The sequence below is a fragment of the Achromobacter sp. genome (assembly GCF_049647645.1).
Lineage (GTDB): Bacteria > Pseudomonadota > Gammaproteobacteria > Burkholderiales > Burkholderiaceae_B > Achromobacter.
The window spans coordinates 1-55,253 of sequence record NZ_JBARYB010000157.1 but is presented as its reverse complement, the minus strand read 5'-3'; the positions used below and the strand labels follow the sequence as shown (position 1 = coordinate 55,253).

Annotated in this window: 55 protein-coding genes and 3 tRNA genes (1 of these 58 running past the window's edge); 36 read left to right on the top strand and 22 right to left on the bottom strand. The window is 64.4% G+C overall.

Annotation, left to right across the window (positions count from 1 at the left end; genetic code table 11):
• The 7 genes from WBB14_RS18545 to WBB14_RS18515 all read left to right on the top strand — a co-directional run.
• A protein-coding gene (locus WBB14_RS18545) for a type II secretion system protein GspD (RefSeq protein WP_424241121.1) crosses the window boundary here: on the top strand, positions 1-1,703 show its 3' portion. The gene continues 118 nt to the left of window position 1, outside the view; the window shows 1,703 of its 1,821 coding nt (coding positions 119-1,821); its start codon lies beyond the left edge, outside the window; the stop codon is at positions 1,701-1,703.
• 8 nt (positions 1,704-1,711) lie between these two features.
• The gene (locus tag WBB14_RS18540) at positions 1,712-2,188 is read left to right on the top strand and encodes a type II secretion system protein (protein ID WP_424241120.1); all 477 of its coding nucleotides are present in this window, start codon (positions 1,712-1,714) and stop codon (positions 2,186-2,188) included.
• Positions 2,163-2,552: a type II secretion system protein gene (locus WBB14_RS18535; protein WP_424241119.1), complete on the top strand. Its 390-nt coding sequence runs from the start codon at positions 2,163-2,165 to the stop codon at positions 2,550-2,552. Before WBB14_RS18540 ends, WBB14_RS18535 begins: the two co-directional genes overlap by 26 nt.
• Positions 2,539-3,012, top strand: coding sequence for a type II secretion system protein (locus WBB14_RS18530; RefSeq protein WP_424241118.1), 474 nt, complete (start codon positions 2,539-2,541; stop codon positions 3,010-3,012). Before WBB14_RS18535 ends, WBB14_RS18530 begins: the two co-directional genes overlap by 14 nt.
• A 172-nt stretch (positions 3,013-3,184) precedes the next feature.
• Positions 3,185-3,871 (top strand): response regulator transcription factor, encoded by a 687-nt coding sequence (locus WBB14_RS18525; RefSeq protein ID WP_424241117.1) that lies wholly within the window; start codon positions 3,185-3,187, stop codon positions 3,869-3,871.
• 132 nt (positions 3,872-4,003) lie between these two features.
• Positions 4,004-5,200, top strand: coding sequence for a sensor histidine kinase (locus WBB14_RS18520; protein ID WP_424241116.1), 1,197 nt, complete (start codon positions 4,004-4,006; stop codon positions 5,198-5,200).
• A gap of 215 nt (positions 5,201-5,415) precedes the next feature.
• Entirely contained in the window at positions 5,416-6,903 is a 1,488-nt protein-coding gene (locus WBB14_RS18515; RefSeq protein WP_424241115.1) for a lytic polysaccharide monooxygenase, read from the top strand.
• A gap of 279 nt (positions 6,904-7,182) precedes the next feature.
• On the opposite strand, the gene WBB14_RS18510 is transcribed toward WBB14_RS18515, so the two are convergent.
• Positions 7,183-7,258 (bottom strand) — tRNA-Gly (locus WBB14_RS18510).
• A gap of 323 nt (positions 7,259-7,581) precedes the next feature.
• Here WBB14_RS18510 and WBB14_RS18505 point away from each other — a divergent pair.
• The 10 genes from WBB14_RS18505 (at position 7,582) to WBB14_RS18460 (ending at position 16,192) form a co-directional block, all read left to right on the top strand.
• Positions 7,582-8,316: a succinate dehydrogenase/fumarate reductase iron-sulfur subunit gene (locus tag WBB14_RS18505; protein WP_424241114.1), complete on the top strand. Its 735-nt coding sequence runs from the start codon at positions 7,582-7,584 to the stop codon at positions 8,314-8,316.
• A 1-nt stretch (position 8,317) separates the two neighbouring features.
• The gene (locus tag WBB14_RS18500; protein ID WP_424241113.1) at positions 8,318-8,653 is read left to right on the top strand and encodes a succinate dehydrogenase; all 336 of its coding nucleotides are present in this window, start codon (positions 8,318-8,320) and stop codon (positions 8,651-8,653) included.
• Complete coding sequence (locus tag WBB14_RS18495) at positions 8,650-8,994, top strand: succinate dehydrogenase (RefSeq protein WP_424241112.1); 345 nt, start codon at positions 8,650-8,652, stop codon at positions 8,992-8,994. The genes WBB14_RS18500 and WBB14_RS18495 overlap by 4 nt, the downstream gene beginning before the upstream one ends.
• Position 8,995: 1 nt before the next feature.
• Entirely contained in the window at positions 8,996-10,735 is a 1,740-nt protein-coding gene (locus tag WBB14_RS18490) for an L-aspartate oxidase (protein WP_424241111.1), read from the top strand.
• 13 nt (positions 10,736-10,748) lie between these two features.
• On the top strand, positions 10,749-11,684 hold the full coding sequence (locus WBB14_RS18485; RefSeq protein WP_424241110.1) for a fumarate hydratase: 936 nt from the start codon (positions 10,749-10,751) through the stop codon (positions 11,682-11,684).
• Entirely contained in the window at positions 11,678-12,358 is a 681-nt protein-coding gene (locus WBB14_RS18480) for a fumarate hydratase C-terminal domain-containing protein (protein WP_424241109.1), read from the top strand. The genes WBB14_RS18485 and WBB14_RS18480 overlap by 7 nt, the downstream gene beginning before the upstream one ends.
• A 51-nt stretch (positions 12,359-12,409) precedes the next feature.
• Positions 12,410-13,243 carry an amidohydrolase family protein gene (locus WBB14_RS18475; protein WP_424241108.1) on the top strand — a complete coding sequence of 278 codons (834 nt, stop codon included), beginning with the start codon at positions 12,410-12,412 and terminating at the stop codon, positions 13,241-13,243.
• Between the two features lie 53 nt (positions 13,244-13,296).
• Positions 13,297-14,202 carry a LysR substrate-binding domain-containing protein gene (locus WBB14_RS18470; RefSeq protein WP_424241107.1) on the top strand — a complete coding sequence of 302 codons (906 nt, stop codon included), beginning with the start codon at positions 13,297-13,299 and terminating at the stop codon, positions 14,200-14,202.
• A gap of 171 nt (positions 14,203-14,373) precedes the next feature.
• Complete coding sequence (locus WBB14_RS18465; protein WP_424241106.1) at positions 14,374-15,375, top strand: Bug family tripartite tricarboxylate transporter substrate binding protein; 1,002 nt, start codon at positions 14,374-14,376, stop codon at positions 15,373-15,375.
• 67 nt (positions 15,376-15,442) lie between these two features.
• Complete coding sequence (locus tag WBB14_RS18460) at positions 15,443-16,192, top strand: sulfite exporter TauE/SafE family protein (protein WP_424241105.1); 750 nt, start codon at positions 15,443-15,445, stop codon at positions 16,190-16,192.
• A gap of 12 nt (positions 16,193-16,204) precedes the next feature.
• On the opposite strand, the gene WBB14_RS18455 is transcribed toward WBB14_RS18460, so the two are convergent.
• Positions 16,205-17,734, bottom strand: a complete 1,530-nt coding sequence (locus WBB14_RS18455; RefSeq protein ID WP_424241104.1) for a CoA-acylating methylmalonate-semialdehyde dehydrogenase — start codon at positions 17,732-17,734, stop codon at positions 16,205-16,207.
• A 119-nt stretch (positions 17,735-17,853) separates the two neighbouring features.
• On the opposite strand from WBB14_RS18455, the gene WBB14_RS18450 reads away from it, so the two are divergent.
• The gene (locus WBB14_RS18450; protein ID WP_424241103.1) at positions 17,854-18,819 is read left to right on the top strand and encodes a LysR family transcriptional regulator; all 966 of its coding nucleotides are present in this window, start codon (positions 17,854-17,856) and stop codon (positions 18,817-18,819) included.
• Here WBB14_RS18450 and WBB14_RS18445 read toward each other — a convergent pair.
• From WBB14_RS18445 to WBB14_RS18420, 6 genes are all read right to left on the bottom strand, one after another.
• Positions 18,816-19,817 carry a Bug family tripartite tricarboxylate transporter substrate binding protein gene (locus WBB14_RS18445; protein WP_424241102.1) on the bottom strand — a complete coding sequence of 334 codons (1,002 nt, stop codon included), beginning with the start codon at positions 19,815-19,817 and terminating at the stop codon, positions 18,816-18,818. The genes WBB14_RS18450 and WBB14_RS18445 overlap by 4 nt on opposite strands.
• Before the next feature lie 62 nt (positions 19,818-19,879).
• Positions 19,880-21,496: a thiamine pyrophosphate-binding protein gene (locus WBB14_RS18440; protein WP_424241101.1), complete on the bottom strand. Its 1,617-nt coding sequence runs from the start codon at positions 21,494-21,496 to the stop codon at positions 19,880-19,882.
• 128 nt (positions 21,497-21,624) lie between these two features.
• Positions 21,625-23,085, bottom strand: coding sequence for a catalase (locus WBB14_RS18435; protein WP_424241100.1), 1,461 nt, complete (start codon positions 23,083-23,085; stop codon positions 21,625-21,627).
• A gap of 84 nt (positions 23,086-23,169) precedes the next feature.
• Entirely contained in the window at positions 23,170-23,403 is a 234-nt protein-coding gene (locus tag WBB14_RS18430) for a hypothetical protein (protein WP_332013284.1), read from the bottom strand.
• A gap of 78 nt (positions 23,404-23,481) precedes the next feature.
• Positions 23,482-23,555 (bottom strand) — tRNA-Cys (locus tag WBB14_RS18425).
• 274 nt (positions 23,556-23,829) lie between these two features.
• Positions 23,830-23,905: transfer RNA gene (locus tag WBB14_RS18420), tRNA-Gly, on the bottom strand.
• A gap of 228 nt (positions 23,906-24,133) precedes the next feature.
• Here WBB14_RS18420 and murB point away from each other — a divergent pair.
• Positions 24,134-25,180 carry a UDP-N-acetylmuramate dehydrogenase gene (gene murB / locus WBB14_RS18415; RefSeq protein WP_424241099.1) on the top strand — a complete coding sequence of 349 codons (1,047 nt, stop codon included), beginning with the start codon at positions 24,134-24,136 and terminating at the stop codon, positions 25,178-25,180.
• Between the two features lie 55 nt (positions 25,181-25,235).
• Here murB and dapB read toward each other — a convergent pair whose 3' ends face one another.
• Together dapB and WBB14_RS18405 are read right to left on the bottom strand one after the other, a co-directional pair.
• A complete protein-coding gene (gene dapB / locus WBB14_RS18410) occupies positions 25,236-26,027 on the bottom strand; it encodes a 4-hydroxy-tetrahydrodipicolinate reductase (RefSeq protein ID WP_424241098.1) in 792 nt (263 codons plus the stop codon).
• A gap of 15 nt (positions 26,028-26,042) precedes the next feature.
• The gene (locus WBB14_RS18405; protein ID WP_424241097.1) at positions 26,043-26,579 is read right to left on the bottom strand and encodes an outer membrane protein assembly factor BamE; all 537 of its coding nucleotides are present in this window, start codon (positions 26,577-26,579) and stop codon (positions 26,043-26,045) included.
• Positions 26,580-26,731: 152 nt separating this feature from the next.
• Here WBB14_RS18405 and fur point away from each other — a divergent pair, with 152 nt between their 5' ends.
• Positions 26,732-27,151: a ferric iron uptake transcriptional regulator gene (gene fur, locus WBB14_RS18400; protein ID WP_013391855.1), complete on the top strand. Its 420-nt coding sequence runs from the start codon at positions 26,732-26,734 to the stop codon at positions 27,149-27,151.
• 155 nt (positions 27,152-27,306) lie between these two features.
• Here the strand turns inward: fur and recN are convergent, their stop codons facing one another.
• Positions 27,307-28,962, bottom strand: a complete 1,656-nt coding sequence (recN, locus tag WBB14_RS18395) for a DNA repair protein RecN (protein ID WP_424241096.1) — start codon at positions 28,960-28,962, stop codon at positions 27,307-27,309.
• A gap of 13 nt (positions 28,963-28,975) precedes the next feature.
• Positions 28,976-29,875: an NAD kinase gene (locus WBB14_RS18390; protein ID WP_332013279.1), complete on the bottom strand. Its 900-nt coding sequence runs from the start codon at positions 29,873-29,875 to the stop codon at positions 28,976-28,978.
• A gap of 140 nt (positions 29,876-30,015) precedes the next feature.
• Here WBB14_RS18390 and hrcA point away from each other — a divergent pair, with 140 nt between their 5' ends.
• The 8 genes from hrcA (at position 30,016) to WBB14_RS18350 (ending at position 37,130) form a co-directional block, all read left to right on the top strand.
• Positions 30,016-31,020, top strand: a complete 1,005-nt coding sequence (gene hrcA / locus WBB14_RS18385; protein ID WP_332013278.1) for a heat-inducible transcriptional repressor HrcA — start codon at positions 30,016-30,018, stop codon at positions 31,018-31,020.
• A 45-nt stretch (positions 31,021-31,065) separates the two neighbouring features.
• On the top strand, positions 31,066-32,181 hold the full coding sequence (hemH, locus tag WBB14_RS18380; RefSeq protein WP_424241174.1) for a ferrochelatase: 1,116 nt from the start codon (positions 31,066-31,068) through the stop codon (positions 32,179-32,181).
• Positions 32,171-32,404: a hypothetical protein gene (locus WBB14_RS18375; protein ID WP_013391860.1), complete on the top strand. Its 234-nt coding sequence runs from the start codon at positions 32,171-32,173 to the stop codon at positions 32,402-32,404. The genes hemH and WBB14_RS18375 overlap by 11 nt, the downstream gene beginning before the upstream one ends.
• Positions 32,405-32,631: 227 nt before the next feature.
• The gene (grpE, locus tag WBB14_RS18370; RefSeq protein WP_424241095.1) at positions 32,632-33,189 is read left to right on the top strand and encodes a nucleotide exchange factor GrpE; all 558 of its coding nucleotides are present in this window, start codon (positions 32,632-32,634) and stop codon (positions 33,187-33,189) included.
• A 14-nt stretch (positions 33,190-33,203) separates the two neighbouring features.
• Complete coding sequence (locus tag WBB14_RS18365) at positions 33,204-33,608, top strand: thioredoxin family protein (RefSeq protein ID WP_424241094.1); 405 nt, start codon at positions 33,204-33,206, stop codon at positions 33,606-33,608.
• A gap of 80 nt (positions 33,609-33,688) precedes the next feature.
• Positions 33,689-35,614, top strand: coding sequence for a molecular chaperone DnaK (gene dnaK, locus WBB14_RS18360; protein WP_424241093.1), 1,926 nt, complete (start codon positions 33,689-33,691; stop codon positions 35,612-35,614).
• A 109-nt stretch (positions 35,615-35,723) separates the two neighbouring features.
• Complete coding sequence (dnaJ, locus tag WBB14_RS18355; RefSeq protein ID WP_424241092.1) at positions 35,724-36,854, top strand: molecular chaperone DnaJ; 1,131 nt, start codon at positions 35,724-35,726, stop codon at positions 36,852-36,854.
• A gap of 96 nt (positions 36,855-36,950) precedes the next feature.
• A complete protein-coding gene (locus tag WBB14_RS18350; protein ID WP_424241091.1) occupies positions 36,951-37,130 on the top strand; it encodes a hypothetical protein in 180 nt (59 codons plus the stop codon).
• 55 nt (positions 37,131-37,185) lie between these two features.
• On the opposite strand, the gene WBB14_RS18345 is transcribed toward WBB14_RS18350, so the two are convergent.
• Positions 37,186-37,575, bottom strand: coding sequence for a DUF4148 domain-containing protein (locus tag WBB14_RS18345; protein WP_332013272.1), 390 nt, complete (start codon positions 37,573-37,575; stop codon positions 37,186-37,188).
• A 287-nt stretch (positions 37,576-37,862) separates the two neighbouring features.
• A complete protein-coding gene (locus WBB14_RS18340) occupies positions 37,863-40,619 on the bottom strand; it encodes a M16 family metallopeptidase (RefSeq protein WP_424241090.1) in 2,757 nt (918 codons plus the stop codon).
• Between the two features lie 123 nt (positions 40,620-40,742).
• Between WBB14_RS18340 and WBB14_RS18335 the strand changes: the two genes are divergently transcribed.
• The 3 genes from WBB14_RS18335 to WBB14_RS18325 all read left to right on the top strand — a co-directional run bounded on the left by WBB14_RS18335 (position 40,743) and on the right by WBB14_RS18325 (position 42,638).
• Positions 40,743-41,342: a GNAT family N-acetyltransferase gene (locus tag WBB14_RS18335; protein WP_424241089.1), complete on the top strand. Its 600-nt coding sequence runs from the start codon at positions 40,743-40,745 to the stop codon at positions 41,340-41,342.
• Positions 41,343-41,591: 249 nt separating this feature from the next.
• Positions 41,592-41,966 (top strand): hypothetical protein, encoded by a 375-nt coding sequence (locus WBB14_RS18330; protein WP_424241088.1) that lies wholly within the window; start codon positions 41,592-41,594, stop codon positions 41,964-41,966.
• 114 nt (positions 41,967-42,080) lie between these two features.
• The gene (locus WBB14_RS18325) at positions 42,081-42,638 is read left to right on the top strand and encodes an N-acetyltransferase family protein (protein ID WP_424241087.1); all 558 of its coding nucleotides are present in this window, start codon (positions 42,081-42,083) and stop codon (positions 42,636-42,638) included.
• Between the two features lie 19 nt (positions 42,639-42,657).
• On the opposite strand, the gene WBB14_RS18320 is transcribed toward WBB14_RS18325, so the two are convergent.
• Positions 42,658-43,830, bottom strand: coding sequence for a vWA domain-containing protein (locus WBB14_RS18320; protein WP_424241086.1), 1,173 nt, complete (start codon positions 43,828-43,830; stop codon positions 42,658-42,660).
• 28 nt (positions 43,831-43,858) lie between these two features.
• A complete protein-coding gene (locus WBB14_RS18315) occupies positions 43,859-44,740 on the bottom strand; it encodes a MoxR family ATPase (protein ID WP_332013266.1) in 882 nt (293 codons plus the stop codon).
• 175 nt (positions 44,741-44,915) lie between these two features.
• Here WBB14_RS18315 and WBB14_RS18310 point away from each other — a divergent pair, with 175 nt between their 5' ends.
• On the top strand, positions 44,916-45,269 hold the full coding sequence (locus tag WBB14_RS18310; RefSeq protein WP_013391872.1) for a c-type cytochrome: 354 nt from the start codon (positions 44,916-44,918) through the stop codon (positions 45,267-45,269).
• Between the two features lie 12 nt (positions 45,270-45,281).
• Positions 45,282-45,644 carry a c-type cytochrome gene (locus WBB14_RS18305; protein WP_013391873.1) on the top strand — a complete coding sequence of 121 codons (363 nt, stop codon included), beginning with the start codon at positions 45,282-45,284 and terminating at the stop codon, positions 45,642-45,644.
• 73 nt (positions 45,645-45,717) lie between these two features.
• Here the strand turns inward: WBB14_RS18305 and WBB14_RS18300 are convergent, their stop codons facing one another.
• Complete coding sequence (locus tag WBB14_RS18300) at positions 45,718-46,143, bottom strand: DUF1841 family protein (RefSeq protein WP_424241085.1); 426 nt, start codon at positions 46,141-46,143, stop codon at positions 45,718-45,720.
• 202 nt (positions 46,144-46,345) lie between these two features.
• Here WBB14_RS18300 and icd point away from each other — a divergent pair, with 202 nt between their 5' ends.
• From icd to WBB14_RS18285, 3 genes are all read left to right on the top strand, one after another.
• Entirely contained in the window at positions 46,346-47,602 is a 1,257-nt protein-coding gene (gene icd / locus WBB14_RS18295) for an NADP-dependent isocitrate dehydrogenase (protein WP_424241084.1), read from the top strand.
• Positions 47,603-47,733: 131 nt separating this feature from the next.
• Positions 47,734-48,993, top strand: a complete 1,260-nt coding sequence (locus tag WBB14_RS18290; RefSeq protein WP_424241083.1) for an O-antigen ligase family protein — start codon at positions 47,734-47,736, stop codon at positions 48,991-48,993.
• A 217-nt stretch (positions 48,994-49,210) separates the two neighbouring features.
• Complete coding sequence (locus WBB14_RS18285; protein WP_424241082.1) at positions 49,211-50,752, top strand: methyl-accepting chemotaxis protein; 1,542 nt, start codon at positions 49,211-49,213, stop codon at positions 50,750-50,752.
• On the opposite strand, the gene WBB14_RS18280 is transcribed toward WBB14_RS18285, so the two are convergent.
• The 5 genes from WBB14_RS18280 to WBB14_RS18260 all read right to left on the bottom strand — a co-directional run.
• Positions 50,730-51,629, bottom strand: a complete 900-nt coding sequence (locus WBB14_RS18280; RefSeq protein ID WP_424241081.1) for a 4-hydroxy-tetrahydrodipicolinate synthase family protein — start codon at positions 51,627-51,629, stop codon at positions 50,730-50,732. The genes WBB14_RS18285 and WBB14_RS18280 overlap by 23 nt on opposite strands.
• A gap of 4 nt (positions 51,630-51,633) precedes the next feature.
• Positions 51,634-51,957, bottom strand: a complete 324-nt coding sequence (locus WBB14_RS18275; RefSeq protein WP_424241080.1) for a hypothetical protein — start codon at positions 51,955-51,957, stop codon at positions 51,634-51,636.
• Between the two features lie 145 nt (positions 51,958-52,102).
• Positions 52,103-52,879 carry a TorF family putative porin gene (locus tag WBB14_RS18270; RefSeq protein ID WP_424241079.1) on the bottom strand — a complete coding sequence of 259 codons (777 nt, stop codon included), beginning with the start codon at positions 52,877-52,879 and terminating at the stop codon, positions 52,103-52,105.
• A 116-nt stretch (positions 52,880-52,995) separates the two neighbouring features.
• The gene (kdpE, locus tag WBB14_RS18265; protein WP_424241078.1) at positions 52,996-53,688 is read right to left on the bottom strand and encodes a two-component system response regulator KdpE; all 693 of its coding nucleotides are present in this window, start codon (positions 53,686-53,688) and stop codon (positions 52,996-52,998) included.
• Positions 53,689-53,700: 12 nt separating this feature from the next.
• On the bottom strand, positions 53,701-55,253 hold a 1,553-nt coding region (locus tag WBB14_RS18260; protein ID WP_424241077.1), incomplete at its 5' end, for a DUF4118 domain-containing protein.

Here is a 55,253-nt window from a genome sequence, read left to right as displayed (position 1 = left end):
GTCTTTCCATGGCCCGCGCCGCGCTGGCGAAGAACCCTGGCGATATCGAAGCCAGCAAGAACGTGACGAGCGGCAGCGTGACGCTGGAACGTGAGATCCTTCAACGTATCCGGTCCAAGATGGATGCGGGCGATGATCAGGCCGCGCTGAACGACGTGATGGAGCTGTTGGCCGTCAGCCCTGGCCATATGCGCGCCCAGCAGTTGAATGCGCAGCTGGAGCAACGCATGCATCTGCGGCAGGATTTGGCGGAGGCGAACCGGCTGCAGTTCGATCATCCGGCCGAAGCGCTGGACAAGGTCGATCGCATCTTGCAAGAACAGCCCGGGTTCGCGCAGGCGGAGGCCCTGCGCAGCCAGTTGCAGCGCCGTGACGTTGTCCGAAGCGCTGCCCGCCCCAGGCTGGCGGACGCGTTGCGCAAGCCGGTCTCGCTGAATTTCAAGGCGCAGCCCATCGTGCAGATTCTTGACGCCATTTCGCTGGCGGCTGGCGTGGACTTTGTGCTGGATCCCGATGTGGAGACCGCCACGGCGGCCAGCATCATGGCCAAGAAAACCACGGCCGAGGATGCGATCAATCTGCTGCTGCGCACCAATCAGCTGGAAAAGCGGGTGCTGGATGAGCACAGCCTGTTGATCTACCCGTCGCGTGCAGACAAGGAAAAGGAATACCGCGAGCTCATGGTGCGCGTGTTCTACCTGAACCAGGCCGATGCGACGCAGGTGTTGGCCGCGTTGCGGCAAATTACCGCGCCGAAGAATGTGCATCTGGACGAGCGCGCGAATGCGGTGTTGGTCCGGGATACGCCGGAAGTGATGGCCGTGGCGGAACGGGTGGTGGCCGCGCTGGACATTGCCCAGTCGGAAGTGACGATGGATGTGCGGGTGTTGGAAGTCAACGCCACCGATGAACTGGAAGTGGGCGTGGACTATCCCAGCGATCTGCGTTTTTCCATCCTGTCCCAGAACGAGAACGGCAAGATCACGGTGGGCGATCTGTTGCACCTGAACCAGGACAAGATCGGCGTGGGCAGCCGCAACGATCTGTCGGCCGCTCTGAACCTGCTGCAGAAGCGCGGCAAGACCAAGGTGCTGGCCAATCCCAAGATCCGTGTGCGCAACTTGGAGAAGGCCAGCATAAAAATCGGTGAAAAAGTGCCGGTCGTGACCACCACGAATGCCAACGGCGTGGTGACGGAATCGGTCAACTACCAAGACGTGGGCCTGAGCCTGCAAGTCGAACCGCGCATCAGCCTGAATAACGAGGTCAGCGTCAAGGTCAGCATGGAAGTCAGCAATTTGAAGGGCGAAGTCAAAACGGCGGGTGGCGGCATTGTCTATCCGATGAGCACGCGCAATGCCGAGACCGTGATGACGGCGCGCGACGGCGAAACCCAGGTGCTGGCCGGGCTGGTCAATCAGCAGCAGACGCGCGGCAGCAGCGGCCTGCCGGGCCTGAGCGTTCTGGGTTGGCTGGGAAGCTTGTTTGGCGGACAGAAAAAAACGGACCAGGACACGGAAATCGTGCTGCTGCTGACCCCGCATATCGAACGCGCGATGGCGCTGCCGCCCGCGTCCGACAGCTACTTCCCGTCGGGCACGGAGTTGCGCGTCACGGTGGCGCCGCTGACCACCCGAGCGCCCGTCGCGCCCGCCGTCAGCGCGCCGCCGCTGGATGCGGCGCTGACCAAGCCGCCGCTATAGGGGCCGACATGTGCAAACAATCGGGATTCACGCTGATTGAGATGATGGCGGCCGTGGCGCTACTTGCCTTGTTGCTGAGCGTGGCGCTGCCGATTTCGACCCTGATCAAGCGGCGCGGGCAGGAAAGCGAACTGCGGCACAGCCTGCAGGTCATCCGCAATGCGATCGACCGGTACTACCAGGCCAGTCAGGAAGGAAAGATCGATAAGTCGCTGGACCGTAGTGGCTATCCCCCCGATCTGGCTTCCCTGGTCAAGGGCGTGCCAAATAAGACTGATCCCAATGGCGGCAAGTTGTATTTCCTGCGCAGGTTGCCGGCCGATCCCATGTGTGAACACTGCGAAGGGCGGAATCCTGCCGATACCTGGGAAGTCAGAAGCTATGACAGTTCCGCCGAGTCGTTTGCCTCCGGGCGCGATGTGTTCGACGTGCGATCCAAAAGTCACCGTGAGGGTATTAATGGCGTTCCGTACAAAGAGTGGTAGGCGCGGTTGCGCGGGGTTCACGTTGATCGAATTAATGGCGGTTCTGGCGATCATCGGGGTGTTGATGGCGCTGGTGGCGCCGTCCTTTTTCAAAAGCAACGACCGTGCGCGCGAAACCGTGTTGCGGCACAACCTGCAATCCATCCGGCATGCGCTTGACGATTACCGCGCGGATCATGGTGACAATCCGGACAACTTGGACAAGCTGGTCTCGGACCACTACTTGCGTGAAATGCCCATGGATCCCATCACGGGGCGCCGCGATAGCTGGAAAGCGCAGACAGGCGAGGCGAGCGGCGTGAACGACGTGATCAGCGGCGCGAAGGGCAAGGCGCTGGACGGGTTGGATTATGCAAGCTGGTAGCCGCTATGCCGGCAGGCAGGGGGGCTCCGCGTATCTGACGATTCTGATGCTGGTGTTGGGGGTTGCCACGGGCCTGTCTGCGGTCGCTCAGCCCTGGCGCACGCAGAAGGTGCGCGAACAAGAAGCCCAGCTGCTTTTTGTAGGCCAGCAGTTCCAGCGGGCGCTGGCGTCCTATTACCGGTCGGGTACCGCGCCCGCTTACCCCAAGACGCTGGACGCCCTGCTCAAGGATGATCGAGTGTCGTTCACGCGCCGCCATTTGCGCCGCATCTATGAGGATCCAGCGACGGGGGGAAAGGAGTGGGGGCTCGTCAAGTCTCCGGACGGAGGAATCATGGGGGTGTACAGCTTGTCCACGGACACGCCGCTGAAGCAAGACGGTTTCGACGCCGCGCTTGGCGACCTGTCCGGCAAGTCCAGCTATCAAGATTGGAAATTCGTATTTATTGAGAGAATCTGAAATTCGAAAATTATTTCAATAATATGACAGTGTATTTTTGCGTTTTACTTTGGGATATTTCCTATTGTTGTGGCTAATTCTTCATGAGAGCATATTTCCGAGGGAGCGTTAAAGTGATTGCCGGAATAATAAATGGTCATCCGGAACGCGCGGTTTGGAAGATAGCTGTTGAATGATTGTCGCCATTCTGGAAGACTCGCCCGCTCAAGTGGAGTGGCTGACCAAACTACTGCAGAATCACGGCCATCGAGCATTTTCCCGGGCTGATGGAGACAGTTTCATCGCCTTGTTGCAGCAGCAGATCGTGGACGTTGTGCTGCTTGATTGGGGCGTGCCGGGCATGTCCGGGCTGTCCGTCCTGAGGTGGGCCCGCACCAATCTGCTACCTGGCTTGCCCATCTTGATGGTCACGCAGCGCGATGACGAAGATAGCATTGTCCAGGCCCTTAACGTGGGTGCGGACGATTATCTGCAAAAGCCCGTGCGCGAACGCGAATTGCTGGCCCGCATGGCGGCCCAACTGCGCAAGTCGCAACGCGGGGAGGCCGCCGCATCGCAATTCCGGGTTGGGCACTTTGCGTTCAACCTGGAGGCCAAGACCCTGATCGTGGACGGACGCCAGGTCAATCTGCCGACCAGGGAGTTTGATCTGGCCACGCTGCTGTTCAGCAACCCCGGCCGCATCATGACCAAAGACGCATTGATCCAGCGCATTTGGGGAGCGGCGGATCGCAAGTACGACGCCAGCCTGGCTACCTATGTCAGCAACTTGCGCTCGTTATTGGGGCTGCGGTCACGCAACGGATATGTGATCGCCACGGTATACAACTACGGCTATCGCCTGGAGCGGGTGTATTAAGCCCGGCGAACTGGCGGTGGCATCCAGCGGGATGCAGTCTGTTCGGGTCTTGCCGCCCCATCTTTCCCTCCTGAAACCCCTCGGCCGCGTCCCCTTGGCGCGGCTGGCTTGCCTGCGCCATTTGCTTTCAGAATGATTATGAAACTGCTCCTCCAGCCCTGTATGCGCTTGGGCGCCAGACAGAACGATGCGCTGTTGTCCTGCAATCTGGGCATTATCTTGTTGTGCTTTGCCATGCCCAGCGGCGAACGCACGCTTATCGCCGCCGCATTTGGCGTGCTTGCCGATTTCGGCATTCTGGCGTGTCTGGCGCTGATCTGCGTGATGTCTGGGCAATCGCGGCTGCGCATCTGGGCGCTGGCCTGGTTGATAGGATTCTGGCTGGTGGCGGCGTTCGTGGTCATGACGGCGCGCCGCTGGACTCCGGTGATCGCCCCTTTGCTGGGCGGCATGCTGGCTTACTTCTGCGTGATGAATTGGCGCCTGGCGGCCCAGCGCAGCGCCCGCAGCGAGCAGGCGACAGAGCGGGCTACGGTACATGACGCTGCAGCGCAGGGCAGCGAACAGCGCGATGAGCAGGACACCGGGGGGGATCGCGAGGTGATGCTGCAAATGATGCATGACCTGCGTAGCCCCTTGTCCACCGTTCTGGCCCTGATCGAAAACAAGAGCGCCGAACGCGAGGATCCCGGGCAGGATGATTTCGTGGAATCCGTTCGAGATCTGGTTCAGTACAGCCTGTCGGTCGCGCAGGACTTCACCTACCTGTCGCGCGCCGAGCGCTTGGATCGGGACAATTTTCTACCCGTTTCCCTGCAGGACCTGGGGCGCGAGGCCGCGGATCGGAGTGCACTGCTGGCAGAGCGCAAAGGCATCGACATCCGGGTGCAGGAATGCGTCGAGGCGTTATGGGTGTCGGGCGATTACTGCATGTTGCTGCGGGCCGTCGGAAACTTGCTGGATAACGCCATCAAGTATTCGGAAGCGTCTTCGCGCATCACGCTGTCCGTGCAGCGTCAGGGCAGCCTGGGACGGGTCAGCATCGCGGATCAAGGGATCGGCATTTCCGATGTCGAGTTCCCCAGGCTTTGCCAGGCGTTCTACCAGGTGCAGTCCGATGGGCGGCGCGGTAGCGAGGGCGTGGGCTTGGGGCTGGTGCTGGTCATGACGGTGGCTGATGCGCATGGGGGATGGATATCGGTGAAATCCAGACCCAATGTCGGCAGTGTTTTCTCCTTGACGTTCCCCTTGATTGCGGGCGCAGTCCACGAAGGGCGTCGGGACGATGCCAGCACGGCGCTTCGATCCAGGCTTGACGCCATGCCATGAGAAGGCGCCTGAAGGGCGCCTTTTTTTATTATTGAATAAGTTTTGATTATTTATTTGTCTTGTCAGATATTTGATTTGTTGTTTTTTTCTTGCGCTATCTTTAATAGTGTTTTGAGAAAGGTTTGGCGGAAGGGGAGGGGTTGAAATAATGGTGGCGTTTCGCGAATTTTATTTATTTATTTTTGCGGAATATCCACTGAAAAAAAGGATTCATTATGATTAGCTCTCAATTGCGCGGTGCGGCAGGCAAGCTGGCGCTGCCGGTCGCGGCCCTGACTCAGGCCGTACTGATGGCCATGGCACCCACGTCGGTGTCGGCCCACGGCTCGATGATCGATCCGCCCAGCCGCGAATACGGTTGCAATACGCTCGACACCCCCTGGAATAATCCCAAGCATTCGGGTTGCGGCGAGATCACCCCGATCGTGGGCAGCTGGATGTCCAATGCGATTCTGGGCGTCAAGGACAACCACAAAGATCTCATCCCTGATGGGCTGTTGTGCGCGGGCGGCAAGGAAAGCTGGAAGGAGCTGGACGCCAACCACGAATGGCCCACCACGGTCGTCACTCCCGACGCCAACGGCCGTGCTACCTTCAAATACAAGCAGACCGCCTCGCACGTCACCACGTACTTCAGGACTTACATCAGCAAGGACAGCTACGATCCCGCGCGCGGCCTGCGCTGGGACGACCTGGAACTGATCGGTGATTCCGGCGCGCTGCCGCGTCCCGAAATGGGCGCCATCACTCCGCTGGACGTCAAGATTCCGGCGCACTTCACCGGCAAGCGCGTGATCTACAGCGTTTGGCAACGCGACCCCAATGACAACGCCGAAGGCTTCTACTCGTGCTCGAACGTGGAAGTGATGCCCGCGAACGTCCAATGGCAAGCCAGCGGCGCGCTGCAAGGCGGCCAGGTGCAAAGCGGCACGGAGATGACGCTGCGACTGTTCGACTTGAAGCGTACCGGTGACCTGGAAAGCCATTCCATCGTCGTCAAGGCGGGTGAGGAAAAGGCCGCCCAGTGGATGTTCTCGCTGGCCAAGGAGGTCAACAACAAGTCCTCCGTCGTCAAGGTCGGCAAGATGCAATCCAACGGCCAGGTCGTGCCGCAGCAAAGCGACACCGAGAACCAGGTCTATGGCCTGAACAAGAAGGTGGGTTTCGCGATCGACCAGAAGACTCCGGAGCCCGTGACGCCGCCGCCCGTGACGGTGAACCCGCCCAAGGCCGACCTGACCGGTCCGGCGTCGGCCGAGGCTGGCGACGCGGTTTCGCTGTCGGCCAAGGGTTCGAGCAATGGCGGCGGCAAGCTGAAATACCAATGGACCGTTCCGGCTGGCATCACCGCATCCGCGTTGAACCAGGTTGAGCTGGGCTTTACGGCTCCTGTCCTGGCACAGGACAAGACCTATTTGTTCACCGTCAAGGTCACAAACGAAAAGGGCTCGTCCAGCGCCTCGCACTCCGTGCTGGTCAAGAAGCAAGAGCAACCCGGCGGCGGCAACGAAGGCGGCGAGTCCGGCGCACACCCGGCCTACAAGCCGGGCGCGTCGTACGAGGCCGGCGATAAGGTTTCGAACGTCGGCAAGACCTTCGAGTGCAAGCCCTGGCCCTATACCGGCTGGTGCAGCCAGTCGCCGATGTACTACGCGCCGGGCACCGGACTGGCTTGGGACCAAGCCTGGACCGAGATCAAGTAAGCATCACGGCCTGACCACACAGCGATTATTGAATTTCGCAAGAAGCCGTGGACGATAAGACGGCGTAATGCAAGTCCTGATAATCCCCGAATGAAAATTCGGGGATTTTTTTATTCGCAAACCGAATGCGCGGAGAGCGTCGCTTGCCGCTGTCGGAGGCCGGCGTTGAATGCGAAGGGCCAATCGATGGCGGGATTCTTTTGGGGGAGAACGCGCTGACGGCGTCGATATCGACGGCTTGATGGTCTGCAGCAGGCAAAGATGCTGCAAATCCGAATTTGGAGCGGGAGACGAGTCTCGAACTCGCGACCTCAACCTTGGCAAGGTTGCGCTCTACCAACTGAGCTACTCCCGCATTTGCGTGCCTTGCGCCATCCACGATTTGGGGCGGTGCCGGCAAGCGAGGGCGAAGTATACCCAATTTTTCAAAAGATGCTTTTTGAGGCGCATTGGGTTCTACCGGCTTGCCCCGATTCTTGCCTGACAGCGGTCTTGATGCGCCCAGTGATCGCCATCCATTGAAGATGCCGCGGCGCGGCAGGCGCGGGATCGTTCGGCGCACCCTCTGAATGGGCCAAAAATAACTTCAAAAAATATCAACCAAATCCATATTGATTCACTAATACGCGAGATTCAGAATTCTGTTCATGGACGCAAGGTGTCGTCCGAGGGCGGAAAATGGATACCAAGAACTCCACGAATCAGAGACAACTCACGGTCCGCATCTCCCGGGGAACCGAAGATGGAAGCTATTCCACTTATTCGGTGCCGTGGCGGGAGAACCAGACGGTGCTGGATGTGGTGACCGAAGTGCAGCGCACCCAGGAGCCGAACCTCTCGTACCGCTACGCCTGCCGCGTCGGCGTGTGCGGGTCCTGTGCGATGACGGTCAACGGCAAACCCCGCTGGACCTGCCGGACCCACGTGAGCCGCGTCGAGGAAAACGGGGTGATCGTGATCGAACCCATGCGCAACATGCCGCGGATCAAGGATCTCGTCGTCGACATGAGCGAGTTCTTCCAGAAGTGGGCGCGCGCCGGCAATACCTTCGTCGGCACGGCCACGCGCAATGATCCGCCGGCGCTGGTGTCGCCGCAGAGCAAGAAGCGCAAGCAGGCCGACGCGGCCATCGAGTGCATCAACTGCGGCGTGTGCTACGCGGCCTGTGACGTGGTGTCCTGGGACAAGGACTACCTGGGCCCCGCCGCCCTGAACCGGGCGTGGACGCTGTTCAATGACGAACGGCATGCCGACCCCAAGGACGTGCTGCGCAAGGCCACCTCAGGCAGCGGCTGCAACTCCTGTCATACCCAGGGCAGCTGCATGAAGCACTGTCCGGTAAGCCTCAGCCCCACCGGCAGCATAGCGGGGTTGAAGCGCAGTGCCATCTTCAGCCTGCTCAAGGGGGGCTGACATGGAGGCTCGTCTTTTTGCGCTCCAGCGCCTGACGGCGATGGTGATGGCGCCCTTTGTCCTGGTGCACGTGGGGCTGGTCATCTATGCCGTGCGCGGCGGCCTGACCGCGGGCGAGATCCTTTCGCGCACGCAGGGCAACTGGTTCTGGATCGTGTTCTACGGCCTGTTCGTGTTGAGCGTGTCGGTCCACGTGCCGATCGGCGTGCGCAATATCCTGATCGAATGGCTGCGGCTGGGCCGCGGCGCGGCGTCCACGGTCGGACTGGCGTTCGGCTTGGGGTTGCTCATCCTGGGCGTGCGCGCCGTCGCGGCGGTGGGAGGGCTGATGCAATGAAATCCGCGCGCAATCATCAGGCGTATTGGGCCTTCCTCGGGCATCGTCTCTCCGGCCTGGCGCTGGCCCTGTTCCTGCCGGCCCACTTCTATGTGCTGGCGATGGCGCTGGACCAGGCGCGGCTGGATGGATTCCTCAAGCTTGCCGACATGCCGGCGATGAAGTTCGGCGAATGGGGGCTGGTGCTGCTGCTGACCCTGCACATGTTCTTCGGGCTGCGCCTGCTCGCGCTGGAGCTGTTGCCCTGGAGGTCGCCGCGCGATGCGCGCATCGCCTGGATCGGGTGGGGCTTTGCGGTTTCCATGGCGACGGGCCTGGTTTTCATCGCTGGAGTGATCTGAGATGCGGATCGAGAACTACAAGACGGACATCCTGGTGCTGGGCACCGGTGGCGCGGGCCTGTTCGCGGCGCTGCATGCCAAGAAGGCGAATCCGTCGCTGCAGGTGACGGTGACCGTGAAGGGCCTGCTGGGCAAATGCGGCTGTACCCGCATGGTCCAGGGCGGCTACAACGTCGCGCTGGCTGCGGGCGACTCGGTGGAACGCCACTTCATGGACACCATCGAGGGCGGCAAATGGCTGCCGCGCCAGGACCTGGCCTGGCGCCTGGTCGAAGGCGCCGTCGAACGGGTGCGCGAGCTGGAAAACGAGATCGGCTGTTTCTTCGACCGCAATCCCGATGGCACGCTGCATTCCAAGGCGTTTGCCGGCCAGAGCTTCGACCGCACCGTGCACAAGGCCGACCTGACGGGCATCGAGATCATCAACCGCCTGATGGAGCAGGTACGGGCGCTGGACGTCGATGAGCTGGAAGAGCATCGCGCCATCGAGCTGATTCCGGCCGCCGACGGTTCCGGCATCTCGGGCGTGCTGTTCATCGATATGCGGACGGGCGCCTATCGATTCATCCAGGCCAAGGCCGTGCTTCTGGCCACCGGGGCCGGGCCGACGATGTACCGCTATCACACGCCCTCCGGCGACAAGACCTGCGACGGATTGGCCATGGCCCTGCGCTACGGCTTGAAGCTGCGGGACATGGAGATGGTGCAGTTCCATCCCACCGGCCTGTTGGGCGGCCCCGATACCCGCATGACGGGTACGGTGCTGGAGGAAGGGCTGCGCGGGGCGGGCGGCTATCTGCTCAACGGCGACGGCGAGCGCTTCATGGCCAATTACGACAAGCGCGGCGAACGGGCCACGCGCGACGTGGTCAGCCGCGGCATCTACGCCGAAATGCGCGCCGGACGCACAGGCCCGATGGGCGGGGTCTATATCCAGATGAGTCATCTGGGCCCGGAAAAGGTGGCCAAGACCTTTCCTGGCATGGTCAACCGCTGCAAGGATTGCGGTTTCGACCTGGCGGGCGGCAAGGTGGAAGTGGTGCCGACGGCCCATTACCTGATGGGCGGCGTCGAATTCAACGTGGACGGCTCGACGGCCTCCCCGGGGCTCTACGCGGCCGGCGAAGACTGCGGCGGCGTGCACGGCGCCAATCGCCTGGGCGGAAACGGCGTGGCCAATTCCACGGTGTTCGGCGGCATCGCAGGCGACGCGATGGCCGCCTATGTCGCCACGTCCGGCCAGTGGCGCGACCCGGACCAGCGCATCATCGCGCGCGGCATCGAACGCGCCGAGTTCCCGTTTTCCCGGCCAACTGGGCGCATCCACGAGTTGCGCGACGCGCTCTCGCAAACCATGTGGGACGACGTCGGCGTGCTGCGCCGCCGCCAGGCGATGGAGCATGGCCTGGACGCCATCGCCGGTCACCGCGCCGCCTTGCGCGACATCGGCGTGGCGGACGGTGATCGCCGCTACAACCTCACCTGGCACGACTGGCTCAACATGGAAAGCCTGGTCGACATTTCCAAGGTCATCACGGTCTCGGCGCTGGCGCGCGAAAACAGCCGCGGCGCGCATTACCGCGAGGACTTTCCCGAAGCCGGAGACCTGCACACCAGCCGCTACACGCGCGTGAGCGCGCAGGACGGCGAGGTGGCGCTGGAGATGGTTCCGGTTTCCTTCGACATCGTAAAACCCGGCGAATCGCTCATAGAGGGCGAGGCGGGCATTCCCCAGAGCTGAGGCACATCCCATCATGAGCATCCCCGTACAAAAAGTGGAAGAGGCGGCGCTGGAGATCATGCGCCGGGCGGCCATCGAGATTCCGGTCGACTACAAGCAAGGCATCCAGGAACTGCAGAAGAAGGAAACCGGCAAGCTGCCGCGCTTCGTCATCCATGCCATGGTGGACAACTGGGAGGCCGCCGACCAGGACCGGAGGCCCATGTGCGCCGACACCGGCCTGCCGCGCTACTACGTCAAGGTGGGCAACAACGCTTCGGTCGACAGCGGCTTCGTCGCCGTGGAGCGCGCGCTGCGCCATGCCACGGCCGAGGCCACGGTCAGCATTCCGCTGCGGCCCAACCGCGTGCATCCGCTCTGGCGCACCGACCACAATAACAACGTCGGCATCAATGCGCCCGAGATCGAATGGTCGTTCGAACCCGATACCGACTGGATAGAAATTACCACCGTGCACAAGGGCGGCCTGTTCGGCACCGACTACCGCATGCTGTTTCCCGGCGATGGCATAGACGGCATCAAGCGCTTCGTGCTGGACACGCTGATCGCCTTCGGCAAGCGTGGGCTGGCCTGTCAGCCGGCCATCGTCGGCATCGGGCTGGGCGGATCCAAGGACACCTGCATGCAGCTGGGCAAGCAGGCTGCCTGTCTGCGTACGGTGGGGGACCGCAACCCGGACCCCAAGGTGGCGGAACTGGAACTGGAACTGATGCGGCTGGGAAATTCCATCGGCATGGGCGCCATGGGCTTCGTGGGCTCCGGCATGGTGGTCGACTGCCATATCGAGTGCGGCTACACCCATACCGGAGGCATGCCCATCAGCCTGCATACCTTCTGCCTGTCTTCGCGCCGCGCCACCGCGCGGATCCATGCCAACGGGAAGATCGAATACCGCACCGATCCCCAGTGGTTCACGCCCTACCTGCGCCGGGAGACGGTCGAATGGTAAGCAACGACGACGACATCAAGGTCTTTCATCTGGACCTGCCCGCCAAGCGCGAGGACATCGCCAAGCTTGAACTTGGCGCGGCCGTGTATCTGAATGGCGTGGTCTACACGGCCCGCGAAGGCGTCTACAAGAAGGTGCTGGACCAGGGCCTGCCGCTGCCGGTGGACCTGCGCTCCCTCAGCAACGTCAACTTCCATTGCTCGCCGGCCGCGGCGCCGGACGGCCACGGCGGCTACAACGTGGGCGCCGTCACCGCCACCGCCTCGTTCCGCTTCTCCAAGTGGATCCCCCGCTGGCTGGAGGAGACCGGCTGCCGCATCCTGATCGGCAAGGGTGGCATGCCCGCCGACGACTACAAGCAGGTGTTGGCGCCGGGCGGCGCGATCTACCTGACCACCGTGGGCTATGGCACGGGCGCCTTGCTGGGCCGCGGCATCAAGCGGGTGCGCGAAGTGCATTGGCTGGATGAACTGGGCATCGCGCAGGCCATGTGGCTGTTCGAGGTCGAGAACTTCGGACCCTTCATCGTCGAGAGCGACCTTGAGGGCAACTCGCTCTTTGCCCAGCATGCCGAAGTCATCAATGCGGGCATCGAGAAGCTCTATGCCGGCTTGAAGCCGCCTGCCTTGCACCGCTATGGCGAGACGGACGACCGCAAGGATGAAGTGATGTAGGCGCGGCGGCGCACCAGCCCCGGCAACTGTGTACCTGACAGGAATACTCTGATGATCATCGACTTTAGGCTACGGCCGCCCGTGGGCGGCTTCCTGGACACGCTGATGTACTCGGCGGGAGAACGCCGCGACGGCTTTACCCGGACGGTGGGCTTCGAGCCGTCGGCTGCCGCGCAGCAGCAGTCGATGGCGCTGTTGCTCAAGGAGATGGATGCGGCGGGGGTAGCCCGCGGCGTGGTCGTCGGACGGCTGGCAGGCGTGCTGGGCAGCGTATCCAACGAGGATGTGCGCGGCATCGTGGCCGAACACCCGGGTCGGTTCATCGGCGCTGCGTCGATAGACCCCACCGACAGGCGGCGCGCATGCCAGACCATCAGCCAGGCGGTCGAGGACGGCTTCAAGCTGATCAATATCGAACCCGGTTCCTACCCGGTACCGATGTACGCCGACGACAGGCGCCTCTATCCGATCTATGGCCACTGCGAGGATCTTGGCGTTCCGGTGATCATGATGGTCGGGGGCACGGCGGGCCCGGACCTGAGCTATTCGGACCCGATACGGACCGACCGGGTGCTGGCGGATTTCCCCGCCCTGAACGTCGTGGTCGCGCATGGCGGATGGCCCTGGGTCAACGAGATCCTGCATCTGGGCTTCAGGCGGCAGAATCTGTGGCTGTCGCCCGACATGTACTTTTCCCGCATGCCGGGCTGGGAGGAATACCTGAAGGCCGCCGACGGCTTTCTTGCGGACAGGATGCTCTACGCCAGCTCATTCCCGTTCTGCCCCGTGCAGGGGTACAAAGAGTGGTTCGAGACCTTGCCGATCCGGGAAGATAATCTCAGGAAAATCATGGGAGGCAATGCGCGGCGGCTGCTGGGCATCTGACGCGGCATACTCCTCCTTCCCATAAAGCTCGTCTTCACCAGGAACCTCCTTGCATGGACATCCGGACGCTCTACACGCTGATCGCGATTGCAGACCACGGCAGCTTCGCCGAGGCTGGCAATACCATCGGCCTGTCGCTGTCGGCGGTGAGCATGCAGGTCCGCGCGCTCGAGGACGAGCTCGGCATCACGATCTTCGATCGCAGCCGGCGTCCGCCGATACTCACGGACACGGGCCTGGCGCTGGTGCACCGGGCGCGCGACCTGATCGCCCACTGGGAAAGCATGAGCGCCGCCCTGAAGAAAGGCACCTCCTCGGGATTGCTCAGGCTGGGCAGCGTCCATACCTGTGTGTCGGGCGTGCTGCCGCTGGCCCTGCGCCACTTGCAGAAGCAGGGGCATGGGCTGGAAGTCCACGTCACCACCGGGCTCACGCATGACCTGGAGCGCGCCATCTATCACCGCCAGCTGGACGTGGCGATCGTGACCGAACCGGATGCGCCGCGCTCGGGCCTGGACTTCCTGCCGTTCGTGGAGGAACAGCTGGTCGTCATCGCGCATCGTTCGGTAAAGGGCGCCAGCGACCAGGAGATCCTGGAGCAGACCCCTTATGTCCGCTTCAACCGCTCGGCGCGCGTGGGGCACCTGGTACAGGAAGAGATGGTGCGCAGGCGCATCACGGTGCGTTCGGCCATGGAGATCGACAACCTGGAAGGCGTGATCGCCATGGTGGCCAATGGCCTGGGCGCGTCGGTGGTGCCGGCCTGCCGCGGCAGGAACGAGTTTCCGCCGGGCATCCGCGTCATTCCGTTCGGCTCGCCGACGGTCACGCGCCGGCTGGGCATCCTGGCGCCGAAGGAGAATCCGCGAGCCCATCTTACGCAGTTGTTGCTCGAGGCATTGAAGTCAGTCTGCGCCGGCCAGCGCGACATCACGGAGCAGGCCGGCGCCGGCCAGTAGTCCCTAGTCCCGTAGTCCTGTAGTTCAGCAGCCTAGTAGTCCGCAGAAAAACACCGCAACGCCCCAAAAAATCGAGCCCATCGGCCCGAGGGTCAGTTGCTGCCTGGCGAATCTTCAGCTGGCCGAAAACCGGCAGGCTGCGCCGTCCCGCGAACTGAAGGAGACAAAACCATGAAAGACGAAACTCAACCCAATAATGCCCGCCGCCGCATCGTCAAGACGCTGGGCTGTGGCCTGGCGCTTACGCCGTTTCTAGCCCTGCCGGCGCGAGCCGACTGGCCATCGGACAAGGTCATACGCATGGTCGTTCCGTTTTCGGCGGGCGGCGCCACCGACCTGCTGGGCCGCGCGCTGGCGGCCGAGCTGGGCAAGGGCCTGAAGCAGAGCGTGATCGTCGAGAATCGCGCGGGCGCCGGCGGCAGCGTGGGCGCGCAGGCCGTCGCCAGCGCGCCGGCGGACGGCTATACGCTGTTGCTCGCATCGGGCAGCATGTTCACGGTCAACCAATTCATCTACAGCAAGCTGCCGTATTCGCTGGCGGACTTCAGCCCCATCGGCAAGGTCGCCAACGGGCCCATGGTGCTCACGGTGAACGCCAACTTGCCCGTCAAGAACACGCGGGAGCTGATCGAATACGCCCGCGCCAGGCCGGGCAAGCTCAGCTTCTCGTCCGCGGGCGTGGGCAGCCAGACGCATATGGCGGGGGAAGCCTTCAGCGACGCGGCCGGCATCGAGCTCATGCACGTCCCATACAAGGGCGAAGGCCCGGCCTACACGGATCTGATGGCGGGCGTGATCGAAGTCGCCGTGGGCAACATCAATGCCATCGTGCCCCTGCTCAAGGGGGGGCGTCTGCGGGCGCTTTCGGTGACCGGCAAGGAACGCTCGGCGCTGCTGCCGCACGTGCCCACCACGGCGGAGGACGGCGTGCCGGGCTTCGAGTTCACCGGCTGGTTCGCGCTGCTGGCGCCGGCAGGCACGCCGCAGGCGTCCGTCGACCGGCTGCTGGCCGATGCCAGGACGGCGGTCGAACAGCCGAACATGCAGCGCTATCTGGCGGACCAGGGCATGTCCGCGACCATCGTGCCGCCCGCCCAGCTCAGGGACGAGATTGCCAGGGAGTCGGCCAAGTGGAAGGCGCTAGTGGAAAAAAAGAAAATCACCGCCAGCTGAGGCCACGTTCCAGGCCTGTGGCGCTCACAGGCCTGCCCCTATCTTTCATGTTCACCTTGCACGCATCATGCCTCCCGATTCCCTTGTTGTCGCCGCTCCCGTCGTCCTGGTCGCCTACGTCGTCTTCGGGATGACCGGATTCGGCGCGGCCATGGTGGCCGTGCCGGTCCTGGTCCAGTTCATGCCCTTGCAATTCGCCGTCCCGCTGGTGGTGCTGTTCGATCTGGCCTGTACCGCGCTGGTGGGCGGCAGCAACTGGCGGCGCGTGTCCCTGGTCGAGCTCAAGCGGCTGTTTCCCTGGCTGTTGCTCGGAATAGGGCTGGGCGTCACGCTGCTGCACAACGCCGGCGCCCGCTGGCCCTTGATACTGCTGGGCAGCTTCGTGCTGGCGGTATGCATCAAGGGCCTGCGCGGCGCGCGGGCGAAGACGGCGGCTCCGTTGAACACTTTTTGGGCGCTGCCGTTCGGCGTCTTCGGCGGCATCTTCAGCGCGCTGTTCGGGACCGGGGGGCCGATCTACACCATCTATCTGTCGCGCCGGCTCGACGCGCTGGATCAGTTCCGCGCCACGATCTCGGTGGTCATCCTGGCGAGCGGGCTTATCCGGGCGGCGGCCTTCGGCGCCGCCGGACTGTACGCGCAGCCGGAAATCCTGTTCGCCGCCGCCGTGTTGCTGCCGGTGGCGCTGATCGGCCTGTATGGGGGTTCGCGCCTCAGGACCCGGGTGTCCCCGGAACTGCTGAAGCGGGCCATCTTCCTCTTGCTCGCGATAGCTGGCGCGGGCGCCATCTATCGCGGCTGGGTCTCGCCTTCGTGAAGCGGACGCCTGCTACTTGGCCGTCGGCATGGCGAACTCGGCTCCCTTGCCGATGCTCTCGGGCCAGCGCTGCATGATGGACTTCTGTCGGGTGTAGAAGCGCACGCCTTCCTCGCCATAGGCATGCATGTCGCCGAACAGGCTGCGCTTCCAGCCGCCGAAGCCGTGCCAGGCCATGGGCACCGGAATCGGCACGTTGATGCCCACCATGCCCACCTCGATGCGCCGGCCGAATTCGCGCGCCACGTTGCCGTCGCGGGTGAAGCAGGCCACGCCGTTGCCGAATTCGTGGGCGTTGATGAGATCGACGGCCTCTTTCAGGTCCTTCACGCGCACGCAGCCCAGCACCGGGCCGAAGATTTCTTCCTTGTAGATGCGCATGTCGGGCGTGACGTGGTCGAACAGCGTGCCGCCCATCCAGAAGCCGTCGCCGCAGCCTGCGCCCGCTTGCGAGCCCTGGAAGCCGCGGCCGTCCACCAGCAGCTGCGCGCCTTCCTGCACGCCGAGGTCGATGTAGCCGCTGATGCGGTCGTGGGCGGCCCGGGTGACGATGGGACCCATCTCGGCCGCCGGGTTTTCGCCGTCCAGGACCTTCAGCGTCCTGGTGCGCTCGATCAGCAGGGGCAGCAGCCGGTCGGCCACGTCGCCCACCAGCACCGCCACGCTGATCGCCATGCAACGCTCGCCGGCCGAGCCGTAGCCGGCGCCGATCAGCGCATCGACCGCCTGGTCGATGTCGGCATCCGGCATCACGACCATGTGGTTCTTGGCGCCGCCCAGGGCCTGTACGCGCTTGCCGTGGCGGGCGCCGGTTTCGTAGATGTAGTTGGCGATGGGCGTGGAGCCGACGAAGCTGATGGCCTTTACGTCCGGGTGTTCCAGCAGCGCATCCACCGCCACCTTGTCGCCCTGCACCACGTTGAACACGCCATCCGGCAGGCCAGCCTCGCTCAGCAGCTCGGCGATGCGCAGGGAGGCGCTGGGATCGGTGGGGCTGGGCTTGAGCACGAAGGTATTGCCCGCCGCGATGGCCACGGGGAACATCCACATGGGCACCATTACCGGAAAGTTGAACGGCGTGATCCCCGCCACCACGCCCAGCGGCTGGCGCAGCGTCCAGTTGTCGATGCCGGTGGAAACCTGCTCGGTGTGGGCGCCCTTCAGGAGCTGGGGGACGCCGCAAGCGAACTCGACGATGTCGATGCCGCGCGTGACTTCGCCTTGCGCATCGCTGAAAACCTTGCCATGCTCGGCAGTGATCAGGTGGGCCAGTTCGTCGCGGTGCTTGTTCATCAGTTCAAGAAACCTGAACAGCACGCGCGCCCGGCGGATGGGAGGGGTGTCCGCCCATTTGGGAAATGCCGCGCGGGCGCTGGCCACGGCGCGGTTCACCTCGTCTGGCGTGGCCAGGGCCACCTGCTTGGCGACGGCGCCCGTGGCCGGGTTGTAGACGGGCTGGCGGCTGCCCGTCCCGTCGACGAGGCTGCCGCGGATGTAGTGGCCGGCATCGCGGGACTGGGCGCTGGCATTGCTTGCGTTCATGGTTGGCTCCTGGGCTCGGGCATGGTGTTCTGGAGCTGGCACTGTCGCGCATTGGCGTCCCGCCGTCGAGACCAGAGGGCTGGAATCAGTGTTTGGCGTTTCGAACAATGGAGCAGGGCATGACGAAAACTAGGCGCCTGGAAGATCTGTGGTCGCATATCCATTGCCTGGGGGTGCTGGCCGATACCGGTAGCTACACGGCGGCCGCGCGCCGCCTGCAGATCAGCAAGGCCTCGGTGAGCCAGCGCATTGTGGAGCTGGAGCAGGCGGCCGGGGTGCCCTTGGTGCGCCGCACCACCCGCAGCGTCGGCCTGACCGAGGCGGGGCAGAGCCTGGTCGACCAGACCGCGGCGGCGTTCCTGCGCATCGAGGAGGGCTTCTCGGCCGTGCGGGATCTGTCCGAGGGGCCGCGCGGCGTGCTGTCCGTGACCGCGCCCGTGGCGCTGGGGCGCCAGGTCATTGCGCCGCTGATACCGGGATTCCTGAAGCGCTTTCCCGATGTGCGGATCCAGCTGGAACTCAGCGATCATCTGGCCTCCCTGGCGACCGAAGGCTTCGACCTGGCGATCCGGCATGTGGCCGGCGTGCCGGACACGCATGTTGCCTCGGTCATCTGCGAGACGCATTCCGTGCTGGTTGCCACCCCGGAATACCTGGCGCAGCACGGCACGCCGAAGACGCCCATGGACCTGGCGGCCCACAATTGCCTGCACTATCTGCGGCGCAGCGGCAGCGCCACCTGGTCGTTCGAGTCGCGTGACGGCGACAAGCGCGCGGCGGTGCCGGTGCGCGGAAGCTTCACGGCGAACAACAGCGAAGTGCTGAGGGAAGTGGCGGCCGGATCCCTGGGGATAGCGCTGCTGCCTGATTTCAGCGCCAACCAGGCTTTGCGCAGCGGAGCCCTGGTCGAGGTCCTGCGCGGCTGGCGGGTCGTCGGCGATTATGCAGAGCGGCTGTATGCGGTCAGGCCCTACACGCCGCGCGTGCCCCTGACCGTGTCCTCGTTCGTCGGTTATCTGCGTGAGGCGATTCCGGCGTCCTCGGGACTGGGCGGGCCGCGCGGCGTCGAGGATCAGGCTCTCTAGTTGACCTGCAGCCCGGCCTTGGCCACGAGGTCGGCATAGATCGCGGCGCCCTGGTTGACGTACTTTTCCGTCTCGGCGGGTGACAGGACGTGGGGGATGCCGCCGAAATTGGCGTTGCCGGCGATCCACTTCGGATCCTGTGAGATCTGCTTGAGCGCCGCCGCCCATTTCGCCACGGCCTCGGGGCTCATGTCCGGCGGTCCGAACAATCCGCTCCAGCCTATGACTGCTTCGAGCTGAGGCAGTCCCAGCTCGCGGGCGGTGGGTATATCGGGAAATTGCGCCAGGCGTTCCGGCGTGGTCGTCAGCAGGGCGCGCAGCTTGCCGCTGGCGAGTATGCCGGTCATTGAACTCAGGTTGTTGCAGGCGAAGTCGGCGTCCTTGCTGAGGACCGCCAGCGCGACTTCGTTGCCGCCCTTGTACGGAACGCTGACCACGGCGTCGGGCTTCAGGCCGAGGCTGCTCAGCAGCAGCTGGGGCGCCAGGTTCTGCACCGTTGCCGGGCCGGAATGGCTGTAGTTGAGCTTGCCGGGTTGCGCCTTCAAGGCCTGCGCCAGGTCGCGGATCGTCTTGTAGGGGCTGTCTGGGTGCACCACACAGACTACCGGGTTCAGCTCCAGCAGCCCGATGAAGGTGAAGTCCTTCGAGGTATAGGGGGTGGTCTTGGGCTGCAGCGCGGGCAGCAGGACCTGGGAGCCTATCCGGCCCATCAGCAACGTGTAGCCGTCGGGGGCGGCGTTCTTCACGGCGGCGGAGCCGATCGCGCCGTTCGCCCCGGCCTTGTTGACCACGACGATGGGCTGGCCAAGCACGCCTTGCGCGGCGGCGGACAGATTGCGGGCCGCCATGTCGGCGTCGCCGCCGGCGCTGAACGGAACGATGAGCTGGATCGGTTTGGCGGGATAGGCTTGGGCGCTTGCCAGGCCCGGAAACGTGGCAAGTATGCAAATCGCGGCGCGAGCGAACGCGCCCGGCCAGAGGCCGGTAGGGCTGATCATGGGAAGTCTCCTGTCGTGCTAAGGGACGAAACCGGACTGCAGCTGTGCTCGATGCCTCGAGGTCAATGACCGGTCGCGGATTGCGTTGATGCGCTGAATACCGGAGCGGGCTCGCCCGCCAGGGAAACGTTGATGCAGGCGGGCAGCCCGCTGTCCGCCGCCATGCCCAGCGCGGTCGCGAGACCGTCGCTGTCCTGCGCGGCAAATCCTGCCCCGCCGAGCGCTGCGGCGACGTCGTGGTAGCGCGCGGTCGGCGCAAGTTCGCAGCCGATCAGCCTGTGCGGGCCATACGTGCGCATCTGGATCAGGTGTTCCGCGTTCCAGCGCAGGTCGTTGCCGATCACGGCGATGATCGCGGCCTGTTCGCGCACCGCCGTGTCCAGCTCCATCAGGTGGAAGCCAGCGGTGCCATCGCCCATGAGGACCACCACGGTGGCATCGGGCTGCGCGATCTTGGCGCCGATCGCGTAGCAGATGCCCGCGCCGATCGCGCCGGACATGCCGTTGATGATGCGCACCGGCGCCTGGCAGTAAGCCTGCGCCCATTGGCCGAACTCGCCGCCGTCGCAGACCAGGATCGGATTCGGGACGTTGGCGAGAAACGCCTGGACCGTCTCGCAAAGCGCGCGCGGCCCTAATGCGCCGGCAGCGGGATTGGAGGCGCCCAGCGTGACGCGGTTGCGCAGCGCCTCATCCACCTGCGCGCGCCATGGGGCGCGCTCGGCTGGTGCAGGCGCGGCTCGCAACGCGGAAAGCACGGAATAGGGATCGCCCGGCAGGGCGAGAGCCAGTCGTTCGCCCAGCAGGCGGCTAGCGCGTTCCAGCATGGCGGGATCCGGGTCGATCGCCACGACCCGGGCCGTCTTGCCCAGCGCGCCCGTGCCGCCGAAGCCCAGCGTGAAGTCCAGGCACTTGCCTGCCAGCACGATGAGGTCCGCCTGCGGAATGAGCGTGGCCAGGGAACCGAGGGAAGGATCCTTCAGGCCGCGCGGGCTTTCCATGGGGATGACGCGCACCGCAAGCGCTTCTTCCAGCATCTCGCGGACGGTACGCACGTGGGGGCGTGCGCCCGTGGGGCCGGCCAGCACCAGGGGGCGCTGCGCGGTATTCACCAGCGCGGCGAGTTTTTCCAGGCCGGCTGCGTCCGCTGGAGCGGCCTCGCGGCTCTGCGCTGCGGCGGGAAGCTCCGCCAAGCCGGTCTCGGCGGTCATCAGGTCGAAAGGCAGGGCCAGATGTACCGGCCCGCGCCGGGGCGCCAGCGCCTGCGCCACCGCGCTTTCAAGCGCGGGGTAGAGTTCCTGCGCGGTCCGCGGACGCAGCGCAAGCTTGGTCAGCGGACGGGTGATTGCGACCTGGTCCAGTTCCTGGAAGGCGCCCATGCCGTCCTCCGCGACGGAGGAGTCGCCGGAGATGAGCAGCACGGGGCTTTCCGCCTGTGACGCCGAATACAGCGGCGCGAGGCCGTTGGTGATGCCGGGCGCCGCGGTCAGCATTGCGACGCCAAGCTCGCCGGTGATCTGGGACCAGGCGTCCGCCATGAAGACAGCGGCCGCCTCATGCCGCACGTGGATGATGCGGATGCCTGCGTCGATACAGGCATCGTAGAGCGGCATGATCTGATTGCCGGACAGGCTGAAGATGGTCTTGACGCCCAGGCGATGCAGCGTACGGATAATCAACTGAGATCCAAGCACCTGTGTCTCCGCTAGGGCCGCGCTGGTAAACGCTGCGCGCCTGTTTTTATACCGGCTATGGGAGAGTTCAGTGTATCGGCTATCCGTGGCGTGTTGGTTGATGTTTTTTGAACCTAGGGGGCGGCTCGCCGGCAGTCTTGATCGGTCTGCGCCGCGATCGCCTCGCGCACGCCTTGTCCGTAGGCCGGATCCGCCTGGGCACAGTTGGCGATGTGGCGTTCGATGACTTCCTCGGAGGCGCCGCGGATCGCGCGGGCGGTGTTCTCGAACAGCCTTTGCTTTTCATCGGCCGCCATCAATCGGAACAGATCGCCGGGTTGGGAGAAATAGTCGGCATCTTCCCGGTGGTTCCAGCGGGCCGCGGCGCCGTTGATGTCCAACGGCGGCTCGGAGTAGTCTGGCTGCGCCTGCAGGGCGCCATGGCTGTTGGGCGTGTAAGCGGGCGCGCTGCCGCCATTGCCATCCACGCGCATGGCTCCGTCGCGGTGGTAGCTGTGGAACGGACAGCGGGGCGCGTTGACCGGGATCTGCGGATAGTTCACGCCCAGGCGATAGCGCTGCGTGTCGCCATACGAGAACAGGCGGCCCTGCAGCATCTTGTCCGGCGAGAAGCCGATGCCGGGCACGATCACCGCGGGGCTGAACGCGGCCTGTTCGACCTCGGCGAAGAAATTCTCCGGATTTCGGTTGAGCTCCAGAATGCCGACCTCGATCAGCGGATAGTCCTGGTGCGGCCAGACCTTGGTCAGGTCGAAGGGATTGAGACGATAGGTATTGGCCTCGGCCTCGGGCATGATCTGCACGTACAGGGTCCAGCGCGGGAACTCGCCGCGTTCGATCGCTTCGTAGAGGTCGCGCTGGTTGCTTTCGCGGTCCGCCGCGATGACCTGGCCGGCCTCGGCGTCCGTCAGGTTCCGGATGCCTTGTTGGGTCTTGAAGGTGAACTTGACCCAGAACCGCTCGTTGGCGGCATTGATGAAGCTATAGGCGTGGCTGCCGAAGCCATGCATGTGGCGATAGCTCTTCGGAATGCCGCGGTCGCCCATGATGAGCGTTACCTGGTGCAGGGTCTCGGGCAGCAGCGTCCAGTAGTCCCAGTTGTTTTGCGGGCTGCGCATGCCTGTGCGCGGATCGCGCTTGACGGCCCGGTTCAGGTCGGAGAACTTCAGCGGATCGCGCACGAAGAAGACCGGCGTGTTGTTGCCGACCAGGTCCCAGTTGCCCTCTTCGGTGTAGAACTTGAGGGCAAAGCCCCGGATGTCGCGCTCGGCATCGGCTGCGCCGCGTTCTCCGGCCACGGTGGAGAACCGCGCGAACATGTCGGTCCGCTTGCCGACCTGGTTGAAGATCCTGGCCTTGGTGTAGCGCGTGATGTCGTGGGTCACGGTGAACGTGCCGAAGGCGCCGGCGCCCTTGGCGTGCATGCGCCGTTCCGGTATCACCTCGCGGTCGAAGTGCGCCATCTTCTCCATGAACCAGACATCCTGCAAAAGAGCCGGTCCGCGCGGACCGGCGGTCATGGTGTTGTCGTCGTCCGGAACGGGGGCGCCGAATGCGGTGGTGAGTTTGCTCATGATGGGGCTCCTTGCGTTGTTGACGTGGCAGCGGCCTTCAAGAGCGGGTGCATCGCAGCGGCCCCGGATCCGGCCACGCGGGGCTCAGGCGTAGTGCTCGATGGGGGAATGGTCTTCCAGGCGCAGCACGCGGCCGTCGATGACGAGGGACGGCAGGCGGGTGATGCCCAGGGCGCGGGCTTGTGCGGCGTGTTCGGGTTGCCGCGCGAGGTCGAACGATTCGTAGCGATGCTGCGGCGTCGTGAACACCGCCGCTATGTTGCGATCGATGCTCAGGCAGAGGTTGCAGCCGTCGTGGAACAGGGTGACTTGAATCAAGGCGATCTCCTTCGTGTGCCGCCAGAGCGGCGGCCCCTGGCGATTCCGGCTTGAAGGGAAGAATCGCCAGGCCGATCTTGGAGGCGCGGGCTGGAATCGAACCAACCTCAGGAGATTTGCAATCTGCCGCATGACCACTCTGCCACCGCGCCATCTGATTTGTCCTAGGACGTAATGAATGGTACGCAAGCCGGGCAGGGCGTGGACTTCCGCAAATCCACGAATATTGTCCTAACGTCCAGGATGAATGACGCAGGACATAGATGTATACGTCATAGGCCGCAGAGAAGTGCGGGCTCTTGGGAATGAGCAGGGAAGGGCGCTGCGGCGCAGTGCGGGAAGGTGCCCGATGCGGGCGCGGAAATGAAAAAAGGGCCCGAAGGCCCTTTCTCAAGGATTTCCAGAAAGGATCTGAAAATCAAAATTTGGAGCGGGAGACGAGTCTCGAACTCGCGACCTCAACCTTGGCAAGGTTGCGCTCTACCAACTGAGCTACTCCCGCATGGGTTCTGCACTTGAACAGCCAGAACCTGTTTTCTTATTCACTCTGATCAACTTGGTTATCGATCAGAAGGCGCGCATCTTACATGATTTTTTTGAGTTTGTCTTGGCCTGTGCTTTTTTGGCTTTGTTCACTGCGAGCAGCTTTCGAACAAGGCCCGAAACTCAGGGCAAGCACTCAATCAAGTAATATGAGCGAAGACAGAAACTATAGCAATCCGCAGCATCCATGTCAAATTCGTCGGCCCCAACCCATCCGTCCCCCGCCTTGCTCCCCATCAGCCAGGATCTCACCCGGCTGAACACGCTGGGTCTGGAGTCGCGGGCCGGGGCCTTCGTGACCCTGGAGGATCCGGCGCAGTTGCCGGCGCTAACGGAACTGGCGCGCGCGGCGTCCTCCCTGCTGGTGCTGGGCGGCGGCAGCAATCTGGTGCTGCCGCGCCAGGTGCTGGGGCTGGTGGCGCGAGTTGCCTTCAAGGGCGTGCGCCTGCTGGAGGCCGGGTCCGATGCCTGGCTGGTCGAGGCGGCGGGCGGCGAGACCTGGCACGGCTTTGTCGAAACCTGCGTGGACCAGGGTTGGGACGGGCTGGAGAACCTGGCGCTGATTCCCGGTACGGTGGGTGCGGCCCCGGTGCAGAACATCGGCGCCTACGGCGTCGAGCTGCAGGAGCGCTTCCATAGCCTGACCGCCTGGGATGTGCGCGCAGGCCGCCTGGTCGAAATGAGCGCGGCCGATTGCCGGTTTTCCTATCGCGACAGCGTGTTCAAGCACGACGAGTCGGGACGGTGGGTCATCGTCAGCGTGCGTTTCGCCTTGCCCCGGCCCTGGCGGCCGGTGCTGGGCTATCCCGACCTGCAGCGCCACGAACGACTGGCTGAGGGCGCGCCGACCGCGCGCGGTATTTTCGACGCGGTGTGCGAGATCCGTCGCGCCAAGCTGCCCGATCCGGCCGTGACGGGTAACGCGGGCAGCTTTTTCAAGAACCCCATCGTTTCGTCCGAGGTGCGCGATGCCTTGGTCGGCCGTTTTCCTGGTCTGGTGTCATACGCCCAGCCGGATGGCGGCTACAAGCTGGCGGCTGGCTGGCTGATCGACCAGTGCGGCTGGAAGGGCCGCACGCTGGGGGCAGCAGGTGTGCACGAGCGCCAGGCCCTGGTGCTGGTCAACCGCGGTGGAGCTACGGCTGCGGACATCATGGGCCTGGCGCATGCCATCCAGGAAGCGGTGTCCGAGCGCTATGGCGTGCGGCTGGAACCGGAACCCGTGGTGGTGTGAGGCGGTTTCGGCAAAAAAAAAGACCCCGCAGGGTCTTTTTTTCAGCGAGGTCGGCTCAGAAGCCCAGCACGGACTGCATGTCGTACAGGCCGTTGTGCTTGCCTTCCAGGAAGCGGGCGGCGCGCAGGGCGCCTTCCGCGTAGGTGGCGCGGCTGGCCGAGCGGTGCGTGATCTCGACGCGTTCGCCGATGCCGCAGAAGGACACGGTGTGGTCGCCGACGATGTCGCCGCCGCGCAGCACGGAGAAACCGATGGTGCCGGGCTTGCGCACGCCGGTATCGCCGTGGCGGCTCCAGGTGGCGACGTCAGGCAGGGCCACGTTCCACGCCGAAGCTATGGTTTCGCCCATTTTCAGCGCGGTGCCCGAGGGCGCGTCGACCTTGTTGCGATGGTGCGCTTCGAACACTTCGACGTCGTAGCCAGCGTTCAGGATGCGCGCGGCCATGTCCAGCAGCTTGAGCGTGGCGTTGACGCCCACGCTCATGTTGGGCGCAAAGACGATGCCGATCTTCTGGGCTGAGACTTCGATCGCGGCGCGGCCGTTGTCGTCGAAACCGGTGGTGCCGATGACGGCGTTCACGCCATGCTTGACGCAGGCCTGCAGGTGTTCGAGCGTGCCTTCCGGACGGGTGAAGTCGATCAGGCAGTCGGCCTGGGCCAGCGCGTCGAGGTCGTCGGTGATGGTCACGCCGGTCTGCTTGCCCAACGGCGTGCCGGCATCCTGGCCCAGCGCGGCCGAGCCCTGGCGGTCCAGCGCCACGGCGAGCTGCAGGCCGGAGGCGTTCAGGACCGCTTCGATCAGCATCTGGCCCATCCGGCCGCTGGCGCCGGCAATTGCAATACGCATAGATAGTCCTCGGTGTTACTTGAGCGGCTCGGGGGCGTTGCCCGGCTGGCCAGGATACTGGTTGAGGGGGCTGGCCGGCGCGGCGGCGTCGCGCTTGCGCTGGTCTTCCTCTTCCTTCTGGCGAGCTTCGTCTTCCGTGAGGCGCTTGTCCGCCTTTTCGTCGGCGACCGCGTTGGGCGTGTTGATCTGGTAGGGCTGCAGGTCAGGCTGCTTGTCGCCTTCCCAACGGGTCAGGCGGTCGTTTTCGAACCAGACCGTGAATTTGCGTTCTTGGGCGTCGCCGTAGCCGGGCTTGTAGTAGTAGGGGTAGTCCCAGCGGTTGGCGTGCAGCACGCTGGTCAGCGTCGGGCTGCCGAGGGCGAAGCGCACCTGTTCGCGCGTCATGCCGGGCTGCAGCAGGGCGACCTGCTCCTGGGTGATCCAGTTTCCTTGCTGGACGCCGGCCTTGTAGGGGAAGCCCCACTTGTCCCCCGAGCATCCAGCCAGGGCGACGGCCAGGGCGGCCACCGCCAGGCCGGTCTTCAGCGAGCGGGAGGGAATTCGTGCAATCATGGACACTACGCGCCCCTATTATTTGGAAGCAGACAAAACCGTTATCATAAAGGTTTCATAAGGATAGTTCCGCGTGGCGGCATGATTTCGGTGAGCCGGCTCGCGGTGAACCTATCCTGCCCATGCCAACGCGGACGGAGAGCGATTACACCATGAGCGACCAAAGCGAACTGAAGAACATGGGTTTGAAGGCGACGTTTCCCCGCCTGAAAATTCTTGATATTTTCCGGAAATCGGATCAACGGCACCTGAGCGCCGAAGACGTCTATCGCGCCCTGATCGGCGAAAACGTCGAAATCGGGCTGGCCACCGTCTACCGCGTCCTGACCCAGTTCGAACAGGCCGGCATTCTTGCCCGCAGCCAGTTCGACAGCGGCAAGGCGGTGTTCGAGCTCAACGACGGCGACCACCATGATCACCTGATCTGCACGAATTGCGGCAAGGTGGTCGAGTTTTCGGACCCCGAGATCGAAAAGCGTCAGCAAAAGATTGCCAAGGACAACGCCTTCGCGCTGGAAAGCCACGCCATGGTGTTGTACGGCATTTGCGGCAGCTGCATGAAGGGCCGCTGATCCCGGCCCGGTAGTCCAGCCCGCGGCTACGCTCGCAGCGGACTGGCGAGATCCAAAGCCCCTTCAAGTCGAAGGGGCTTTTTTTACGTACACGACGAAATCCGGCTTGCCGCCCGGCCGCCCCAGGGTTGCCAACGGGCGCTCAGAGCAGGTTTTCAGTCTTGCCCGAAACCAGCCAGCATTTCGCGGGCATGCTCGCGAGTGGTTGCGGTGAGCTTGATGCCGCCCAGCATGCGTGCGATTTCCTCGACGCGGGCGGGGGCGTCCAGTTCTTCGATGCTGGAGCGGGTCGCGCCGCGCGATTCGGCCTTGCTGACCAGGAACTGGTTGTTGGCGCAGGCCGCGACCTGGGGCAGGTGAGTCACGCACAGGACCTGATGGCGTTCGCCGAGTTCGCGCAGCAGCTTGCCGACGGCCTCGGCCACCGCGCCGCCGACGCCGCTGTCCACTTCGTCGAAGATCAGGGTGGGCACGCGCGCGGCGCGGCTGGCGATGACGGACAGCGCCAGCGAGATCCGCGACAATTCGCCGCCTGACGCTACCTTGGCGAGCGGGCGCGGCGTGGTGCCGGCATGGCCGGCCACCAGGAATTCGACCTGCTCGTTGCCATGGGCGGAAGGCGCAGATGCGGCCAGCGTGGGCTCGAACTTGCCGCCTTGCATCGCCAGCGTTTGCATGGCCTGCGTGACTTGCTTGCCCAGGTCCTTGGCGACCTTGCGGCGCGCCGTCGTCAGTTTGGCCGCGCTGGCGTCGTACTGCGCCTGCGCGGCTTGCGCCTGGGCGCGCAGGGCATCGATGTCGCCCGCGGCCTGCAGGGCGGTGAGCTGCGCGTGCAGCGTGTCGCGCAGTTCGCAGAGCGCATCGGGTTCGACGCGGAATTTGCGGGCGGTTTCGAACACCAGGCCCAGACGCGCCTCGACAGCCACGAGCCGCTGCGGATCGAGATCCACCCGGCTGACATAATTATTCAGATCCGACACGGCCTCGCTGATGGCGATGCGCGCCGATTCCAGTTCATCGTGCACGCCTTGCAGACCGGGATCGTGGCGCAGCATCTGCTGGATGCGGTGGTTGGCAGACGTGAGCCGGTGATGCGCGGAGTCGCCTTCGCCATCCAGGGCGTCAATGATCTGCGTAGCGCCGTCCAGCAGCGATTGCGAGTGCGACAGGCGCGTGTGTTCAGACTGCAGCGCGTCCCATTCGTCCGGGCCGAGGTTCAATTGGTCGAGTTCGTCGACCTGCCATTGCAGGCGGTCGCGCTCAGTGGCCAGGCTGGCGGCGTCCTTTTCGGCGGATTCCAGCTGGCGCGCCAGCGCGCGCCATTGCTTCCAGGCCTGGCCGACCGCGTTGCGCAGTTCGCCGTGGCCGCCGTGGGCGTCCAGCAGGTCGCGCTGGGCGTCGGCGCGCATCAGGCTTTGGTGCGCGTGCTGGCCGTGGATGTCGACCAGGCTGTCGCCCAGTTCGCGCAATTGCGCCACGGTGGCGGGCGTGCCGTTGATGTAGGCGCGGCTGCGGCCCTGGGCGTCGATGACGCGGCGCAGGGACAGTTCCGCGTCGGCGTCGATCTCGCGCTCTTGCAGCCAGGCGATCAGCCCCTTGGGCGTGTCGAAGACCGCGGTGATGTCGGCGCGCGGCGCGCCTTCGCGCAGCATGCTGGCGTCGCCGCGTTCGCCCAGCGCGAGCGCCAGCGCATCCACCAGTATGGATTTGCCTGCGCCGGTTTCGCCGGAAAAGACGCTGAAGCCGGGGCCGAAATGGATCTCGGTCTGTTCGACGATGACGAAGTCGCGGATATGCAGGGTGCGCAGCATGTCGGGGCGCTTACTACTCTACGTTGTCGGAGGCTTCGGGCATCAGGTTCCAGTGCAGCTTGCGGCGCAGGGTGGAGAAGAAACTGTAGCCTTCGGGATGCACGAAGCGGATGGTATAGGGGGCGCGCTGCACGACGATGCGGTCGCCCGGCTGCAGGTCGGACCAGGTCTGCATGTCGAAATGCACGCTGGCGCCGACTTCCACGCGGCCCATGGCCGTGAGCGTCATGTTCAGCACGCCGGAATCGGGGATGACGATGGGGCGGTTGGACAGCGTTTGCGGCGCCACGGGCACCAGCACCATGGCGTTCATGCCGGGATGCAGGATGGGGCCGTTGGCCGATAGCGCGTACGCGGTGGAGCCCGTGGGGGTGGCGATGATCAGGCCGTCGGCGCGCTGCGTGTACATGAAGGCGCCGTCCAGCTCCACTCGCACTTCGATCATGCCGCCGCGTCCCGCGCGGTTCAGCACCACGTCGTTCAGGGCGGATGCGGAATACATCTTCTGGTCGCCGCGCCACACGCTGCCTTCCAGCAGCATGCGCTCTTCGATCTGGAAGCTGCCTTCGAGCACGCGCGCCAGCGCGGCGTGCGCGTCCTGCAGCGCGATGTCGGTGATGAAACCCAGGCGCCCGTGGTTGATGCCGACCAATGGCATGCCATAGGGCGCGAGGTGGCGGCTTGCGCCCAGCACCGTGCCGTCGCCGCCCATGACCACGGCCAGCGACGCGGTCTTGCCGATTTCCTCGAGCGTGGCGACGGGGTATTCGGTCAAGCCGGTATTGCGCGCCGTGTCCGCATCGATGAGCACCTGCCGGCCCGCTTGCCTCAGCGCGTGGGCCAGTGCTCTCAGCGGTGTGTCCAGGCCGGTGTCCTGGTATCTGCCGATCAGGGCTACGGTAGGAAAGTGCATGGCTGCTTGCGTATCAAAAAGGCCGGACCTGAAGCCGAAACCTGCCCGGAATGGGCGGTTTAGCCGATTATATGGGGCCGCATATCTGCTTGCGGGACAAAAATCGCCTCAATTGAAAAAGATTCCCTAAAATACTTGTTATGGATGACCGCGCACGCGCACTACTGAAAGCGTTGATCGAACGCTATATCGCCGATGGGCAGCCAGTCGGCTCGCGGACGCTATCGAAAGTATTCGACTTGTCCCCGGCCACGATCCGCAATGTGATGTCGGATCTCGAAGAACTGGGACTGATCCACAGCCCGCACACCTCCGCCGGCCGCGTTCCCACGCCGCGGGGCTACCGCATGTTCGTCGATTCGCTGCTGGCGGTGCAGTCCTACCAGCTCGAGCCGCACAACATGGGCGAGATGCTGGCGGCCGCCGAACCCACCCGGGCCGTCAACGCGGCGGCGGCGCTGCTGTCCAACCTGACCCAGTTCGCGGGGGTGGTGCTGACGCCCAAGCGCGCCCAGGTGTTCCGCCAGATCGAATTCATCCGCCTGTCCGACAAGCGCGTGCTGCTCATCATCGTCACGCCCGACGGCGACGTCCAGAACCGCATTCTTTTCGTCCAGCGCGACTACGCCGAGGCGGAATTGCTGGAAGCCGGCAATTTCTTCAACATGCACTTCGCCGGCAAGTCCTTCAACGCGGTGCGGCAGACGCTGTCGACCGAACTGGCGCAGCTGCGCGAGGATATCTCGCGTCTGATGCAGGCCGCGGTCGAAGCCAGCGCGGAAGCCGCCGAGGACGGCGACGCCATGGTCATTTCCGGCGAACGCAAGCTGCTGGACGTGACCGACATCGCCTCCGACATGGACCGCCTGCGCAAGATGTTCTCGCTGTTCGAGAAAAAGACCGACCTGTTGCAGCTGCTGGACGTGTCCACCCGCGCCCAGGGCGTGCAGATCTACATCGGCGGCGATTCGCAGCTGGTGCCCATGGAAGAGGTCTCGGTCATCACCGCGCCTTATGGCGTGGACGGCAAGGTCGTAGGCACGCTGGGCGTCATCGGCCCCACGCGCATGGCCTACGAGCGCGTCATTCCCATCGTGGATATCACGGCGCGCTTGCTGTCCAACGCCCTCAGCCACAACCAGTAGGTCCATCCAAAGCTACGTCCTCCTCGCGGAGGAAGGGGAGTGTTTGTGTTTCTTCGCCTGTTCAAGTACCTGTGGCCTGAGCGTTATCTGCCGGAACCCGAGCAGGAGGATCCCTTCGACGAAGACCCGGCGCCGCGCGGACCCGGCAAGGTCGGCGTGCTGCTGGTGAACCTGGGTACGCCGGACACGCCGGGCAAGCAGGACATACGCAAGTATCTGGGCGAATTCCTGTCCGACCCGCGCGTGATCGAGATCCCGCGCTATTTGTGGAAACCCATCCTGCATTGCCTGGTCCTGACGATGCGGCCCAAGAAACTGGAGCCGCGCTACGCGGGCGTCTGGATGAAGGAAGGTTCGCCGCTGATGGTGTACAGCCAGCGCCAGGCCGACGGCGTGCGCGCCGCCCTGGCCGAGGCCGGCATCGACGCCGTGGTTGAACTGGGCATGCGCTACGGCAATCCCTCGATCCCCGACGCCATCTCGCGCCTGCGCAAGCAGGGCTGCGAACGCATCCTGACCGTCCCGCTCTATCCCCAGTACGCCGCCAGCACCACTGCCACGGTAGTGGACGCCGTTACGCGCCACGCCGGCCGCCTGCGCGACCAGCCCGAGCTGCGCTTCATCAAGCGCTTCCACGAAGAACCGGCCTACCTGGACGCGCTGGCCGGCCGCATCGAACGCTATTGGCAGGAGCATGGCAAGCCGCAGAAGCTGGTCATGAGCTTCCACGGCCTGCCGCGCTATTCGATCGAACTGGGCGACCCGTACTACCGCGATTGCATGGACACCGCGCGCCTGCTGGGCCAGCGCCTGTCGCTGCCGCGCGAGCAGATCGAGGTGACCTTCCAGAGCCGCTTCGGCACCGCCCGCTGGCTCGAGCCTTACACCGAACCCACCCTGAAGGCGCTGGCTGCGGCAGGCGTGAGCGAGGTCGATGTGGTGTGTCCGGGTTTTGTGGCAGACTGTCTGGAAACCCTGGAAGAGATCAGCCTGGAATGCCGCGACGCCTTTATTGGGGCCGGCGGCAAGCGCTTCCGCTACATCCCGGCGATCAACGATGATCCTGCCTGGATCGCAGGGCTGGCCGACCTGGTGGCACGCCACTTGCAGGGGTGGCCCACGCAAATCACGGACTTGAAGGAGAAGGCGCATGCACCATGATCCCAAGACTGGCAAGATCGTAAAAAAGGGGCAGGTCAGCACCCCGGTGGATGAAGATCAGGTGGAACACGAACTGGACGAGGCGCTCGCCGAGACCTTTCCCGCCAGCGATCCCATCGCGATCAGCCCCGAGCCCGACGAGGATCGGGCCGTGGACCGCGCCCTGAAGGACAGCTTTCCCGCCAGCGACCCGGTCGCGCCAGCGCAACCGCACAAGAAGTAGTTGCCGCGGGGTGTCCACCGTTTGCCGGATGGCGGCGGAAAACGTCGAACTTATGCTTGCAGTCTGAGATTTGACGGCATTTGGCAGAAATTCGGCGGATTCTTGATTACATTCCGCCTGTCTCTGCTGCCTGGCGCCGTCAGGGAATATTTGCTTTCCCGGGCTTGAAATAGGGGTATTGGCCCCCATTCATGTCTGCGAAAGCCATACTTTTTGGAGGATTCCCCATGACGGCACCCAACGAGCCTGTAGACCAGACGCCCGAAGTCGGCCAGAACGCCGATGCGGCCTCCGCCGCCGAGGACGCCATGCAGGCCGAGCTGAACGAGTTGCGCGCCCAGCTGGACGCCGCCCAGGCTACCGTCAACGAGCAGCATGACCAGCTTCTGCGCATACGGGCCGAAGCCGAAAACGTGCGCCGCCGCGCCCAGGAAGACGTGTCCAAGGCGCGCAAGTTCGGCATCGAGTCGTTCGCCGAAAGCCTGGTTCCGGTCAAGGACAGCCTGGAAGCCGCGCTGGCCCAGCCTGACCAGACCGTTGAAACGCTGCGCGAGGGCGTTGAAGTGACGCTCAAGCAATTGGCGGCCGGTTTCGAGCGCAACCTGCTCAAGGAAATCGCGCCGGCGCAGGGCGACAAGTTCGACCCGCACCAACATCAGGCCATTTCGTCCATTCCCGCCGAGCAGCCCGCCAATACCGTGGTGCAGCTGCTGCAGAAGGGCTATGCCATCGCCGACCGGACCCTGCGCCCGGCCTTGGTGGTGGTGTCCGCCGGCCAGGGCTGAACAGGCCGCGCGCCATGACAGATCCCCGGTTCGACCCCACCCAGGTTTTCCAGGTGTTCGGCATGCGCCATGTCGACACCGAGGGATTCGATGCGGCGGTGGTTCAGGCGCCGGGGACGGATCTGCGCTGCGTGTTCCTGTGGGGCCAGGATTGCTACAACTGCAATCTTTTCAAGCAGGCGGCATTGCTGCACCAGGATGCCTTGCTGGGACTGGGCCTGACGTGGTTCGAGGCCGACGTCTACGCGGACGAAGCGCTGGGACGGCGTTTTTCTCTGCATGGCGTCCCCACTTTTGTGCTGTATCGGGCCGGGAAGCGGCTGGGCCGTATCACCGGCTGGCCCGGCTTGCCCCAGTTCACCGCGGCCATGCATCGTCTACAGGAAACGGCTGTAGAAAATTCCGGCCAGGCGTCTTGAAAAACCCTGCGGGCAGCCCCAGTTATGTGGGGACAAGAAGTTTCTCCCTATTTTCATAGATTCAATCAAGGTAACCGACCATGAGCAAGATTATTGGCATTGACCTGGGCACGACCAACAGCTGCGTGGCTGTCATGGACGGCGGGCAGGTCAAAATCATTGAAAACGCGGAAGGCGCTCGCACCACCCCCTCCATCGTCGCCTACATGGACGATGGCGAGACCCTGGTCGGCGCGCCGGCCAAGCGCCAGGCCGTGACCAATCCGCGCAACACCCTGTACGCGGTGAAGCGCCTGATCGGCCGCAAGTTCGAAGAAAAGGCCGTGCAGAAGGACATCAACCTGATGCCCTATGCAATCGTCAAGGCCGACAACGGCGACGCCTGGGTGGAAGTGCGCGGCAAGAAGATGGCGCCTCCCCAAGTGTCGGCCGATGTGCTGCGCAAGATGAAGAAGACCGCCGAGGACTACCTGGGCGAGGAAGTGACCGAGGCCGTCATCACCGTGCCCGCCTACTTCAACGACAGCCAGCGCCAGGCCACCAAGGACGCCGGCCGCATCGCCGGCCTGGAAGTCAAGCGCATCATCAACGAACCCACCGCCGCGGCGCTGGCGTTCGGCCTGGACAAGACCGAAAAGGGCGACCGCAAGATCGCCGTCTATGACCTGGGCGGCGGCACGTTCGACGTGTCCATCATCGAAATCGCCGACGTGGATGGCGAAAAGCAGTTCGAAGTGCTGTCGACCAACGGCGACACCTTCCTGGGCGGCGAAGACTTCGACCAGCGCATCATCGACTACATCATTTCCGAGTTCAAGAAGGAACAAGGCGTTGATCTGTCCAAGGACGTGCTGGCCCTGCAACGCCTGAAGGAAGCGGCCGAAAAGGCCAAGATCGAGCTGTCCTCGACGCAGCAGACCGAAATCAACCTGCCGTACATCACGGCGGACGCCTCGGGTCCGAAGCACCTGAACCTGAAGATCACCCGCGCCAAGCTGGAAGCGCTGGTCGAAGAGTTGGTCGAACGCACGATCGAGCCCTGCCGCGTGGCCATCAAGGACGCCGGCGTGAAGGTTTCCGACATCGACGACGTGATCCTGGTCGGCGGCATGACCCGCATGCCCAAGGTCCAGGAAAAGGTGAAGGAATTCTTCGGCAAGGATCCGCGCAAGGACGTGAACCCCGATGAAGCCGTCGCCGCTGGCGCCGCCATTCAAGGTTCCGTGCTGTCGGGCGACCGCAAGGACGTGCTGCTGCTGGACGTCACCCCTCTGTCCCTGGGTATCGAAACCCTGGGCGGCGTGATGACCAAGATGATCCAGAAGAACACGACCATCCCGACCCGGTTCTCGCAGACCTTCTCGACCGCTGACGACAACCAGCCGGCCGTGACGATCAAGGTGTTCCAGGGCGAGCGCGAAATCGCCGCGGGCAACAAGGCCCTGGGCGAGTTCAACCTCGAAGGGATCCCGCCGTCGCCCCGCGGCATGCCGCAGATCGAAGTCACGTTCGACATCGACGCCAACGGCATCCTGCACGTGTCCGCCAAGGACAAGGGCACCGGCAAGGAAAACAAGATCACCATCAAGGCCAACTCGGGTCTGTCGGAAGACGAGATCCAGCGCATGGTCAAGGATGCCGAGGCCAACGCCGAGGAAGATCACCGCGTTGCCGAACTGGCCCAGTCGCGCAACCAGGCCGACGCGCTGGTGCATGCCACCCGCAAGTCGTTGACCGAGTATGGCGACAAGCTCGAGGCTTCCGAAAAGGAAGGCATCGAAGCCGCCATCAAGGAACTGGAAGACACGCTTAAGGACGGCGACAAGGCCGCGATCGACGCCAAGGTGGAAGCCTTGTCGACGGTTTCGCAGAAGCTGGGCGAAAAGATGTACGCCGACATGCAGGCGCAGCAAGCCGCCGGCCAGCAGCAAGCGGCCGATAACGCGAAGCCGGTGGACGACAATGTCGTCGACGCCGACTTCAAGGAAGTCAAGCGCGACCAATAATGGCCGGGCGCTGACCTGCCTCTGCCGCCCGGTAGCCGGAGAAATCCGCCTACCGGGCGTACTCATTCTGTAGCACTGAAAAGAAGGCTCGTTTTCGAGCCCACGGATCATGGCAAAACGTGACTATTACGAAGTCTTGGGCGTAGCGAAAAACGCTTCGGACGACGATCTCAAGAAGGCCTATCGAAAGCTGGCCATGAAGTACCATCCGGACCGCAACCCGGACAGCAAAGAAGCCGAAGAGAAGTTCAAGGAAGCCAAGGAAGCCTACGAGGTCCTGGGCGATGAACAGAAGCGCGCCGCATACGACCGTTATGGCCATGCTGGCGTGGATCCCAACTCCGCCGGCATGGGCGGCGGCATGGGCGGCGGTTTTGCCGACGCCTTCGGCGACATCTTTGGCGAAATCTTCGGCGGCGGCGGCGGCGGTGGCCGTCGCGGCGGCGGCCCGCAGGTCTACCGCGGCGCCGACCTGAAGTACGCGCTGGAAATCACGCTGGAGCAGGCCGCGGCCGGCTTCGACACCGAGATCCGCGTGCCCAGCTGGGAACACTGCGACACCTGCCACGGCTCCGGCGCCAAGGCCGGCACCTCGCCCAAGACCTGCCGCACCTGCGGCGGTTCCGGTGCCGTGCGCATGCAGCAGGGTTTCTTCAGCGTGCAGCAGACCTGCCCGACCTGCCACGGCAACGGCAAGGAAATCACCGATCCGTGCCCCGCCTGCGATGGCGTGGGCCGCATCCGCCGCAACAAGACGCTGCAGGTCAAGATTCCGGCCGGCATCGACGACGGCATGCGCATCCGCTCCAGCGGCAACGGCGAACCGGGCATCAACGGCGGTCCTCCGGGCGACCTGTATGTGGAAATCCACATCAAGCAGCACAAGATCTTCCAGCGCGACGGCGACGACCTGCACTGCGAGCTGACCATCCCGTTCACGTCGGCGGCCTTGGGCGGCGAACTCCAGGTCCCGACGCTGGGCGGCAAGGCCGAGATCTCGATCCCCGAAGGCACGCAGTCCGGCAAGACCTTCCGCCTGCGCGGCAAGGGTATCCGCGGCGTGCGCGGCAGCTATCCGGGCGATCTCTACTGCCACGTCGTGGTGGAAACGCCGGTGCGCCTGAGCGACGATCAGAAGAATATCCTGCGCCAGTTCGAGGCCTCGCTGAACGATGGCGGTGACCGCCATTCGCCGCAAAGCAAGTCCTGGACCGACCGGGTGAAGGAATTCTTCAGCTGAATCGCCTGAGGCAAGCAAGGAAGCCGCGACGTTGTCGCGGCTTTTTTTCGTCTTGGAATACAGCAAGGCGCCGTTGCGGGAAGATGGCGAGTGCAAATGAAAAGACCGCGGCGCGAGCCGCGGTCCTGGTGCTGCTACTACAACTGCGATCACTGCTATTGCTACTGCGGTTACTGCAACTGCCGCATCAACTTCAACTTCAACTTCAACTTCAACTTCTACTGCAACTTCAACAGCTACTTCTACTGCTACATCGACCGCTGCTGTCGCCGGTAAAAACCGGCCTCAGACCATGATGCCGTCCGAGGCCGGCCGGGCCACAGCAAGCAGCTCACCGGGTGATCGGCGGGTACTCGAGTTCGCCGAACGTGTATTGGCCGCTGGCCTTGGCTTGGGCCAGTTCCTGCTGGACGTCAGCGCGCGTCTTGGCGCTGGCGGGGGCGGACACGGCCGCCGGGTATTCCAGTTCGCCAAACGTGTATTGGCCGCTGATCTTGGCTTGTTGCAGCTGGGCTTGCACTTCTTGCGAGCTCAGGCCAGTGGTCTGGGGCAGGGCGGGCGGGTAGTCCAGCTCGCCGAAGGTGTACTGGCCGCTGATCTTGGCTTGCTGCAGTTCGGTGGCGACCTGGGCGCTGCTCTTGGCTTGTTCCACGCCGGCGGCTTGGGCGCCAGCGCCAACCAGGGCCAGGGATAGCAGCAGGGTGGTGGTTAGGGTTTTCATGGTTAGACCTCCAATTCGTCTTAGTGGGGGACCGAATCCGGCGGCCCTCCGTCGTGGTTCGTTGTTTGTTCCCGATGACTGAATTCTGCTCGTTATCTCACCTGGGATAAACCCGTATATCTTGAAAACATCTTTCCAAATAGTCGAGTAATCCAGTTGGCTAATTCGATTTCACCCATTTTTGGCATAGTCCAGGGGGTGTCAGGTGGAATTTGGTGAGCTGGCCCAGACCGGCGAAACGAAAAAAAGCCCCGCCGTGGCGGGGCCTTCGAGGGAGGCAGGGTTGGTCAGGGGGCCGGTTTCTTCTTGAAGTCGCCGGCCACCGCCGTGCTGAAGCCGTCCGCGCGCAGGGTCTTGCGCAAGGCGGCATTGACCGATTCAGCGGTCAGCGCGGAGATCTTCTTGTCCATCTCGGCCGACCAGGCGAAAGTGCGGCCGCGTTGCATGTAGTCCAGCCAGGTGCCGGCCAGGACGTCGTCTTGGGCGCGGGCCAGGTTGCGGTAGTTCAGCAAGGCGGTGATGCCGTCCGAGATCTCCTTGTCCGAAAAACCGTCCTTCAGTACGCGCGCCAACTCCTCGCCGATCGCCTTTTCCAGGCGCTCGCGGTTTTGCGGCGCGTAGATGGCATACATGGTCCAACTGGCGGAGGGTTCGAACGACGAGACCGACAGCGAGCTGCGCACGTTGTACGAGAGGCCTTCGGTTTCGCGCACGCGATTCCACAGGCGCGAGGTTTCGGACGCGCCGAACAGATAGTTGGCCAAGTACAGCGCGGCGTAGTCCGCGTCCGTGTCCTGCAGCTTCAGCGGCATGCGCGAGATGTAGAACGCATTGGCCTTGTCGGGCGTGTCGATGTCGAACTGCTTGGCTGGAATGTCGCGGTAGGGATTGGGCACGCGGGTGTAGGCGGGGGCCTTCTTCCAGCCGGCCAAGCCGTTCTTGAGCGCGTTTTCCACCGCCGCGGGCTCGAAATCGCCCACCGCCGAGTACTCGATGTTGCCGGCGCCGTAGAACTTGGAGTGGAACTTGGCCAGGGCATCGCGGTTCAGGGCGCGCACGCCGGCCAGCGATTCCTCGAAGGTCGGCACGTAGCGCAGGTCATTGGCAGGCCACGGATTGTCCTGGCGGGCCAGGGCGCGTCCGGCCAACGCCGAGGGCTCGGTCATGGCGTTCTGGATCGAGGTCTCGAGCTGACGCTGATACTCCTCGAGCTGTTCCTTGGGGAAGTTGGCGTTGCGTACGATGTCCAGCGCCAGGGCAGTTAGTTCCGGCAGGTTTTCGCCCTTGGTCGACATGGCGATCTTGAGCGTGGTACCGCCGCCGCTGAAGCCCAGTTCCGCCTGCAGCTTGTCCAGGCGGTCCTGGATGTCCTGGCGCGACAGCTTGGCCGTGCCACGGGTCAGCAGGTCGGCCACGGCGCTGGAGTTCACGCGTTGGCCGAGCAGGTCTTTTTCGTTGCCGAACTGGATGAGCATCTGCGCCTGCACCCGGTTGCCGCGGGTGGCTTTGGGCAAGAGCGCGAGCTGGACGGGGCCGTTGGGCAGATCCAGCTTCTTGCGTTGCGTCAGCTTGTCGATGTTCTCGGGCGTGGGATCGAAGGCCGAGGCTGCCTTGAAATTCGGATCGCCCTTGTAGTCCTTGAAGACGGCGGTCAGGTCCACGCGCTGTTCTTGAGGCGCGCGCACGGGCTTCTCGGTGGGAATGTAGCGGCCTTCGATGCTGTTGCTCTGGACCAGGTAGGTGGTCGCGGCGCGCTGCACCTCGGCCAGCGTGGCCTTGCGGGCGCGGTCGCGCTGCAGGAAGAACAGGCGCCAGTCGCCGGCGGCGATGGCCTCGGACAGCGCCACGCCGACCTGTTCAGGGTCGCTGTAGGTCTGTTCCCAGGCGGTCAGCCACTTGCTGCGGGCGCGGTCCAGCTCTTGCTGGGTGAACGGCTTCTTGTTCAGGGATTCCAGCGTGCCGGTCAGGGCCTTCATGGCGGCGTCCAGGCTCTTGCCCGGCGTGAGTTGGGCGGCGAACATCGCCAGGCCCGGGTCCAGGTTTTCCATGGTGAAGCCGAACACGCCGGAGGCCAGCTTGGTCGGAACCAGGGCATGGTAGAGACGGCCCGAAGGCGTGTCGGCCAGGATGGTGGCGGCCAGATCCAGCGGCACGAAATCGGCGCTGCCGGCGGCCGGAATGTGGTACATCGCCGCGACCAGCGGCGTGCCGCCAGTGCGGCGCAGGGTCACCGAACGCTCGCCGTCCTGCGCGGGCTCCACGGTGTATTCGGGCGGCAGCTTGCGCTCGGGCTTGGGCAGCTTGCCCAGCGTTTCCTCGATGTCGGCCAGCGTCGCTTGCGGGTCGAACTTGCCCGCCACGATCAGCACGGCGTTATCGGGCTGGTAGTACTCATGATAGAAGGCGCGCAACTGGCCGATATCGACGTTCTCCACGTCGGAGCGCGCGCCGATGGTGTTCTTGCCGTAGCTGTGCCACTGGAAGGCGGCAGCCTGCATTTTCTGCATCAGGATGCGGAAGGGGCTGTTTTCGCCGCTTTCCATTTCATTGCGGACCACGGTCATTTCCGAGTCCAGGTCTTCCTTGGCGATCAGGGAATTGACCATGGCGTCGGCCTGCCAGCCCAGGTACCACTTGAGGGTTTCAGGGTTGGCGGCGAAGCTGGCGAAATAGTTGGTGCGGTCGCTGGAGGTCGAGCCGTTGGCCTGCAGGCCGCGGCGCGAGAATTCGCCCATGGCGTTGCGGGTGGTGGAGGTGCCCTTGAACAGCATGTGTTCCAGCAGGTGCGCCATGCCCGTCTGGCCGTAATTCTCGTTGCGCGAGCCCACCAGGTAGGTCATGTTGACGGTGGTGGACGGCTTGGATTCGTCGGGAACCAGCAGCACTCTCAGGCCGTTGGCCAAGCGGTATTCGGTGATGCCTTCAATCGAGGCGGCCTCCGAGACGCCGGCCGGCAGGCTGGCGGCGCCGGCCTGGAAGGCCAGGAAGGAGGAAAACAGCAGCACGCCCAGCGGGCGCGGCAGCTTCGATAGGGACAGGCGCATGGCAGACAATTCCTTTGGCATGGCAGAATCCGTTGGAGTGTATACGTTGGCAATGGTTCAGGGGCTGCGGGGCCGCCGTTATCGCGGCGCACGGCCCGGGACCGCAAAGCAAGGAAGTCCGCCATGTCTCTATCCCTGGAAGTCGAAACGCCGCGTCTGGTGCTGCGCCAATGGCGCGCCGCCGACCGTGAACCTTTCGCGGCGCTGAATCAGGATCCCCGCGTCACCGAATATCTGCTGCCGCTGAGCCAGGAGGCGAGCGATGCGCTCGCCGACAGGTTGGCGGCAGGCATCGACGAGCACGGCTGGGGTTTCTGGGCCGTGGAAGCGCCGGAGGTGGCGTCCTTCATCGGCTTTGTCGGCATCAAGCCGCTGGCGCCGACCCTGCCATTCGCGCCTGGCGTGGAGATCGGCTGGCGCCTGGCGCAGCGGCATTGGGGCAAGGGCTACGCCAGCGAGGCGGCCGAGGCGGCCTTGCGGGCGGGCTTCGAGCAGGTGGGGCTGGACGAGATCGTGGCCTTCACCGCCACCGGCAACCTGCGCTCGCGCGCAGTGATGGACCGGTTGGGCATGAAGGAAGACCCGGATGGTTTCGACCATCCCGCCGTCCCGCCGGGGCATCCGCTGCGCCGGCACGTGCTGTACCGGATCGGCCGCCGGGGCTGGCACGCGCGGGAAAACGGTGACGTAGACGCAGGCGCTGCGCCGGTTGCAGCGGCATAAGGGGCTGGAACCGGCGCAGCCTCGATATATTGCGACGCAGCATGGCGAAATTCCGGGCTGATTTGAGGTCTCCGGGTCCGCGGGTGTAAGCTTTTCAGAACGCAGTACCAGTTGCAGACGGGATGCGCGACAGCCCGCCCACAGGTTTCCCGTCCAACGCCAGACGCCGCTGCATGCGCGGCGTCGGTGCTTGTCGTTCGCGCCTTCGCCGCCGGCATCCTGCCGGCGCATTTACCGGAGGAACGACCCATGCTGACCGAGATCGTCACGCGTGCCTTGTCTCAATTGACCGGCAGCTCCATGAGCGGCGACGGGATCAAAGGACAGTTTCAGTACGCCTATGCCAGTGATGACGGCCAATTCGTGGCCATACTGACCCATGACATGACCACCTATGTGGTTGACCTGAGCACACAACGATATTTTGCGGAGTGCGGCGGCTCGCCACGGGGCTTTGCCGGGCACGTGCTGGAAATGGAAGGCGCGGCGGCTCGCAGCCATCCCTGGCCCGCTGCCAACGACCTGTTCGATCTGGATATGGATGCGGACGAGCTTGCCTGGCGCAGTTGTCCTGGCCTGCGCCGCGAACCCCCCAACCGATCTGCGGAGAGCCGCGCCGCCTGAGAGTGGCCAGAAGCGGCAACACTTCACTGAACCGGCGGCCCCGCCGGTTTTTTTTGCCTGCAAGCAGCGCGGGCCGAACGCCGCCAGGCTGTGCGGCTCGCTACAATTTGCGCCATGACTACGCACGCCGAAACCCGCGCGCCGGATGGCGCAACCCTGGTCGATTGCACGCACGCGCGCCATGCCGACCAGATACTGGCCATTTTCAACGATGCCATCGCCACGTCCACCGCGCTGTACGATTACAAGCCGCGGCCGCGCGAGGCGATGCAGGGCTGGTTCCAGGCCAAGCAGCAGGGCGGTTTCCCGGTGGTGGGGTATGAGAACGCCGCCGGCGAGCTGATGGCTTTCGCCAGCTATGGCACCTTCCGCGCCTGGCCTGCCTTCAAGTATTCGGTGGAACATTCCGTGTATGTGGACGGGCGCTTCCGCGGACGGGGCTTGGGCGAGGCGCTGATGCAGGCGCTGATCCAGCGGGCGCGCGCCAATCAGGTGCACGTGCTGGTCGGCGGCATTGACGCGAGCAACCAGGGCAGCATCCGCCTGCACGAGAAACTGGGCTTCAAGCATGCCGGCACCATCCGCGAGGCGGGCTTCAAGTTCGGGCGCTGGCTGGACCTGGCGTTCTATCAGCTGACGCTGGAAACGCCTGAGCAGCCTGTCGACGGCTGACCGTCGCCGCCGGACCGTCCTACTTCGCTAGCACGCGCATGGCCTGTTCCAGGCCGGCGACCGTCACGGGATACATGCGGCTCTGCATGATGTCGCGCATCAGCGCGATGGATTGGCGGTACTGCCAGGACGCGGTGGGCTCGGGGTTGAGCCACACCGATTTGGGCCACGCGTCCAGCAGGCGGCGCATCCATTCGGCGCCGGGCTCCTTGTTGTAGTGCTCCACGGAACCGCCCGGCTGCAGGATTTCATAGGGGCTCATGGTGGCGTCGCCGACGATGATCAGGCGCCAGTCCGGGTTGTACTTGCGCAGCACGTCCCAGGTGTCGAATCGCTCGTTCTGGCGCCGGCGGTTGCTTTGCCACAGGCTTTCGTACGGGCAGTTGTGGAAGTAGTAGACCTCCAGGTTGCGGAACTCGCTGCGCGCCGCCGAGAACAGTTCCTCGACGCGTCCGATGTGGTCGTCCATGCTGCCGCCCACGTCCAGCAGCATCAGCACCTTCACGGTGTTATGGCGTTCCGGGACCATGCGCAGGTCCAGGTGCCCGGCATTGCGCGCGGTGCTGGCGATGGTGTCGTCCAGGTCCAGCTCCATTTCCGCGCCTTGCCTTGCGAAGCGCCGCAGGCGGCGCAGGGCCACCTTGAAGTTGCGCGTGCCTAGTTCGACCTGGTCGTCGTAGTCCTTGAACTGGCGCATGTCCCAGACCTTGACCGCGCTGCGGTTGCCGGCCGAGTCGCCGCCCACGCGGATGCCCTCGGGGTGGTAGCCGCCATTGCCGAACGGCGAGGTGCCGCCGGTGCCGATCCATTTGCTGCCGCCGGCGTGGCGTTCCTTCTGCTCTTCCAGGCGCTCCTTGAAGAGCTCCATCAGCTTGTCCCAGCCGTGCTTTTCGATCGCGGCCTTTTCTTCCGGAGTCAGGCTTTTCTCGAACTGCTTGATGAGCCAGTCCAGCGGGATTTCCTTGCCCGGAGGCAGGGCGGCCGCGATGCCCTTGTAGTAGGCGCCGAAGGCCTTGTCGTAGCGGTCGTAGAGCGCCTCGTCCTTGACCAGCGTGGCGCGCGCCAGGAAGTAGAACTCGTCCAGCGTGGGCGCCATGAGGTCCTGGCGCAGGGCGTCCACCAGGGTCAGGTATTCCTTGACCGAGACGGGCAGCTTGTGCGCCCGGAGGTGGTAGAAGAAATCGATCAGCATTTGCGGGCCGCCGGTAGCTGGTGGTTGCTCAGCGGCGCTGGCCGCCGCGCGTCATGGCCGCCAGGCGTTCCAGCAGGTGCACGTCCTGCTCGTTCTTGAGCAGTGCGCCGGCCATCAGCGGCACGGCCGTGGCGGTGTGCGCGTCGATTTCGGCGGCGGTCGAGCCTTCCGCCAGCAGCAGGCGCAGCCAGTCCAGCAGTTCCGAGGTGGACGGCTTTTTCTTCAGGCCCGGCGCATCGCGCAGCGCGAAGAAAGTGTCCAGCGCGGCGCGCAGCACTTCCTGTTTCAGGTGCGGATAGTGCACGGCCACGATGTCGCGCATGGTCTCGCGGTCGGGGAAGCGGATGTAGTGGAAGAAGCAGCGGCGCAGGAATGCGTCCGGCAGGTCTTTTTCGTTGTTGGACGTGATGATGACCAGCGGGCGGTGCCGCGCCGCGATGGTCTCGCGCGTTTCGTACACGTAGAATTCCATGCGGTCCAGCTCGCGCAGCAGGTCGTTGGGGAATTCGATATCGGCCTTGTCGATCTCGTCGATCAGCAGCACCACCGGCTCCGGCGACTGGAAGGCCTGCCACAGCGTGCCCTGCACGATGTAATTGCGGATGTCGCGGACTTTTTCGTCGCCCAGCTGCGAGTCGCGCAGGCGCGACACCGCGTCGTACTCGTACAGGCCCTGGTGCGCCTTGGTGGTGGATTTGATGTGCCACTGCAACAGCGGCCGGCCCAGCGCGCGCGCCACTTCCTCCGCGAGCATGGTCTTGCCGGTGCCGGGTTCGCCCTTGATCAGGAGCGGGCGCTGCAAGGTGAGGGCGGCGTTGACGGCGAGTTTCAGGTCATCGGTTGCGACATAGTTGTCGGTCCCGTCGAAGCGGTCTGGCGAGGCGGAAGTAGCGGACTGGGCTGCGGACATGGTCTGATGGCTTCTGAGATTTGACGGTGATCAATACCATCGTAAGGTATTAATCCTGAGCAATTATCGTACAATCAGGCGGTTTTGCTTTGGGTTCGACCCGCAACGTGTTTGCCGAGGGCCTTTTCGTGTGAGCAGGCCCTAGTCCTTAGCCATACCAAGAAGAGCCATTCCAATGAAGTTGCGAACCTCTCTGAAGTACACGGTATCCGTGTTGGCCGCGATGGCATCCTGTGCGATCGCCGGCCAGTCTGTTGCTGCAGATGCAGCAGTGGTCGGTAATGTCCAGAATGCCCGCGACAAGGTTTCCATGTGCATCGGTTGCCACGGCATCGAAGGCTACAAGGCGACGTTTCCCGAGCTGTACCACGTGCCGATGATCGCTGGGCAGAATGCCAAGTACATCGAAACCGCCCTCAACGAGTACAAGAAAGGCGCGCGCAGCCATCCCACGATGGACGCCATCGCCGGCAGCCTGTCCGACCAGGACATCGCCGACCTGGCCGCGTACTACTCGAATCTCAAGTAAGGGGGCAAATACATGAACCGCTACATGCTTGCCCTTGCGGGCGCGACCCTGGCCATGACGGGCGTTGCCGCCCAGGCGCAGGACCTGGCGGCCGGCAAGGCCGTCTTCGATAAATTCAATTGCGCTTCCTGCCATGGCGCGGACGCCAAGACCGCCGTGGATCCGGCCTATCCGACCCTGGCCGGCCAGCACGCGGACTACCTGGTCCATGCACTGAAGGCCTACAAGCGCGGCGCCTCGGGCAGCGCGGCCACGGCCAATGTGCGCAAGAACCCGATCATGGGCGCCTTCGCCACTCAGCTGTCCGACCAGGACATCTCCAACGTGGCGGCGTGGCTGTCGGCGCAGCCGAGCGACTTGGGCGTGCGCAAATAAGCCGTCCCGGCGGGTCCCGAAAACAAGAAAGCCCTCGATTCGAGGGCTTTTCTTCTTTGGGCGGACGCCGCGCTCAGCGGCTGGCGCGTTGGCGGATCAGATCGATGTAGGTGTCGCTGTCCAGCGGAGTGCCCAGGCGCTGCGCTTCCCAGACCACCTGGCCCAGGCATTCCATGATTTCATGCGCCGCGTGGTGGGCGTCACTGCGCGCCACCAGTTGCTGGTAGGCGCTTCGGATCCCGGGCGGATGATCGATGGACAGCTGCTCGGCGATGGCCAGGTGCATGGAAAGGTGCAGAAAGGGGTTGGTGCGGCCTTTTTCCACGGCGTATTCGGCCGTCATGGCCTCGGGACTTTCCAAGTCGCCGTGGTACTCGGGATGTTCGATGATCCAGTCCAGCGCGATGGCCTCAAGCGGCGTCAGCACGTCGGAGGCGCGGTGTTTGCGCCAGGTTTCGATAAAGAATTCGCGGACTTGGTCGCGGGAGGGATTGAACATCTGAGGGGGCGGAAAGCGGGCTGGAGATGCATTATTTTACCGCCGCGCGCGGGCCGTCAGGCCCGCCGACCTTTTTGCGATATAGAATTGGTTGCTATCGGCCATCCAGTGCGCGGTTCCCGTGGGCGATCTTCCCCGCCGGAACGGACGCTTCCCGATGCCGGCGCGTGCAGAAAAACCACTCGGAGCAAATGGAGCATTCATGTCCTACCAACATATCAAGGTTCCCGCTGGCGGCCAGAAGATCACGGTCAACGCTGATTTCTCGCTGAATGTGCCCGATCAGCCCATCGTCCCCTTCATCGAAGGCGACGGCACGGGTGCTGACATCACCCCGGTGATGATCAAGGTCGTCGACGCGGCGGTACAGAAGGCCTATGGCGGCAAGCGCAAGATCCACTGGATGGAAGTCTATGCCGGCGAGAAGGCCACCAAGGTCTACGGCCCGGACGTGTGGCTGCCCGACGAGACCCTGGAAGTCGTCAAGGATTACGTGGTGTCCATCAAGGGCCCGCTGACCACGCCCGTGGGCGGCGGCATCCGTTCGCTGAACGTGGCCCTGCGCCAGCAGCTGGACCTGTACGTCTGCCTGCGCCCGGTGGCGTACTTCAAGGGCGTACCTTCGCCGGTGCGCGAACCCGAAAAGACCAATATGGTGATCTTCCGCGAGAACTCGGAAGACATCTACGCCGGCATCGAATACATGGCCGAAAGCGAGCAGGCCAAGGAGCTGATCCAGTTCCTGCAGACCAAGCTCGGCGTGAAGAAGATCCGTTTCCCGAACACCTCGTCCATCGGCATCAAGCCGGTGTCGCGCGAAGGCACCGAGCGCCTGGTACGCAAGGCCGCGCAGTACGTCATCGACAATGACCGCACGTCGCTGACCCTGGTGCACAAGGGCAACATCATGAAGTTCACGGAAGGCGGCTTCCGCGACTGGGGCTATGCGCTGCTGCAGAAGGAGTTCGGCGCCACGCTGATCGACGGCGGCCCGTGGTGCAAGTTCAAGAACCCGAAGACGGGCCGCGAGATCATCGTTAAGGACGTTATCGCCGACGCCTTCCTGCAGCAGATCCTGCTGCGTCCGGCCGAGTACGACGTGATCGCCACCTTGAACCTGAACGGCGACTACATCTCGGACGCGCTGGCCGCGCAAGTGGGCGGCATCGGCATCGCCCCGGGCGCCAACCTGTCCGATTCGGTGGCCATGTTCGAAGCCACCCACGGCACCGCGCCGAAGTACGCCGGCAAGGACTACGTGAACCCCGGTTCCGAAATCCTGTCGGCCGAAATGATGCTGCGCCACATGGGCTGGACCGAAGCCGCCGACCTGATCATCTCCAGCATGGAAAAATCCATCCTGTCCAAGAAGGTCACGTATGATTTCGCCCGCTTGCTCGAAGGCGCAACCCAGGTGTCGTGCTCGGGCTTTGGCCAGGTGATGATCGATAATATGTAGGCTGCGGCTTGCCGTCCGCAAGCCCTGTAAACCCGCCCGCCGTCACGGCGGGCGGGTTTTGTCTAATTAGCTGATTAATCAAACTGCATGGCGCGCGTCGCGCTTGTTTCGTTTTTACCAGGTTGAGTGTAGTGCCCCGACTGTACGTTTTCTTGGCCACATTGCTGGTGGTGTTGGTTCCCGCGCTGGCGTTGACCAGCCCGGTGGGTGGAACGGTCATTGCCTATCTGACCGGTTTGATCGCATTGACGGCGCTTGCCGTCAATGCGATCAAACGCTACGAACCGATGGATTTCCGGGCCTTGTGGCCCATGGCGCTGGCGCTGCTGCTGCCGCTGTTGTGCATGTTCATCACGTCCGCCGTGCGAGGCGTATGGAGCGATTCCGAATTGGAGAAGCTGCTCCGCTTCGCGCTGGCGCTGCCGGTGCTCTGGCTGTTGCTGAGAGCGCCGCAACATTGGCTCAAGCACATTCAGTGGAGCATCTTGATCGGCGCGCTGGCGGGATCGGCGATGCTGATCGTCACCATGACATTGTGGGGCCGCGAGGCGGTGGTCGAGATCGGAGGGCGCTACAACGCCGTTGCCTTCGCGAACATGACTCTGATGTTCGGCATGATGTCGCTGTTGTCGATCAAATGGGGGCCGAGCAAGCCCTGGCCGCATTTTGCAACCGGCCTCAAGGTGCTGGCTTTCGGGATGAGCGTGTGGGCGACCTGGCTTTCCCAAACGCGCAGCAGCTGGATGTTGCTCCCCATCCTGGCGTTGGTGTTCCTGTTGGGGCTGCGCGGCTGGAGCCGTCGGCACAAGGCGTACTGTGCGCTGGCGGTTAGCGTGGCCCTGGTCGTCAGCGCGGCCGGGCTATGGCATTTCAGCAGCCGCATGCAAGCGGTCAAGACGGATCTGCAGGATTTCACCACATCAACCGACCGGGACTCCTCGCTCGGCATCCGCTTGCAACTGTGGCGAGCATCCATCGAGATGTTCAAGAAGAGCCCTGTCGTTGGCGTGGGGCCGAGCAACTTCCGTAAGGAACTTGCCGAGCTCGAGAAGCGGGGAGTGGTGTCGCGCGAAGTCGTCGAAGGCTATGGCGAGCCTCACAATGACCTGCTCGCCGCTCTGTCCGGCTACGGGCTGCTGGGTCTGCTGAGCATACTCGCGCTGTATCTGGTGCCGGCCTACGTTTTCCTGCGCCGGCTGGCCAGCGATGATCGTGTCATACGTGTCGGCGCGCAGTTGGGCCTGCTGTTCTGCCTGGGCTATTGCGCATTCAGCCTGACTGAAATGATGTTCCGCAATATGCGCAGCGTACCGACGTATTCCTTGATCGTGGTGGCTCTGATCGCGCTGACCACGCCGCGCTCCTCGGTCTCCACGCGTGTGGGGGGCTAGGAGAGAGCTGGACGAAAGGCGCAACGCACCGTCGCCAAAAAACGCAAGGCAAGCGCGCCTTGCGTTTTTTTTTATGGGCCTTGCGCTAGATCAAGCGCCCCATCCGGACTTGGCGAAAACCCCTGTCCTGTCCCTTATTCTGACGGAACAACTATATAAATCGTCACATTCTGCCTCGATTGGTTTCACGAGCAGGATGCACAAGGATAAGAGGACTATGAAAAATTCCAGCTTGCGCAGGGAGCTGCTGTGGTTCGTGTTCGCGGTCGGCGTTGTCGTGCTGGCCTTGGGCGCCTGGGATGCCTGGGAGCGCCGCGCCGAGATGGTGGCCGAGCGCAAGATCGAGCTGCGCCACGTCCTCGATCTGGCCTCCGGCATCGTGCGCAACGGCAAGCAGAGCGTGCGCGAGGGCATGCCCCTGGATGAGGCCAAGCGCAATGTGGCGCGCCGGCTGGCGCAGCTCAGCTACGGCGAGGATGGATACGTCGGCGCGTTCGGCGACGGCTATGACTTGCTGGTGCATCCCGATCCCAAGCTCGTTGGCACCAATGTGCGGTCCATCAAGGACAGCGCGGGGCAGCCTATCTTCGAAAACCTCTACGCCCAGGGCAAGGCCGGCGGCGGCTACACGCGCTACCAGTTCCCGCGGCCAGGAACGCAGCAGCCGCTGCCCAAGATCAGTTACGCCGCGTACGACGCCGACTGGGGCTGGCTGTTGTTCACTGGCCTGTACGTGGACGACGTCGACCAGGCGTTCTACGGCACCTTGTGGCGGCAGGGCGGCGTGACGCTTGGCCTCTTGGTTCTGTTGCTGGCGGCGGCGCTGCGTTTTTTCCGTACACACGTCCTCGGTCCGCTGGATCAGGCGGTGGCGGTGTGCGAACGCGTGGCCAATGGCGATCTGTCGGGCAGCGTGCCGCGCAATCAGCGTGGCGAGATCGGCCGCCTGTTCGACGCCCTGGCGCGGATGCAGGAACGCCTGGACGTGGCGGTGCGCAGCATCGTGCATTCCACGGCTTCCATTGCCGCGGCCTCGCGGCAGATCGCGGCCGGCAGCATGGACCTGTCGGACCGCACCGAGAAGCAGGCCGCCGCCCTGGAGCAGACCGCCGCCAGCGTGGAGCAGATCACCGCAACCGCGCAGCAGAGCGCAGAGCACGTGCGCGAGGTCAGCTCGCTGGCCGGCGGGGCGGCGCAACTGGCGCGCCAGGGCAGCGACGAGACCCAGCACGCCATCGACGCCATGCGCGAGATTTCGAAGAGCTCGCAGCGCATCGACGAGATCATCCGGTTGATCGACGAGATCGCGTTCCAGACCAATATCCTGGCGCTGAACGCCGCCGTGGAAGCCGCAAGGGCCGGAGAGCAGGGCCGGGGCTTCGCGGTGGTGGCGGGCGAGGTGCGCGCGCTGGCTCAGCGCTCGGCCACCGCCGCCAAGGAAATCAAGACCTTGATCGAAGCGTCGGCAGACTCGGTGGCGCGCGGCAGCCAGCGCGTCGAACAGGCCAGCGCGACCATGGCCAGCGTGCTGGAGTCGGCCGCTACCAGCGCGCCGCTGATGGGCGAGATCGCCACGGCCTCGGCCGAGCAGAGCGTGGGCATCGAGCAGATCAACCAGGCCGTGACGCATCTGGATGGCGTGACGCAGCAGAACGCCGCGCTGGTCGAAGAGTTCGCCGCGTCGGCCGCCGCCCTGCGCGATCAGGCGGGCGAGCTGGCGAACGCGGTATCCGTCTTCAGGCTGTCTGCAGCCGGCTAGGCGAGCCCTGCACCACGCTCATGGCCCGCTGCAGACGCTGTCCCAGCTCGCGGCTGGCGCTGGTCATGGGCATGCGAAGCTCGTCGGCAATCAGCCCCTGCATGGCCAGGGCGCGCTTGATGGGCGCGGGGTTGGGTTCGGCAAACAGCAGGCGGATCAGGCCGCGCAGCGGCTCGAACAGTTCGCGCGCGGCTTCCGCGTGGCCGTCACGGGCCAGCTGCATGACCTCGACATAGCGCTCGGGGTAGATGTGCGCGGCGGCCGGGATGGCGCCGCAACCTCCGGCCAGGAAGTGGTCCAGCAGCGCCAGGTCCTCGCCGCATAGCGGGGCCAGCGCGCCGCGCCTGTTCAGCGCCGCCAGCACCGACGGGTTGCACTCCTTCACGGCGCTGAAGTTGGGCAATGCGGCCAGCGCCTCCATGGTTTCGACCGTCATCGTCACGCCGACGCGCTTGGGGATGTTGTACAGGATGATGGGCCGTTCCGTGGCCCAGGCGATCTGGCGGTAATGCCACAGAATGCCGGCCTGCGACGGGCCCAGGTAGTAGGGCGGCGGCACCAGATACCCGGCGGGCCGGTACTTGTCCAGACGCCGGATCGCGGCCGCCACGCCGCGCGTGTCGACGCCGCCCGCGCCGAACACCAGCGGCAGCGCGTGCGGGTCGCTCGATATGGCTTCTATCACGTCGATCTTCTCCGGCATGCTGAGCAGATTGCCTTCGCCGGTGGAACCGAACAGCACCAGGCCGGCGATGCCCGCATTGCGGTAATAGCGGGCCAACGCCTGGGCGGCGTCCAGGTCCACATAGCCGCCGCGCAGCGGCGTGACCATGGGCAGCCAGAGGCCCTCGAATGCGGTCTTGCGTGGCATGTCCATGGCTCTACTGCACCGTCATCGCATGCGCGGGGCGCACCGGGCCGAACTCGGCGCGGGGCAGGCCGGACATCACCGCATGCATCAGCGCATCCAGCTGTCCGCGCTCGCATTGCAGCTGCAGCACGCTTTGCGCATGGGCGTGGTCCATCGACAGCACGTACACGCCAATGCGATCGCCCAGGGCGCGGTGCAGCGCCAGCCGCACGTTCAGCGCGTCCAGCGTATCTATCCTGACGGTCAGCGCGACCAGGTCGGCACGGGCTTGCGCGCGCTGCGCGGGCAGCGTGCCGGGCAGGGGGGAAGGACGGGTTTGCAGTCGGGGGGTCATGGCGGGAGAGCGGAACGGAGACGCCGCTCACGGCGTTCCGGGGATCCGGTTGGTTGATGACGGTTCCACTATAGGAATCGCGCCATAAATCCTGCCGATAAAAGCGGACGCGGCGCGTAAAAATCGCGTCAACGTCCGGTTGCGGTCAGAAGGTCTTGGTCAGTGAGAGCAGGCCCGTCGCCCGGCCCATGTCGCGGCCGCGCGTATTGGTGTAGACGGCGCGGTCGGCGTTGGTGTCCAGATAGGCCAGCGATACCGACAGGCCTTGGCCGAAGTCCTTCGTCAGGCCCAGTTTCCAGTCCGTGTAGTCGGCGTTGTCGACGTTGCGCACCAGTTGCCGGCCGACGTGCGCGTTGAGCGTCAGGCCCCACACGCCCGTGTCGAAGTTGCCGGACAGGTCGAAATACTGGCTGTGCTTGCTGTCCGCGAAACCGAACAGATTGGTCATGGCGATGGAGTACTTGAACATCAACGGTCCATAGCCGATGCCGGCGTACAGCTCGGTGGTGTCGGGGCTGGTATAGCCCGACGGATAGTCGCCGGGATAGTAGTACTGCAGAATGCCCAGATCGACGGGAACGTCCTGCGCAAGATTGCCCTTGTAGCCGCCGTAGAAGTCCATTTCGACGGGGGCGGAGACCTCGCTGTTGCTGTCGTTGAGCCAGCTGATGCTGGAGTTCCAGTTGCCCAGATAGAAGCCGCTGGAATGGGCCAGGTCGAATCCGCCCTGGATGGCGGGTTTGTTATTGCTTTGCATCAGGCCGCGGTAGCGGTACTGGCTGGCCAACGTGAGATTGGCCGTCAGCGTGAAATTGGAAGCGGCCGGCGTTGCGTCGGCGGGCGCGTCGGCGGCCAGCGCGTTGCCGGCTTGAGTGGCGGATAAGGTCAGCAGCGCGAACGCGGCCAGGATGTGGCGGGGCATGGGGGCCTCCTGGTGTTGGATGGGATCGCAACAATAGGAGGAACGGCATAAAGCCCGAGACAAGACTTGCGGGCTGCGCGTAAACGTGGCGTCAATGCGCGCCCGCGGCGCGCGGCTCAGCCGGCGAAACGGTAGCCTACGCCGATCTCGGTCAGCAGGTAGGCGGGCTGGGCCGGGTCGGCTTCCAGTTTCTGGCGCAGATGGCCCATGTAGATGCGCAGGTAGTGGTTGCTCTCGACGTGCGACGGCCCCCACACTTCGCGCAGCAGTTCGCGGTGTGTCATGACCTTGCCGCGATGCGCCAGCAGCGCCGCCAGCAGCCGGTATTCCATGGCGGTCAGGTGCACGTGCTGGCCGCCGCGCTCGACCACGCGCTTGGCGAAATCCACGCGCACGTCGCCGAAGCTGATTTCGGATGCGTTGCCCGCGCCGCCCCTGGCGTGCCGCCGCAGCAGCACGCGCAGGCGCGCCAGCAATTCGCTGACGCCGAAAGGCTTGGTCAGGTAGTCGTCCGCCCCGGCGTCCAGCGCGGCGACCTTGTCGGCCTCGGCGCTGCGGGCCGACAGCACCAGCACCGGCACTTCGGTCCAGCCGCGCAACTCGCGGATCAAGGTCATGCCGTCCTCGTCCGGCAGGCCCAGGTCCAGCACCACCGCGTCGGGCTGCCGGGTGCCGGCCTCGATCAGGCCGCGCTTGACGGTATCGGCTTCGTGCACGGCGCAGCCCTCGCTCTCCAGGGCCTGGCGCACGAAGCGCCGGATGTTGGCGTCGTCTTCAATGATGAGGACGGTAGGCTGGTAATCGAACATGCGTGGCGGCGTTCAGGAGGTTTCGGATTGGATCGGGGGCGGCGTGCCCAGGGGCAGGGTGAAGACGAACTGCGCGCCGGATTCTTGGCCTGGCGTATGTTCGACCCAGATTTTCCCATGGTGGGCGGCAATGATGGCCTCGCATACCGCCAGGCCCAGGCCGACGCCGGGAGTGGCGGACTCCCGGTCGCCGCGGGTGAATTTCTCGAAGATGCGGCGCTCAGCGCCCGGCGGAACGCCCGGGCCGTTGTCGCTGACGGCCACGCGCAGTTCGCCTGCGTGCACGTCCGCATGCACGCGCAAGGTACTGCCGGCAGGCGTGTACTTGGCCGCGTTCTCCAGCAGATTGCACAGCACCCGCTCGATCAACACGCCGTCGCACTCCACCAGCGGCAGTTGCGACAGGCTGTCCACGGCGACGCGGTGCGCGGCCAGCGGTTCGCGCATGGCGGCAAGCGAGGCGCCGACCAGCTCTTCGATCGATTGCCATTCCAGGCGCAACGGCGTGTCGCGGTTCTGCAGCCGCGCCATGTCCAGCAGGTTGACGACCAGCGCGTGCATGCGTTGGGCCTGGTCGCGCATGGCGCGGATGGTGTCGTGGATGCCGGGCGGCAATGCCGCCTGCTGCCGCATCAGCGTGTCCGTCATGCCGACCAGGCTGGTCAGCGGCGTGCGCAGATCGTGCGACACGGCCGCAAGCAGCGAGTTGCGCAGCTTCTCGGATTCCATGCTGACCAGCGCCTGCTGCGCCACTTCCACGTAGTGCAGGCGCTCCAGCGCGATGGCGATCAGCGTGGCGTAGGCCTCGATCTGGCGGCGCGAGTCGGGGTTCAGGAACAGGCTGCGGCGCGGGGCGGCCAACGCCAGCACGCCGCGCGTGCGCATCGGCGCCTTCAGCGGCAGGTAGAGCAAGTCGCTGTTGGACAGGGTGGCGGTGCCCGCGCCCGCGGGCTGCCCGTGGTCGTAGACCCATTGCGCCAGCGCCGATTCCAGCGGCGGCATGTCGTCGGCGGCGGGCGAGGCCAGCTTCAGCCTGTCGTCCAGGCCCAGGATATAGAGCGCGCAGCGCGAGCCGAAGGTGGCATGCACGAAGGCGCCGGCCAGAGTGACGATCTGTTCGGGCAGCAGCGCGGACGACAGTTCGCGCGCAAATTCGTAGAGGCTGCGCGCATCGGCTTCGCGCTTGACCGAGGCTTGCGCCTGCAGGCGCAGGCCGGCCGTCAACTGGCCGATCAGCAGGCCCACGGATAACAGCACGCCGAAGGTCAGCAGGTACTGCACGTCCGACACGGCGAAGGACGCCAGCGGCTGCACGAAAAAGAAATCGAACAGCCCGACGCTGATGACCGAGGCCAGCGCCGCCGGCCCGCGCCCGTGGCGCAGCGCCACGGCCACCACCGCCAGCAGGAACAGCATGACGATATTGGTCTGGTGCAGGGCCGGGAAGGCCAGCGCGGACAGCGCCGTGGCGGCGGCGCAGTAGCACAGCGCCCAGGCATAGCCCGCCAGCGGCCGGGGATTGCGTTCGTCGGCCGCCAGGCGCGCCCGCTGGCCCAGCGTAAGCG

Excerpts from the sequence above, each read along its gene's own strand:
- WBB14_RS18540 (WP_424241120.1), top strand. The coding sequence starts at position 1,712 with ATGTGCAAACAATCGGGATTCACGCTGATTGAGATGATGGCGGCCGTG.
- WBB14_RS18535 (WP_424241119.1), top strand. The coding sequence starts at position 2,163 with ATGGCGTTCCGTACAAAGAGTGGTAGGCGCGGTTGCGCGGGGTTCACG.
- WBB14_RS18530 (WP_424241118.1), top strand. The coding sequence starts at position 2,539 with ATGCAAGCTGGTAGCCGCTATGCCGGCAGGCAGGGGGGCTCCGCGTAT.
- WBB14_RS18525 (WP_424241117.1), top strand. The coding sequence starts at position 3,185 with ATGATTGTCGCCATTCTGGAAGACTCGCCCGCTCAAGTGGAGTGGCTG.
- WBB14_RS18520 (WP_424241116.1), top strand. The coding sequence starts at position 4,004 with ATGATTATGAAACTGCTCCTCCAGCCCTGTATGCGCTTGGGCGCCAGA.
- WBB14_RS18515 (WP_424241115.1), top strand. The coding sequence starts at position 5,416 with ATGATTAGCTCTCAATTGCGCGGTGCGGCAGGCAAGCTGGCGCTGCCG.
- WBB14_RS18505 (WP_424241114.1), top strand. The coding sequence starts at position 7,582 with ATGGATACCAAGAACTCCACGAATCAGAGACAACTCACGGTCCGCATC.
- WBB14_RS18500 (WP_424241113.1), top strand. The coding sequence starts at position 8,318 with ATGGAGGCTCGTCTTTTTGCGCTCCAGCGCCTGACGGCGATGGTGATG.
- WBB14_RS18495 (WP_424241112.1), top strand. The coding sequence starts at position 8,650 with ATGAAATCCGCGCGCAATCATCAGGCGTATTGGGCCTTCCTCGGGCAT.
- WBB14_RS18490 (WP_424241111.1), top strand. The coding sequence starts at position 8,996 with ATGCGGATCGAGAACTACAAGACGGACATCCTGGTGCTGGGCACCGGT.
- WBB14_RS18485 (WP_424241110.1), top strand. The coding sequence starts at position 10,749 with ATGAGCATCCCCGTACAAAAAGTGGAAGAGGCGGCGCTGGAGATCATG.
- WBB14_RS18480 (WP_424241109.1), top strand. The coding sequence starts at position 11,678 with ATGGTAAGCAACGACGACGACATCAAGGTCTTTCATCTGGACCTGCCC.
- WBB14_RS18475 (WP_424241108.1), top strand. The coding sequence starts at position 12,410 with ATGATCATCGACTTTAGGCTACGGCCGCCCGTGGGCGGCTTCCTGGAC.
- WBB14_RS18470 (WP_424241107.1), top strand. The coding sequence starts at position 13,297 with ATGGACATCCGGACGCTCTACACGCTGATCGCGATTGCAGACCACGGC.
- WBB14_RS18465 (WP_424241106.1), top strand. The coding sequence starts at position 14,374 with ATGAAAGACGAAACTCAACCCAATAATGCCCGCCGCCGCATCGTCAAG.
- WBB14_RS18460 (WP_424241105.1), top strand. The coding sequence starts at position 15,443 with ATGCCTCCCGATTCCCTTGTTGTCGCCGCTCCCGTCGTCCTGGTCGCC.
- WBB14_RS18455 (WP_424241104.1), bottom strand. The coding sequence starts at position 17,734 with ATGAACGCAAGCAATGCCAGCGCCCAGTCCCGCGATGCCGGCCACTAC.
- WBB14_RS18450 (WP_424241103.1), top strand. The coding sequence starts at position 17,854 with ATGACGAAAACTAGGCGCCTGGAAGATCTGTGGTCGCATATCCATTGC.
- WBB14_RS18445 (WP_424241102.1), bottom strand. The coding sequence starts at position 19,817 with ATGATCAGCCCTACCGGCCTCTGGCCGGGCGCGTTCGCTCGCGCCGCG.
- WBB14_RS18435 (WP_424241100.1), bottom strand. The coding sequence starts at position 23,085 with ATGAGCAAACTCACCACCGCATTCGGCGCCCCCGTTCCGGACGACGAC.
- murB (WP_424241099.1), top strand. The coding sequence starts at position 24,134 with ATGTCAAATTCGTCGGCCCCAACCCATCCGTCCCCCGCCTTGCTCCCC.
- dapB (WP_424241098.1), bottom strand. The coding sequence starts at position 26,027 with ATGCGTATTGCAATTGCCGGCGCCAGCGGCCGGATGGGCCAGATGCTG.
- WBB14_RS18405 (WP_424241097.1), bottom strand. The coding sequence starts at position 26,579 with ATGATTGCACGAATTCCCTCCCGCTCGCTGAAGACCGGCCTGGCGGTG.
- fur (WP_013391855.1), top strand. The coding sequence starts at position 26,732 with ATGAGCGACCAAAGCGAACTGAAGAACATGGGTTTGAAGGCGACGTTT.
- recN (WP_424241096.1), bottom strand. The coding sequence starts at position 28,962 with ATGCTGCGCACCCTGCATATCCGCGACTTCGTCATCGTCGAACAGACC.
- WBB14_RS18390 (WP_332013279.1), bottom strand. The coding sequence starts at position 29,875 with ATGCACTTTCCTACCGTAGCCCTGATCGGCAGATACCAGGACACCGGC.
- hrcA (WP_332013278.1), top strand. The coding sequence starts at position 30,016 with ATGGATGACCGCGCACGCGCACTACTGAAAGCGTTGATCGAACGCTAT.
- WBB14_RS18375 (WP_013391860.1), top strand. The coding sequence starts at position 32,171 with ATGCACCATGATCCCAAGACTGGCAAGATCGTAAAAAAGGGGCAGGTC.
- grpE (WP_424241095.1), top strand. The coding sequence starts at position 32,632 with ATGACGGCACCCAACGAGCCTGTAGACCAGACGCCCGAAGTCGGCCAG.
- WBB14_RS18365 (WP_424241094.1), top strand. The coding sequence starts at position 33,204 with ATGACAGATCCCCGGTTCGACCCCACCCAGGTTTTCCAGGTGTTCGGC.
- dnaK (WP_424241093.1), top strand. The coding sequence starts at position 33,689 with ATGAGCAAGATTATTGGCATTGACCTGGGCACGACCAACAGCTGCGTG.
- dnaJ (WP_424241092.1), top strand. The coding sequence starts at position 35,724 with ATGGCAAAACGTGACTATTACGAAGTCTTGGGCGTAGCGAAAAACGCT.
- WBB14_RS18350 (WP_424241091.1), top strand. The coding sequence starts at position 36,951 with ATGAAAAGACCGCGGCGCGAGCCGCGGTCCTGGTGCTGCTACTACAAC.
- WBB14_RS18345 (WP_332013272.1), bottom strand. The coding sequence starts at position 37,575 with ATGAAAACCCTAACCACCACCCTGCTGCTATCCCTGGCCCTGGTTGGC.
- WBB14_RS18340 (WP_424241090.1), bottom strand. The coding sequence starts at position 40,619 with ATGCGCCTGTCCCTATCGAAGCTGCCGCGCCCGCTGGGCGTGCTGCTG.
- WBB14_RS18335 (WP_424241089.1), top strand. The coding sequence starts at position 40,743 with ATGTCTCTATCCCTGGAAGTCGAAACGCCGCGTCTGGTGCTGCGCCAA.
- WBB14_RS18330 (WP_424241088.1), top strand. The coding sequence starts at position 41,592 with ATGCTGACCGAGATCGTCACGCGTGCCTTGTCTCAATTGACCGGCAGC.
- WBB14_RS18325 (WP_424241087.1), top strand. The coding sequence starts at position 42,081 with ATGACTACGCACGCCGAAACCCGCGCGCCGGATGGCGCAACCCTGGTC.
- WBB14_RS18320 (WP_424241086.1), bottom strand. The coding sequence starts at position 43,830 with ATGCTGATCGATTTCTTCTACCACCTCCGGGCGCACAAGCTGCCCGTC.
- WBB14_RS18315 (WP_332013266.1), bottom strand. The coding sequence starts at position 44,740 with ATGTCCGCAGCCCAGTCCGCTACTTCCGCCTCGCCAGACCGCTTCGAC.
- WBB14_RS18310 (WP_013391872.1), top strand. The coding sequence starts at position 44,916 with ATGAAGTTGCGAACCTCTCTGAAGTACACGGTATCCGTGTTGGCCGCG.
- WBB14_RS18305 (WP_013391873.1), top strand. The coding sequence starts at position 45,282 with ATGAACCGCTACATGCTTGCCCTTGCGGGCGCGACCCTGGCCATGACG.
- WBB14_RS18300 (WP_424241085.1), bottom strand. The coding sequence starts at position 46,143 with ATGTTCAATCCCTCCCGCGACCAAGTCCGCGAATTCTTTATCGAAACC.
- icd (WP_424241084.1), top strand. The coding sequence starts at position 46,346 with ATGTCCTACCAACATATCAAGGTTCCCGCTGGCGGCCAGAAGATCACG.
- WBB14_RS18285 (WP_424241082.1), top strand. The coding sequence starts at position 49,211 with ATGAAAAATTCCAGCTTGCGCAGGGAGCTGCTGTGGTTCGTGTTCGCG.
- WBB14_RS18280 (WP_424241081.1), bottom strand. The coding sequence starts at position 51,629 with ATGGACATGCCACGCAAGACCGCATTCGAGGGCCTCTGGCTGCCCATG.
- WBB14_RS18275 (WP_424241080.1), bottom strand. The coding sequence starts at position 51,957 with ATGACCCCCCGACTGCAAACCCGTCCTTCCCCCCTGCCCGGCACGCTG.
- WBB14_RS18270 (WP_424241079.1), bottom strand. The coding sequence starts at position 52,879 with ATGCCCCGCCACATCCTGGCCGCGTTCGCGCTGCTGACCTTATCCGCC.
- kdpE (WP_424241078.1), bottom strand. The coding sequence starts at position 53,688 with ATGTTCGATTACCAGCCTACCGTCCTCATCATTGAAGACGACGCCAAC.